General features: G+C 69.2%; 54 protein-coding genes and 1 pseudogene (2 of these 55 only partly in view). 23 read left to right on the top strand and 32 right to left on the bottom strand.

What is annotated here, in order from left to right:
• The 4 genes in view from ACIBVQ_RS28610 to ACIBVQ_RS28595 are tightly spaced (at most 25 nt apart) and all read left to right on the top strand, a layout consistent with a single transcriptional unit that may run on beyond the window.
• A protein-coding gene (locus tag ACIBVQ_RS28610) for an FAD-dependent oxidoreductase (protein WP_399181184.1) crosses the window boundary here: on the top strand, positions 1–734 show its 3' portion. Its footprint begins 421 nt before the window's first position; the window shows 734 of its 1155 coding nt (coding positions 422–1155); the start codon falls outside the window, past its left edge; the stop codon is at positions 732–734.
• A 25-nt stretch (positions 735–759) separates the two neighbouring features.
• On the top strand, positions 760–1563 hold the full coding sequence (locus tag ACIBVQ_RS28605; RefSeq protein ID WP_399181182.1) for an alpha/beta fold hydrolase: 804 nt from the start codon (positions 760–762) through the stop codon (positions 1561–1563).
• Positions 1560–2402 (top strand): alpha/beta hydrolase, encoded by an 843-nt coding sequence (locus ACIBVQ_RS28600; RefSeq protein ID WP_352014931.1) that lies wholly within the window; start codon positions 1560–1562, stop codon positions 2400–2402. Before ACIBVQ_RS28605 ends, ACIBVQ_RS28600 begins: the two co-directional genes overlap by 4 nt.
• 8 nt (positions 2403–2410) lie before the next feature.
• A complete protein-coding gene (locus ACIBVQ_RS28595; RefSeq protein ID WP_399181180.1) occupies positions 2411–3631 on the top strand; it encodes a nitrate/nitrite transporter in 1221 nt (406 codons plus the stop codon).
• 293 nt (positions 3632–3924) lie between these two features.
• On the opposite strand, the pseudogene arsB reads toward ACIBVQ_RS28595, so the two are convergent.
• The 3 genes and pseudogenes from arsB to ACIBVQ_RS28580 all read right to left on the bottom strand — a co-directional run bounded on the left by arsB (position 3925) and on the right by ACIBVQ_RS28580 (position 6178).
• Positions 3925–4969: pseudogene (arsB, locus tag ACIBVQ_RS28590) on the bottom strand (ACR3 family arsenite efflux transporter).
• Between the two features lie 89 nt (positions 4970–5058).
• Positions 5059–5400 carry a metalloregulator ArsR/SmtB family transcription factor gene (locus ACIBVQ_RS28585; protein ID WP_352014934.1) on the bottom strand — a complete coding sequence of 114 codons (342 nt, stop codon included), beginning with the start codon at positions 5398–5400 and terminating at the stop codon, positions 5059–5061.
• A 91-nt stretch (positions 5401–5491) separates the two neighbouring features.
• Positions 5492–6178, bottom strand: a complete 687-nt coding sequence (locus ACIBVQ_RS28580; protein WP_399181178.1) for an arsenate reductase ArsC — start codon at positions 6176–6178, stop codon at positions 5492–5494.
• 580 nt (positions 6179–6758) lie between these two features.
• Between ACIBVQ_RS28580 and ACIBVQ_RS28575 the strand changes: the two genes are divergently transcribed.
• Positions 6759–8108 (top strand): carotenoid oxygenase family protein, encoded by a 1350-nt coding sequence (locus ACIBVQ_RS28575; protein WP_399181176.1) that lies wholly within the window; start codon positions 6759–6761, stop codon positions 8106–8108.
• 250 nt (positions 8109–8358) lie between these two features.
• Here the strand turns inward: ACIBVQ_RS28575 and ACIBVQ_RS28570 are convergent, their stop codons facing one another.
• Positions 8359–8748: an STAS domain-containing protein gene (locus ACIBVQ_RS28570; protein ID WP_352014937.1), complete on the bottom strand. Its 390-nt coding sequence runs from the start codon at positions 8746–8748 to the stop codon at positions 8359–8361.
• Positions 8749–8950: 202 nt separating this feature from the next.
• On the opposite strand from ACIBVQ_RS28570, the gene ACIBVQ_RS28565 reads away from it, so the two are divergent.
• Positions 8951–9304 carry a helix-turn-helix domain-containing protein gene (locus ACIBVQ_RS28565; RefSeq protein WP_362915517.1) on the top strand — a complete coding sequence of 118 codons (354 nt, stop codon included), beginning with the start codon at positions 8951–8953 and terminating at the stop codon, positions 9302–9304.
• 107 nt (positions 9305–9411) lie between these two features.
• On the opposite strand, the gene ACIBVQ_RS28560 is transcribed toward ACIBVQ_RS28565, so the two are convergent.
• From ACIBVQ_RS28560 to ACIBVQ_RS28530, 7 genes are all read right to left on the bottom strand, one after another.
• Positions 9412–9783: an STAS domain-containing protein gene (locus ACIBVQ_RS28560; RefSeq protein ID WP_399181173.1), complete on the bottom strand. Its 372-nt coding sequence runs from the start codon at positions 9781–9783 to the stop codon at positions 9412–9414.
• Positions 9784–10036: 253 nt separating this feature from the next.
• Positions 10037–10402: a DUF2809 domain-containing protein gene (locus ACIBVQ_RS28555; RefSeq protein ID WP_399181171.1), complete on the bottom strand. Its 366-nt coding sequence runs from the start codon at positions 10400–10402 to the stop codon at positions 10037–10039.
• 180 nt (positions 10403–10582) lie between these two features.
• Positions 10583–11365, bottom strand: coding sequence for a nucleotidyltransferase domain-containing protein (locus tag ACIBVQ_RS28550; protein ID WP_399181169.1), 783 nt, complete (start codon positions 11363–11365; stop codon positions 10583–10585).
• Positions 11366–11437: 72 nt separating this feature from the next.
• Entirely contained in the window at positions 11438–12721 is a 1284-nt protein-coding gene (eno, locus tag ACIBVQ_RS28545; RefSeq protein ID WP_399181167.1) for a phosphopyruvate hydratase, read from the bottom strand.
• Between the two features lie 66 nt (positions 12722–12787).
• Complete coding sequence (locus tag ACIBVQ_RS28540) at positions 12788–13756, bottom strand: hypothetical protein (RefSeq protein ID WP_399181165.1); 969 nt, start codon at positions 13754–13756, stop codon at positions 12788–12790.
• A 36-nt stretch (positions 13757–13792) separates the two neighbouring features.
• Entirely contained in the window at positions 13793–14704 is a 912-nt protein-coding gene (locus tag ACIBVQ_RS28535) for a nucleoside-diphosphate kinase (RefSeq protein ID WP_399181163.1), read from the bottom strand.
• A 29-nt stretch (positions 14705–14733) separates the two neighbouring features.
• Positions 14734–15873 carry an aminotransferase class I/II-fold pyridoxal phosphate-dependent enzyme gene (locus ACIBVQ_RS28530; protein WP_399181161.1) on the bottom strand — a complete coding sequence of 380 codons (1140 nt, stop codon included), beginning with the start codon at positions 15871–15873 and terminating at the stop codon, positions 14734–14736.
• Between the two features lie 412 nt (positions 15874–16285).
• Here ACIBVQ_RS28530 and clpX point away from each other — a divergent pair, with 412 nt between their 5' ends.
• Both clpX and ACIBVQ_RS28520 read left to right on the top strand, forming a co-directional pair.
• Positions 16286–17575: an ATP-dependent Clp protease ATP-binding subunit ClpX gene (gene clpX, locus ACIBVQ_RS28525; protein WP_399181159.1), complete on the top strand. Its 1290-nt coding sequence runs from the start codon at positions 16286–16288 to the stop codon at positions 17573–17575.
• Positions 17568–19340, top strand: coding sequence for a DUF4910 domain-containing protein (locus ACIBVQ_RS28520; RefSeq protein ID WP_399181157.1), 1773 nt, complete (start codon positions 17568–17570; stop codon positions 19338–19340). Before clpX ends, ACIBVQ_RS28520 begins: the two co-directional genes overlap by 8 nt.
• Before the next feature lie 13 nt (positions 19341–19353).
• Here the strand turns inward: ACIBVQ_RS28520 and ACIBVQ_RS28515 are convergent, their stop codons facing one another.
• The 10 genes from ACIBVQ_RS28515 to ACIBVQ_RS28470 all read right to left on the bottom strand — a co-directional run bounded on the left by ACIBVQ_RS28515 (position 19354) and on the right by ACIBVQ_RS28470 (position 29192).
• Positions 19354–20778, bottom strand: coding sequence for an amidase (locus tag ACIBVQ_RS28515; protein ID WP_399181156.1), 1425 nt, complete (start codon positions 20776–20778; stop codon positions 19354–19356).
• Positions 20771–20983 carry a hypothetical protein gene (locus ACIBVQ_RS28510; protein WP_399181154.1) on the bottom strand — a complete coding sequence of 71 codons (213 nt, stop codon included), beginning with the start codon at positions 20981–20983 and terminating at the stop codon, positions 20771–20773. The genes ACIBVQ_RS28515 and ACIBVQ_RS28510 overlap by 8 nt, the downstream gene beginning before the upstream one ends.
• Before the next feature lie 65 nt (positions 20984–21048).
• The gene (locus tag ACIBVQ_RS28505) at positions 21049–22422 is read right to left on the bottom strand and encodes an LLM class flavin-dependent oxidoreductase (protein ID WP_399181152.1); all 1374 of its coding nucleotides are present in this window, start codon (positions 22420–22422) and stop codon (positions 21049–21051) included.
• Complete coding sequence (locus ACIBVQ_RS28500; RefSeq protein ID WP_399181150.1) at positions 22422–23471, bottom strand: alkaline phosphatase family protein; 1050 nt, start codon at positions 23469–23471, stop codon at positions 22422–22424. The genes ACIBVQ_RS28505 and ACIBVQ_RS28500 overlap by 1 nt, the downstream gene beginning before the upstream one ends.
• Positions 23468–25576, bottom strand: coding sequence for an FAD/NAD(P)-binding protein (locus tag ACIBVQ_RS28495; RefSeq protein ID WP_399181148.1), 2109 nt, complete (start codon positions 25574–25576; stop codon positions 23468–23470). Before ACIBVQ_RS28495 ends, ACIBVQ_RS28500 begins: the two co-directional genes overlap by 4 nt.
• Before the next feature lie 72 nt (positions 25577–25648).
• On the bottom strand, positions 25649–26839 hold the full coding sequence (locus tag ACIBVQ_RS28490; protein WP_399181146.1) for a hypothetical protein: 1191 nt from the start codon (positions 26837–26839) through the stop codon (positions 25649–25651).
• Between the two features lie 93 nt (positions 26840–26932).
• Entirely contained in the window at positions 26933–27145 is a 213-nt protein-coding gene (locus ACIBVQ_RS28485) for a hypothetical protein (RefSeq protein ID WP_399181144.1), read from the bottom strand.
• A 237-nt stretch (positions 27146–27382) separates the two neighbouring features.
• Positions 27383–27865 (bottom strand): transposase, encoded by a 483-nt coding sequence (locus ACIBVQ_RS28480; RefSeq protein WP_399181142.1) that lies wholly within the window; start codon positions 27863–27865, stop codon positions 27383–27385.
• Positions 27858–28181 carry a PqqD family protein gene (locus ACIBVQ_RS28475; RefSeq protein ID WP_399181262.1) on the bottom strand — a complete coding sequence of 108 codons (324 nt, stop codon included), beginning with the start codon at positions 28179–28181 and terminating at the stop codon, positions 27858–27860. The genes ACIBVQ_RS28480 and ACIBVQ_RS28475 overlap by 8 nt, the downstream gene beginning before the upstream one ends.
• A 45-nt stretch (positions 28182–28226) precedes the next feature.
• The gene (locus ACIBVQ_RS28470; RefSeq protein WP_399181140.1) at positions 28227–29192 is read right to left on the bottom strand and encodes a diiron oxygenase; all 966 of its coding nucleotides are present in this window, start codon (positions 29190–29192) and stop codon (positions 28227–28229) included.
• A gap of 817 nt (positions 29193–30009) precedes the next feature.
• On the opposite strand from ACIBVQ_RS28470, the gene ACIBVQ_RS28465 reads away from it, so the two are divergent.
• The 4 genes from ACIBVQ_RS28465 to ACIBVQ_RS28450 all read left to right on the top strand — a co-directional run bounded on the left by ACIBVQ_RS28465 (position 30010) and on the right by ACIBVQ_RS28450 (position 34917).
• Positions 30010–31308, top strand: coding sequence for an MFS transporter (locus ACIBVQ_RS28465; protein ID WP_399181138.1), 1299 nt, complete (start codon positions 30010–30012; stop codon positions 31306–31308).
• Positions 31309–31611: 303 nt separating this feature from the next.
• Complete coding sequence (gene asnB, locus ACIBVQ_RS28460; RefSeq protein WP_399181136.1) at positions 31612–33855, top strand: asparagine synthase (glutamine-hydrolyzing); 2244 nt, start codon at positions 31612–31614, stop codon at positions 33853–33855.
• On the top strand, positions 33848–34630 hold the full coding sequence (locus ACIBVQ_RS28455; RefSeq protein WP_399181134.1) for a hypothetical protein: 783 nt from the start codon (positions 33848–33850) through the stop codon (positions 34628–34630). The genes asnB and ACIBVQ_RS28455 overlap by 8 nt, the downstream gene beginning before the upstream one ends.
• Positions 34630–34917, top strand: a complete 288-nt coding sequence (locus ACIBVQ_RS28450) for a PqqD family protein (RefSeq protein WP_399181132.1) — start codon at positions 34630–34632, stop codon at positions 34915–34917. Before ACIBVQ_RS28455 ends, ACIBVQ_RS28450 begins: the two co-directional genes overlap by 1 nt.
• A 150-nt stretch (positions 34918–35067) precedes the next feature.
• On the opposite strand, the gene ACIBVQ_RS28445 is transcribed toward ACIBVQ_RS28450, so the two are convergent.
• Complete coding sequence (locus ACIBVQ_RS28445; RefSeq protein ID WP_399181266.1) at positions 35068–35415, bottom strand: hypothetical protein; 348 nt, start codon at positions 35413–35415, stop codon at positions 35068–35070.
• A 54-nt stretch (positions 35416–35469) separates the two neighbouring features.
• On the bottom strand, positions 35470–36126 hold the full coding sequence (locus ACIBVQ_RS28440) for a TetR/AcrR family transcriptional regulator (RefSeq protein ID WP_399181130.1): 657 nt from the start codon (positions 36124–36126) through the stop codon (positions 35470–35472).
• A gap of 153 nt (positions 36127–36279) precedes the next feature.
• Between ACIBVQ_RS28440 and ACIBVQ_RS28435 the strand changes: the two genes are divergently transcribed.
• Both ACIBVQ_RS28435 and ACIBVQ_RS28430 read left to right on the top strand, forming a co-directional pair.
• Positions 36280–36654: a nitroreductase family deazaflavin-dependent oxidoreductase gene (locus ACIBVQ_RS28435; RefSeq protein WP_352014948.1), complete on the top strand. Its 375-nt coding sequence runs from the start codon at positions 36280–36282 to the stop codon at positions 36652–36654.
• Positions 36655–36762: 108 nt separating this feature from the next.
• Complete coding sequence (locus ACIBVQ_RS28430) at positions 36763–37455, top strand: DUF4386 domain-containing protein (RefSeq protein WP_399181128.1); 693 nt, start codon at positions 36763–36765, stop codon at positions 37453–37455.
• A 71-nt stretch (positions 37456–37526) separates the two neighbouring features.
• Here the strand turns inward: ACIBVQ_RS28430 and ACIBVQ_RS28425 are convergent, their stop codons facing one another.
• Both ACIBVQ_RS28425 and ACIBVQ_RS28420 read right to left on the bottom strand, forming a co-directional pair.
• Entirely contained in the window at positions 37527–38072 is a 546-nt protein-coding gene (locus ACIBVQ_RS28425; RefSeq protein ID WP_386191601.1) for a DUF4396 domain-containing protein, read from the bottom strand.
• A 332-nt stretch (positions 38073–38404) separates the two neighbouring features.
• Positions 38405–38749, bottom strand: a complete 345-nt coding sequence (locus ACIBVQ_RS28420; protein ID WP_399181126.1) for a hypothetical protein — start codon at positions 38747–38749, stop codon at positions 38405–38407.
• 57 nt (positions 38750–38806) lie between these two features.
• Here ACIBVQ_RS28420 and ACIBVQ_RS28415 point away from each other — a divergent pair, with 57 nt between their 5' ends.
• The 8 genes from ACIBVQ_RS28415 (at position 38807) to ACIBVQ_RS28380 (ending at position 46006) form a co-directional block, all read left to right on the top strand.
• Positions 38807–39004: a hypothetical protein gene (locus tag ACIBVQ_RS28415; RefSeq protein WP_399181124.1), complete on the top strand. Its 198-nt coding sequence runs from the start codon at positions 38807–38809 to the stop codon at positions 39002–39004.
• Positions 39005–39222: 218 nt separating this feature from the next.
• Positions 39223–39822: a choice-of-anchor P family protein gene (locus tag ACIBVQ_RS28410; protein WP_399181122.1), complete on the top strand. Its 600-nt coding sequence runs from the start codon at positions 39223–39225 to the stop codon at positions 39820–39822.
• A gap of 519 nt (positions 39823–40341) precedes the next feature.
• Positions 40342–41853 (top strand): tetratricopeptide repeat protein, encoded by a 1512-nt coding sequence (locus ACIBVQ_RS28405; RefSeq protein ID WP_399181120.1) that lies wholly within the window; start codon positions 40342–40344, stop codon positions 41851–41853.
• Positions 41854–42430: 577 nt separating this feature from the next.
• Positions 42431–42718, top strand: a complete 288-nt coding sequence (locus tag ACIBVQ_RS28400; RefSeq protein WP_352014959.1) for a hypothetical protein — start codon at positions 42431–42433, stop codon at positions 42716–42718.
• Between the two features lie 538 nt (positions 42719–43256).
• Positions 43257–43400, top strand: a complete 144-nt coding sequence (locus ACIBVQ_RS28395) for a lasso RiPP family leader peptide-containing protein (protein ID WP_386194772.1) — start codon at positions 43257–43259, stop codon at positions 43398–43400.
• 134 nt (positions 43401–43534) lie between these two features.
• On the top strand, positions 43535–45301 hold the full coding sequence (locus tag ACIBVQ_RS28390) for an asparagine synthase-related protein (protein ID WP_399181117.1): 1767 nt from the start codon (positions 43535–43537) through the stop codon (positions 45299–45301).
• Entirely contained in the window at positions 45279–45536 is a 258-nt protein-coding gene (locus ACIBVQ_RS28385) for a lasso peptide biosynthesis PqqD family chaperone (protein WP_352014961.1), read from the top strand. Before ACIBVQ_RS28390 ends, ACIBVQ_RS28385 begins: the two co-directional genes overlap by 23 nt.
• A complete protein-coding gene (locus tag ACIBVQ_RS28380; protein WP_399181115.1) occupies positions 45533–46006 on the top strand; it encodes a lasso peptide biosynthesis B2 protein in 474 nt (157 codons plus the stop codon). The genes ACIBVQ_RS28385 and ACIBVQ_RS28380 overlap by 4 nt, the downstream gene beginning before the upstream one ends.
• Before the next feature lie 87 nt (positions 46007–46093).
• Here ACIBVQ_RS28380 and ACIBVQ_RS28375 read toward each other — a convergent pair whose 3' ends face one another.
• Positions 46094–47221 (bottom strand): SGNH/GDSL hydrolase family protein, encoded by a 1128-nt coding sequence (locus ACIBVQ_RS28375; RefSeq protein ID WP_399181113.1) that lies wholly within the window; start codon positions 47219–47221, stop codon positions 46094–46096.
• Positions 47222–47602: 381 nt separating this feature from the next.
• Between ACIBVQ_RS28375 and ACIBVQ_RS28370 the strand changes: the two genes are divergently transcribed.
• Positions 47603–48784 (top strand): cytochrome P450, encoded by a 1182-nt coding sequence (locus ACIBVQ_RS28370; protein ID WP_399181111.1) that lies wholly within the window; start codon positions 47603–47605, stop codon positions 48782–48784.
• A 201-nt stretch (positions 48785–48985) separates the two neighbouring features.
• Here ACIBVQ_RS28370 and ACIBVQ_RS28365 read toward each other — a convergent pair whose 3' ends face one another.
• From ACIBVQ_RS28365 to ACIBVQ_RS28340, 6 genes are all read right to left on the bottom strand, one after another.
• Complete coding sequence (locus ACIBVQ_RS28365; protein WP_399181109.1) at positions 48986–51616, bottom strand: hypothetical protein; 2631 nt, start codon at positions 51614–51616, stop codon at positions 48986–48988.
• Between the two features lie 684 nt (positions 51617–52300).
• A complete protein-coding gene (locus tag ACIBVQ_RS28360) occupies positions 52301–53029 on the bottom strand; it encodes a YggS family pyridoxal phosphate-dependent enzyme (protein ID WP_399181107.1) in 729 nt (242 codons plus the stop codon).
• Positions 53026–54033, bottom strand: coding sequence for a DMT family transporter (locus ACIBVQ_RS28355; protein ID WP_352014967.1), 1008 nt, complete (start codon positions 54031–54033; stop codon positions 53026–53028). The genes ACIBVQ_RS28360 and ACIBVQ_RS28355 overlap by 4 nt, the downstream gene beginning before the upstream one ends.
• A gap of 48 nt (positions 54034–54081) precedes the next feature.
• Entirely contained in the window at positions 54082–54999 is a 918-nt protein-coding gene (locus ACIBVQ_RS28350) for a hypothetical protein (RefSeq protein WP_399181105.1), read from the bottom strand.
• 36 nt (positions 55000–55035) lie between these two features.
• The gene (locus tag ACIBVQ_RS28345) at positions 55036–55854 is read right to left on the bottom strand and encodes a class I SAM-dependent methyltransferase (RefSeq protein ID WP_362915560.1); all 819 of its coding nucleotides are present in this window, start codon (positions 55852–55854) and stop codon (positions 55036–55038) included.
• Positions 55851–56573, bottom strand: the 3' portion of a protein-coding gene (locus ACIBVQ_RS28340) for a hypothetical protein (protein WP_352014970.1). Its footprint extends 201 nt past the window's final position; 723 of the gene's 924 nt are visible here — the last part of the coding sequence; its start codon lies off the right edge, out of view — the gene reads right to left on this strand; its stop codon occupies positions 55851–55853. Before ACIBVQ_RS28340 ends, ACIBVQ_RS28345 begins: the two co-directional genes overlap by 4 nt.

Here is a 56573-nt window from a genome sequence, read left to right as displayed (position 1 = left end):
ACGGCACCCGGCGGCGGAGCGACCTGGTCGTCGCGGCCGACGGGGTGAACTCGCGGCTGCGGGACTCGCTCGGCCTGCTGCGCCGACGGGTACGCATGCCGCAGGGCGCGGCACGGATGCTCATCCCGCGCCGCCCCGGCTTCGTCGCCCCGGCGGACGAGGCGAAGTACATCGAGTACTTCTCCGGCAGCCGCCGGATCCTCTACACCCCCTCCAGCGCCGACCGGCTCTACGTCGCGCTGGTCTGCTCCACCGGCGACGAGCACGCCCGGCGGGTCCCGCTCGACAAGGACACCTGGCTCCGGTCGTTCCCCCTGCTGGAGGAACTCATCGGGTGTCTCGACGCGGAAAGCCGCTGGGACCGGTTCGAGTTCCTGGAGCTCAGGCGATGGTCGGCCGGGGTGGTCTCGGTGCTCGGCGACGCCGCGCACGCCCAGCCTCCCTACCTGGGCCAGGGCGGCGGCTGCGCGATGATGAACGCGCTCGGCCTCGCGGAGGCGGTCACCTTCGGCGAGGGCGACCTGGAGACGCGGCTGCGCCGCTGGGAGGCCGCCGAACGGCCGGTGATCCAGCACACCCAGCGTTTCTCCTATCGGCTCGGCCACCTCAACCCCCTGCCCGACCGCCCGCGTGCGGCTCTCCTGGCCGTGATGAACCGCTCACGCTCGCTCGCCAGGATGCGCATGCGCGCCGCGACCACCATCCCCACCGGTATGAACCGTTTTCCGGCGTGACCGCACGCCGGCGGAAGGAAGATCAATGGAAACCCTGGTCCTCGACGGCAACCCGATCGACTACGACGTCACCGGGACCACCGGTCCCACGCTGGTGCTCGTCAGCGGGTGGTGCCAGGACCACCGGTTGTTCGACCACGTGCTCCCCCTGCTGGCCGAAAACCATCGGGTGATCCGCGCCGACTGGCGCGGGCACGGCGCCGTCCGCTCGGTCGAGGCCGACTTCGGGCCCGCCGAACAGGCCGCCGACGTGATCAAGCTGATGGACGCCCTCGGCGTCGACCGGTTCGTGCCGGTCTCCACCTCGCACGGTGGCTGGGCCAACATGGAGATCACGGACCGGCTGAGCCCCGAGCGGGTGCCCGGTTCCGTCGTCATCGACTGGATCATGGTGGAGGCCTGGCCGGAGTTCGTCCAGGACCTGCGCGACATCCAGGACCCCGAACTCTGGCTCGCCGGTCGGCAGCGGCTGTTCGACTTCTGGCTCGGCGGCACCGCGCATCCGGCGGTCGCCCGCCACCTCGACGACGAGATGGCCTCCTTCGACTTCGACATGTGGGCCCGTTCCTGCCGGGTCATCGAGAACGCCTACGCGACCTGGGGTTCCCCGCTGCGCAGGATGGCGGCGTTGAAGGTACGGCGGCCGATCGCTCACCTGTTCTCGCAGCCGAGCCTGCCGGACTACGAGGCCGTCCAGCGGGAGTTCGCCTCGGCCAACCCGTGGTTCCGGCCGCACCGCATCCCTGGGCAGACGCACTTCCCGACGTTGGAGTCGCCCGCCGTACTCGCCGGACTCGTCGAGAAGTTCGCCGCCTCGGTCGGCCGGTGAGTCTCGGGCAGGACACCGACCGCGCCTACAACGTGCGGGCGACCGTGCCCGTGCCGGTCTTCGACGAGAACATGCGGCTCTACCGGGCGTGGTCGGAGTCGGCGGTGGACGGGCTGCGCGGTCACCCGGGCCTCGTCTACGACCACGTCAGCGGCGAACGGCTGGACGTCTGGGGCGTCGGCGACCGGCCCCGGCCCGTCTTCGTCTTCGTGCACGGCGGCTACTGGCGGGCCCTGTCCCGCGCCGACTCCGCCTTCATGGCGCGCATGCTGGACGAGCAGGGCATCGCCACCGTCGTGGTCGACTACACGCTCGCGCCACGGGCGACGCTGGAGGAGATCGTCCGTCAGGTCCGCGCGGCCGTGGCCTTCGTCCACCGCGAAGGCGCACGCCACGGGCTCGACCCCGACCGCATCGTCGTCGGCGGCAGTTCGGCCGGTGGGCACCTGACCGGGATGCTCATGCTCGACGACTGGCAGGAGCCGCTCGGCCTGCCCCGGGACGTGGTCAAGGCGGCCCTGCCGATCAGCGGGCTGTTCGACATCAGGCCGCTGGTCCACAGCTTCGCCAACGAGTGGCTCGGGCTCGACGACGCTCGGGCCGCCGCGCTCAGCCCCGCGCTGCGCCTTCCGGTCCGGCGCCCGCCCGCGGTCTTCGCCGTCGCCGAGCACGACGGCTCCGGCTTCGTCGACCAGAACATCCGGTTCCACCAGGCCTGGGGCACCGGCCCCGAACTGCTGGTCGTGCCGGAGGTCAACCACTACGACATCGTGCTGGAACTCACCCGGCAGGACTCCGCGCTCAGTCGCGCCCTGCTCGGCCTCTTCACCCCCCTTTAGGAGGCTGCATGGACCGCCCGTCCCGCAAATGGTGGATGCTGGCGATCGTCTCCGCCGGATTCGTCGCGATGACGACCAACTGGTTCAACATCGCCGCCGGATTCGTCCAGATCAGCGAGACCTTCCAGCTGGACATCCCCCAGGTCGCCTTACTGATCTCCGTGTTCGTCATCGGCTACGGCGTCTTCCACATCCCGGGTGGGGTGCTGGCGACGCGCATGGGCATGCGCTGGGTACTCGCCCTCGGCCTCACCGTCGAGGGCGCCGCCGTCATCCTCTCCGCCACCGCGAACGACTTCGCCACCCTGCTCGTCTTCCGCGTGCTGTGCGGTGTCGGCGCCTCGGTGTTCGCGGCCGTGGGTGTCGCGGCCGTCAGCGTCTGGTTCCGGAATCGGCACCACGCGCTGGCCCTGGGCGTCACCTCCGCCTGCTTCAGCGTCGGTTCCGCCGCGGGTCTGTACGCCTGGCGCGACCTCACCGACGCGTTCGGCTGGCGCACGGCGCTGGTCGCCGGGGGTGCCCTGTGCGTCGTCGTCGGCGTGGTGACCGCCGCCGCCTTCCGGGTCCCCGCCGACGGCGACCACCTGCGTGGCATTCGGCTGACCCGTGCCGCCCTGCGCGAGAGCCTCATGAACCGTGGCATCTGGCTGTACGGCGCCGCCTTCCTCGGTGCCTACGGCGCTTTCATCGCCGGCTCCCAGCTGATCGTCGGCTACGGGCTCGACCAGAGGCACGTCGGCGCCGGCGAGGTGGCCCTGGCCGCCTTCCTCATCGGGATCGCCGGTGTGCCCGGCAGTGTGGCGGGCGGCTGGATCAGTGACCGGCTGTCCAGCCGACGTAACGTCTTCGTCGCGGCGGCCGTGACCGAAGGGGTGTTCGTCCTGCTCGTGCCGCTGAGCGGACCCGGCTGGTTCTGGGTGCCCGCCATGGGTGTCGGCTTCATGTTCAACTTCGCGCTGGCCGTGTGGCAGACCATCCCCGGCGACCGGCCGGGGCTGTCGCAGGAGAACATCGGCACCGCCTTCGGGCTGATGCTGACGATCTCGGCGGTGGGCGGGTTCGCCCTGCCGTACCTGTTCGGCGAGCTCGCCCCCACGGCGGGCTACCCGCTGGCCTGGTCGGTGCTCGGCGTGCTCAGCATCGGTTGCGCGTTCCTGGCCATGCTCAACGGTGAAACCCGGCGCACCGGACGGCGGCATCCCCCGCTCCCCGCCGCCTCCGACGCCTGACCTTGGCCCTGTCCGCACCGGCTGCTCCTCCTGCCGGTGGGCGCGGAGCCGCCGCGCTCGAACCGGCTTCGCCGAAGGCGCCGTGACCTCGATGGCCGCCGCCCCGCCTTCCGGTTCCTGATCCCGTCCTGCTGAGGCTCAGGGGGCTGCCGTCCGGTGTTCCGGGAGGCCCGGCGGATCCGGGACATGTCGCCAAGGGCGCTCATCACCGTGTCGACCTCCTCCGCTCGGCCCCAGGAAGGCGTCAGTTCGGTCAGGTCAGGGTGGCGTTCGCCATCCAGGCGGCGGGCTCCTCAGCGGTGAGCCGTACCCTCCAGGGGTGGGGCGCCGAACAGGCGGCGGCCGGCCAGGCTCACATAGACCAGCGCCACCAGGACGGGCACCTCGATGAGCGGGCCGACCACCCCGGCCAGGGCCTGGCCCGAGGTGACGCCGAACACGCCGATGGCCACCGCGATGGCCAGTTCGAAGTTGTTGCCCGCCGCGGTGAACGCCAACGTCGCGGTGCGGTCGTACGGCAGGCCGACCGCCCGGCCCAGCAGGAACGAACCGCCCCACATCACAGCGAAGTAAACCAGCAGCGGCAGTGCGATCCGGGCCACGTCGCCGGGCCGTTCGCCGATGGTGTGCCCTTGGAGGGCGAACAGGACGACGATGGTGAACAGCAGGCCGTACAGGGCGACGGGCCCGATCCTGGGCAGGAACCGCTCCTCGTACCACTGGCGGCCCTTCGAGCGCTCGCCGAGCTTGCGGGAGACGTATCCGGCGGCCAGCGGGACGCCCAGGAAGATCAACACGCTTTGCGCGATGTCCCAGGCGGAGATCCGCAGCGCGGCCCCTTCACCGAGACCGAGCCAGCCGGGCAGGATCTGCAGGTAGAACCAGCCCAGCGCGGCGAAGGCGACCACCTGGAAGACGGAGTTGATCGCGACCAGGACGGCGGCGGCCTCCCGGTCGCCGCAGGCCAGGTCGTTCCAGATGAGCACCATGGCGATGCAGCGGGCCAGCCCGACGATGATCAGCCCGGTGCGGTAGGCGGGCAGGTCGGGCAGGAGCGTCCAGGCCAGGGCGAACATCAGCGCCGGGCCGACGACCCAGTTCAGCAGCAGGGAGGACAGGAGCAGGCGCCGGCCGCCGGTGACGGTGCCCAGCCGGTCGTAGCGGACCTTGGCCAGCACCGGGTACATCATCAGCCGGCAACGAGATCCCGGCGACCTTGACCGCCTCCAGAACGGCGTTCAGGCCGGGTACGGCCCGGCCGAGCAGCAGCCCTGCCGCCATCGCGACCCCGATCCACACCGGCAGGAACCGGTCCAGCGTCGACAGGGCGCCGATCATCCCCGCCCGCTTCGCCGTGGCGGAATCCGATACACCGGCAGACGATGACGACGAGGGCGAGGTGGGCATGAGGGTTCCTTCGAAGCCGGTCAGGCGGGAGCGGGGACGGTGATCAGGCCGGACAGTTCGGCCAGCGTCTCGGGCACCAGGCGGTAGTACACCCACGAGGCGCGCCGCTCCGAGACCAGCAGGCCGACTTCTTTGAGGACTTTCAGGTGGTGGCTGATGGTGGGCTGGGAGACGTCGAAGGCGCCGGTGATGTCGCACACACACGCCTCGCCACCGGCGTGGCTGGCCACGATCGACAGGATCCGCAGCCGCACCGGATCCCCCAGCGCCTTGAACACCCGGGCCACGGCGGCCGCCTGATCGGCGTTCAACGGCTCGCGCGTCAGCGGCGAACCGCACTCCAACAACTCCAGCGGCTCCATCGTCTCCCCTTTCGGCCACCCCGGCCGGTAACGGTTTCCGAGTTTATCTATATTGACGTCCGTCTATACATAAGCGGTGCGAGCGGCCGGGTCAGCGGTGCGGACCAGGCGCGGAGGGCGGCGCCGGGTCGGATGCCGGCACGCCGAGATCGGCCAGCAGGACGCGCACCCGGCGCTCGATCTCGTCCCGGATGGGGCGCGCCCACTCCGGCCCCTTGCCCATCGGGTCGTCGACCTTCCAGTCCTCATAACGCTTGCCGGGGAAGATCGGGCAGGCGTCCCCGCAACCCATGGTGACCACGACGTCGGCGGCCTGGACGATCTCCTCGGTCCACGGCTTGGGGAACCCCTTGGAGATGTCGATGCCGACCTCGGCCATGACGGCGATCGCGGTGGGGTTGATCTCGGAGGCGAACTCCGAGCCGCCCGACCAGGCCACGGCGCGCCCACCGGCCAGGTGCTCGAAGAAGCCCAGTGCCATCTGGCTGCGACCGGCGTTGTGCACGCACAGGAACAGCACGATCGGCCGCCCGTCGGAGCGGCCCTCGATGCGGGCCAGGGCGTACAGGCGCTGACGGGCGAAGCGCTCGGCCAGCAGCGGCAGGAAGCCGGCCACCGCGGCCTTGCCGGCGAACCGGTCGTAGCCGGTGCGCAGGAACCGCTCGATCGTCTCGGCGCCGAAGAGGCCGGTGAACTCCTCGCTCAGCCGGCGGGCCGCGGTGGTCAGGGCCAGGTGCTGGTCGATGGTCAGATCGTCGCGCTTGTAGGTACCGGTCACGGCAACGCTCCCTGAACGCCCTCACGGAATCGATGGTTGCCGAATTCGACTTCTGTCGATATTGATGCTCGTCGATTCCAATCGGGGCGAGCGGCGCGTGAACAGCCCTGACTCACCTCTCGCTCCCCGACGCGGGCAGCCCGCACCTGGCCGAACTCCCTGCCTGCCGCCCTCCCCCTCCGCCCAGGGCCTTCGGGAAGAAGCTCCCGCCCGCAGCACTCCGGCCCCGTACGGCGAAGCGCCGGGGCTCGCGGGCGGGCGAACGACGGCCGCCCTCCAGGCCGGGCAGGGGCAGGTCACCTCCAGATGCGATCCGCAACGCGGCTTGGCCGGGATCTGCGAAATCCTCGGCGGCCACACCGTCCGCGGGGCCGAGGGTGAAACCGGCCGCCGTCGATCCTCGCCCCGTCTGAGGACCTCCCATGTTCTCGCGGCGGCTCCACCCAGGGTTTTCTGAGGCGGCTCTCACCTGGGGCTCTGTCGGGCGGCTGAGGCGGGCGGGAAGAACAAGACTGTTGTCCACGCATTTTCTCGTGCACGGTTGTCGGCGTCCCCACCCCATGCCGACAGGAGTTCCCGCATGTCCGAAACGGTGCCGCTGCATCTCGCGGGCAACAACGCCCCCGTCGCCGAGGAGGTGACCCTGGAACCGTCCAAGGTCGTCGGCGAGATCCCGGCCGAGCTGGGCGGGCAGTTCTTCCGCAACGGGCCCAACCCGCGCACCGGCTGGTCGCCACACTCCTTCGCGGGCGACGGCATGATCCACACCATCGCGCTGGAGGGCGGCAGGGCGCGCTGGTACCGCAACCGGTACGTGCGCACGCCGCTCTACGGGAACCCCGGCCGGTCCCGCTTCGCCCTCGCCTTCAACCAGGAGACCGGCCGGATCGACTACCGCGTCACCACCGCCAACACCCACCTGATCACGCACGCGGGCCGGCTGTTCGCCCTGGAGGAGGGCGGCTTCCCGTACGAGGTGACGCCGGACCTCGCAACGATCGGGGCGTACACCTTCGACGGGGCCCTGCGGACCCCGATGACCGCGCACCCGAAGACCTGCCCGATCACCGGTGAGCTGCTGTTCTTCGGCTACCAGCTGCGCCCGCCGTACCTGACCTACTACCGCGCCACGGCCGCCGGCGAAGTGGTGCAGACGCGGGTCGTGGACGTGCCGCGGGCGACGATGACGCACGACTTCGCCATCACCCGCAACCACGTGATCTTCATGGACCTGCCGGTCGTCTTCGACCCCGCCCAGGCGGCTGCGGGCGGGCCGCCGTGGCGCTGGGACGACGCGCACCGCGCCCGGTTCGGCGTGCTGGCGCGTACGGCCGGCGACGACGCGCCCGTACGCTGGTTCGACGTCGTCCCGTGCTACGTGTGGCACACCATGAACGCCTTCGAGGACCCGCGGGGCGACACGATCACCGTCACCGGCACCCGCGTCCCCACGCTGTGGCACGGCGGCGCCGCCGACCTGGAGGGCGGGCTCCCGATCGTGTACCGCTGGACGCTGGACCTGAGGTCGGGCACGGTCACCGAGGAGGCGCTCGACGACGCGCCCAGCGAATACCCCCGTGTGGCCGACTCGATGCTCGGACTGCCCCACCGTTACGGCTACACGACGAGCTTCTCCCTGGACGCCGAACCTGAGCGGTCGGAGATCTACGCCTACGACCTCACCGGCGGCGGCGAACGGGCGGTGCACCGCCTCCCTCCAGGTCACACCTGCGGCGAGGCCGTCTTCGTGCCCCGGGCCGGGACCGGTGAGAACGAGGGCTTCCTGATGACGTTCGCTCACGACCGTGGCGCCGGCACGAGCTACCTGGCCATCCTGGACGCCGCCGACCTGGCCGCGCCCCCGCTCGCCGAGGTACACGTCCCGGTGCGCGTCCCCGCGGGCTTCCACGGAAACTGGATCCCGGTCTGAGCATCGAGGAGCGCAGACCGGATGCTCGTCCCCGTCCCGGCAGATGGTCCTGCCGATCCCACCGACAGCAGCGTGTGGTCAGCTGATTCCGATGTAGAGCCGGGGTGGCGCGCCAGGCGTTTTCGATGCCGGGCATGCCGAGAGGATCGGCGCCGGCCAAGGCCACGTCGCGTTACAGATCACCTCCAGAAGGTGATCACTTTGCATATTTACGTGCAAAGTGGTGCAAAAGTCACGAAACACCGCCCGTTCAAGCGGGGGGTACGGCCCTGGCCGACGGTCGCGCCTGGGCCGTGGCCTTCGGGACCGTCGCGGAGACGGTGGCGACGGCGTGCTGGAGGCCGGTGTGCACGTGCAGGAGGGACAGGACGCCGGTGATCGTCAGCAGGCGCAGCGGAATCGGCTGGAGTTCGGCCAGGTGGAGGCTGCTGCCCTCCCGCTCGGCGGCCATGTGGGCGGCCAGCAGTACCGTCAGGCCGCCGCTGTCCAGGAAGCCCACCCCGCTCATATCCACGATCACCGGCTTGCCCCGCCGCCGGGCCTGGACCAGGGCCGCCTCCAACTGGGCCGAGGTGGTCGCGTCCACCTCGCCGACGACGCACAGCAATGTGGCGTCGAGCAGGTACGTGCTCGTGGTCATCAGACCAGGACGGCATCCGGAATGAGAGGCGGGCATGGCGTGCTCCAACATCGATCCAGCGTCCAGACAACGCGGGAGAACTACCTGACTCCCACCATAATGCCGAAGTATATTTCCGGAAAGACCATTCGGTGTCCGCTGGCGGAAGATCCCCTCACGGGGAGACGGACACACCCCGAGATCAGAAAGCACAATGGTTGCCATGGACAGGCCTGCCGATCGTTCCTCCTGGACCTTCCTCACCCACCACGCACGCGTGCTGCTGGAGATCGCACGCCACCCGGAAAGCCGACTGCGTGACATCGCCCAGAGCATCGGGATCACCGAGCGCGCGGTCCAGGGAATCGTGGCCGACCTGCACCAGGCCGGATATCTCACCATCGAGCGCGTCGGCCGGCGCAACCGCTACCACCTCAACCTCGAACGCGGCTTCCGTCACCCCACCGAGGCCCACGCCCCGGTCCGCGCCCTGGTCGAGCTGTTCGCCGCCTTCGACGCCCCGAGTCTGCCGGAGCAGGCCGACTCCCACAGGACCCCCGCGCCGATCTCCTCATGAGACCGGCGCACGTCGGCCGTCGTCCTCGACCTCAACTCCGCGACCCCGCGGCGCCGATCTCTTATGAGACCGGCGCACGCCCGGCGCCGAGCACCCAGAGCCGTCTCTCACTCCGAGACGAGCAACTCGGCGACGGCCTGACCGACGCTGTCGCGCAGCTCGAAGCGCGGCAGCAGGCCGGTCTGGTCCAGCAGGTGCCGCAGGCCGTGGGGAAGGCCCACCAGCAGCAACCGGCCGGTGGCGGTGTCCCCGACACGCTGACGCGTCCAGGCCAGAAGGCCTACCGCGGTGGAGTCGTAGAAGGTCAGCCGGGACAGCTCCAGCACCAGGCGTGGTCCCGAGCTCTGTTCCCAGGCCGCCTTGACGTGGCCGGCGAGCGTGGGGGCGGTGATGAAGTCCAGGTGGCCGCCGACCCGCAGCACGCTGCAGTGCCCGTGATGGACCACCTGAACCCGCAGGTCCTGCCTGGAGGAGCTCACCTCGTTCTTTCCTCTCGTCGCCCTGACCGGTGAGCCGTGTGCGATACCCCGTCCTCGGGCGACAATGTCTGCTGTCCGCCTCAGTGCGTCGTCAAAAGTCGTGTCGTTGCCCCTGATGGCGGTCCCTGCAACGTGACCGGGCTCATCGGACAGAACCTGTTCGGCCCCTGACCGTGGCTACGGGATTCTTGAGCTTGTGGCGGCCGACCTCGCGGGTGACGTGCCGAAATGCCGGTGGGGTGGTGCCTGAGCGTCAGCCGGTCCGGTCACCGGGTCGGACCGATCCACGTTCCCAGGCCAGGGCCGCGACCACACCGATGGCATAGGCGACCAGGTCCCATGGGTCGGGGAACGCGCCGACCAGGACACCGCCGACACCCGGCGGGGTCGTGCCGACTACTTGGTAGAACTCGACGGTGGCGGCGATCGCGGCCGTGGCCAGGGCGCGACGTGCGGCGGTGGTGCGCCACAGCAGCCCCAGGAACGCGTAGACCAGCATGGTGGCGCTGACGTCGCTCACGTAGCCGCGGACGAACGACTGCCCCGGGCCCCGGTAGAGAAGGACGAACGCGCCGACGGCGAGAGCGACGCCGCCCAGCAGGACCATGGTGCGGCGCATGAGGCTGACATCTTCTCCGAATCTCAACGATCAGGACGAACCTGATCATAGAGTTCGTCCCTTATGGCGGCACGCCGATCGCGTCAGGTCAGCGACCGCGCGGTGGGAGGTGGACAGGGCCTCTGGTACCGCTGATCCCAAGGGACGGCCACGCCCGGATCCATGAATGGGACACGGCGCTCAGATCTCGGCCCTGAGCGACAGTGCCCGGCACAGAACCACGACCTCCTCCACCCAGGCTTCTGGCCGTGCCTGGTCGAAGCTCGCCATGGTCTCCAGCGCCCAGTACCGCTCGAACGGCAGGTCCGGCAGGCGGGCCTCGGCCAGCCGCCGGGCCCGCCACTTCGGCAGCTGGGAACCGTAGACACCACGGCTCTCCAGGAGCGCGTCGACGGCATGGCCGAGTGCCTGGCGTGCCGACAGCACGGCGCTGGTGACATCGCCGGTGGCGAGCTGGCCCAAGGCGTCGTCGAGGCAACCGTCCGCTGCGGCCAGCGAGCGGGTGACCAGGAACGCCTGGAAGGCGGTGTCGGCAAGGGCCTCCCGGCGTCGGCGGACCCACTGCTCGCCCTCCAGCGGAACGCAGCTGATGAGCCGTTCCAGGAAGGACTCCTCGGCCGGTGCCAGCGGATCGGCCACGGCGGCACCGCTCTCGAACTGCTCCCAGCTGACCTTGTCCAGCATCTGGTTGACCTGGCTGTCCAGCCAGTACTTCAGTTCCCAGCGGCGGCCGTCGAGCACGATGCTGTCCGTCGGCACATACGACGGCTGCAACGGCATGGTACGGCGCGCCGCGTTGGGCCGGCGCCACGGTGTTTCGGTGACCACGTAGAAGTCGTAGTCGCTTTTCTCGTTCGCCCAGCCGAGCGCCACCGACCCGACGAGGAGGACCGCCAGTCGCCGTCCGGGCAGCAACTGCCTCTCGTGTAACGCGTGCAGGCACCGCACCGGATCCGGATTCATGTCCCCCCCGTCGCCGCTGGTCGGACCCCCGGGTGGTGGACGGACTGCGCGGCCGTCCACCACCCGGACAGGTCAGGAGCGAATGCGGAGCGAGCCGCGACCGGCGTAGATCGCCCTGTCGCCGAGCTCCTCCTCGATACGGATGAGCTGGTTGTACTTGGAGGTCCGGTCGGAGCGGGACAACGAGCCGGTCTTGATCTGCCCGCATCCGGTGGCCACCGCCAGGTCGGCGATGGTGGTGTCCTCGGTCTCACCGGAGCGGTGCGACATGACGGCGGTGTAACCGGCCTTGTGCGCGGTGTCCACGGTGGTGAGCGTCTCGGTCAGCGTGCCGATCTGGTTCACCTTGATCAGGATCGAGTTCGCGTAGCCGCCCTGGATCCCGTCGCGCAACCGGTTGACGTCGGTGCAGAACACGTCGTCGCCGACCAGCTGCGCCCGCGAGCCGACGGCGGCGGTCAGCCGCTTCCAGCCCTCGATGTCGTCCTCGCCCATCGGGTCTTCGATGGAGGCGATCGGGTACCGCTCGATCAGCCCGGCGACGTACTCCAGGTGCTCGTCGATCGAGCGCTTGCGACCTTCGCCGGCGTAGTCGTAGACACCGTCGCGGAAGAACTCCGACGCGGCGGGGTCGAGGGTGATGACGATGTCGTTGCCCGGCTCGTAGCCGGTCTCCTCGATGGCGCGGACGACGAACTGCAGCGCTTCGTCCGCGGTACCGAGGTTGGGCGCGAAGCCTCCCTCGTCGCCGACGTTGGTGTTGTGACCCGCGGCGGCCAGCGACTTCTTGAGCGTGTGAAAGACCTCAGAGCCCATGCGGACCGCCTCGGCGAAGGACGGGGCGCCGATCGGAGCGATCATGAACTCCTGGTAGTCCAGCAGGTTGTCGGCGTGCACGCCACCGTTGACGATGTTCATCATCGGCACCGGCAGAATGCGGGCGGAAACGCCGCCCACGTACCGGTAGAGCGGAAGGCGGTGCGCCGCGGCCGCCGCCTTCACCGTGGCCAGCGAGGCGCCCAGGATCGCGTTGGCGCCGAGCCTGCCCTTGTTCGGCGTGCCGTCGAGCTCGATCAACTTCTCGTCGACCCGGGCCTGGTCTTCCGCCTCCAGCCCGATCAGTGCCTCGGCGATGGGGCCGTTGACCGCCTCGACGGCCTTGCGGACGCCCTTACCGTGGAACCGGCTCTTGTCGCCGTCACGCAGTTCCACCGCCTCGTTGGAACCGGTGGAGGCGCCGGACGGGACGGCGGCCCGGCCGAGGGAGCCGTCGGACAGCACTACGTCGACCTCAACCGTCGGGTTGCCTCGGCTGTCCAGGATCTGCCGGCCCGTGACACGGCTGATTGCTGTCATTCTCTTCCTTCGTTAGCAGGGACTCCGGATCGCGGGAGATCGCGTACCCGGACTTTGTCGTACAGGTCAGGCCGAAACCGTGCCCCAGTCGGATGCCGTGGTGGCGGGTAACAGGTCGCCGCAGCCGAGGCGTTCGGCCGGCAGGACCTCCGTCGCGATCCGGACGAAGTCCCAGATGTCGACGTCGGGGTCGTCCGGATCGATCAGACCGGCCAGTTCGTCGAACGAGAGCGGCTCACCGGTGCCGGAGCACGCGGCCAGCAGTCGCCCGGTGTCCGGCTCGCTGAGACGTGCGGCGGTGGTCACCCGCCGCAGGGCCTGCCGCAGGTCGAAGTCGTTGCTCGGGAAGCGGGCCTCCAGAGCGTCCACCTGACGCAGCGCCTCCTTCAGCAGGTCGTCGTCGAAGTGTTCGCCGACCTGACGGAGAAGACGAAGGCGTTCCGGCCGGTCCAGGAAGATGGCCGTCTCACGGACCACATCGGCCGGTTCGTCGGCGACATGCACGAAGTTGATCACCTGGTTCGGCGGTTCGAGCACCGAGCGCAGAGCGTCCGGTGACCGTTTCGCGGGGTTCGCCGAGCCTTTGAGGTCGGCGATCCGTACCGCCGCGGGCAGCCGCCCGTCGTAGCGCAGGTCCCGCAGGATGAGCAGCAGCGTTTCGGTGGCGGTGTGCATCCGGGTCATCAGGGTCAGGCGGTCGGTCGGGTAGACGTGCCAGTTGTACCGCCACAGCTCCCGGATCGACTGCCGGTTGTGGTGCAGCGGCGCGAGGCCGACCACCCGGAAGCCTCTCTCCGTCAGGTATTCCAGGGTGGGCCGCATCCGCCGGCCCACCAGACCGTCGCACTTGAACGACAGCAGCGCGAGGGCGGACAGCGTCGGCGCGGCCTCGCCGCCCATGACCTGTTCCACGTCGGCCCAGCCCTCACGAAAGTACAGATCCTCCTCGAAAAGCTGCCGCTTCTGCGCGGAGACGGTGAGGCTGGCCCATGTGTCGGGCGTGGGCATCCCGTGATGGGCAGGCACTCGGTGCATGGCAGGCGTTCTCCTTCGAGCGGCTCGTTCGGCGCGTCAGTGCGAATCCCAGGCCCCGGGCGGCGGATTGGTGATGCGCTTGCTGGCGTCCGGATCGTCGTACCGGATGTAGGTGGTGCCGACCAGGGCGAGATCCCACGGGTCCGCCTTGACGCCGAGGCGGTTCAGACGCCGCCGCAGCGCCCGCCATGCCAGCCGCTCGCCGGCGTCGAGGGACGCCAGCTGCCGCAGCACGGCCTCGGCCGTTTCCCGGTCCTCGTCGGCGCTGTCGCGCACCGCCGCCCGCAGCCGTTCCAGGGCCTCGGGGGCGTTCAGCGACCGGGCAGGCCGTGCGTCGCTCCACACCGCCTCGTCCAGCACGGTGCGGTCCGCCTCCGACGGTTCGGTGTAGGTCATGGCCGTGATGACCTCGACGCGTGCCGGATGTTCGAAGAACAACCCCAGCTCGCGCACGAGGTCGGCCGGTTCGTCCGCGACGTGCAGGAAGCTGAGCACCCGGTTCGGTTGGCCGAGCCGGTGCCGCAGCGTGCCCGGTCGCTGGTCGCTGAGGGTCGCCGACCCTTTCAGGCCGCTGAGCCGGACGGTGGCCGGCACCGGATGGTCGCCGTCGCTGCGCAGCAGCATGAACAACGCGTCGGAAAGCCTCAGCACGTGATCGTTGACGGCGAACCGGTCCAGCGTCGCCGAGGTGAGCTGGTAACGCCACAGCTCGCGCCAGACCATGCGGTCGAGCGCGATCCGGCGGGCGGCGACCACGGTGAAGTCGTTCTCCGCGAGGAAGGCCAGGACGGTACGGAGCTTGGCGGCCGCCAGGCCGTCCGGCTTCATGATAAGCAGGGAGGTACGCCACAGCGCGTCCTCGGCTTCGGCTCCGAGCACCGCGGTGACGTCGTCCAGGCCCTCCCTGAAGTAGGTCTCCCGATCGTAGAGATCCGCCTTGACCGGCATGCGAGTGAGCGAAGACAAACACGGAGTTGTCATGGTTCTCCTCGGTCCAACGGCTGTTCCGACCGTGCGAGCAGGTGCCGCAGACGCTCCATCCGGACGTCACTCAGCGGCACGCTGAGCCTGGCGACAAGTCTGCGCGTTCCGCTTGAGGCCGACCAGACGGGGTGCAGCTTGCCCACTATTCCCCTGCCGCGTAGCGCCGCCAGCGCCCCCGCCGGATCGTCGTCGAGCAGATGGTACGGCAGGAACTCGCTGGCGGGGGTCGTCGACGGCCAGCCCGCGGCGGCCAGCGCGGCACCGGCTTCGGCTCGCCGTTCGGCGATGCGCCGCCGCAGCGGAGCGGCGAGATCGCCCGACCGGAGGATCGCCGCGCCGAGCCGCAGTGACAGCGACGACGCGAGCAAAGGAGCCACCACCCGGCGGACGGCCCCGGTCAACGCCGGGGCGGACAGGCAGTAACCGAGCCGTAGGCCCCCCATGCCGAAGGCCTTGGAGAGTCCGCGGACCACGATCAAATTGGGGGTGCGTGACACCAGTCGCGCGGCGCTGAACCCGGGCGGGCAGTAGTTGGCGTTCGACTCGTCCACCAGGACGACGACGCCGTCCGCGGACAGCTCGGCGCAGAGCCTGCTCACCGCGGCCAGGTCGGTGAACCCGTCGGTGGTGAGCGCCGGTCGTTCCATGGCGACAAGCCGGGCGCCGTGGCGGCGAACGCGGGCGACGTGGGCGCCCACCACGTCGTCATCGGGCTTTTCACCAGGCTTTTCACCGGCGCCGACGCATCGCCCGTCGGCGGCCTCCACCCAGTGGGGAAGATCGGGGTAGACGTCTCCGGCCACATACACGGGCGCCGAACCGGCGAGGCGGACCAGACTCTGCAGCAGGGGTCCCACCCCGGCGCCGCAGGTGACCGGCACGGGCTCCCAACGATCACCGAGATGACGTGCCACGGCCGGTCCGAGAACGCCCTCGCCGTAAGGGTCCTTGACCAGGTAGCTGGTGAGGTAGGGCAACGCCCCCGACACCTCGGCCGACAGTTCCCGCGCGCAGAGTTCCAGCAGATCGGCGCCGAGATGCTCGCGCTCGTCCACGGTCCATGCGAGGTTCAGGATGTCGGGGTCATCGGTCAATGTCTCCAGCCGCTCGTACGAGTCAATGGCAAGCGACATTGTTCCCTCCGCATCTCCGCAGCCTCGCCGAATGGTGGGTTCGCCTGGTGTGCCGGGATCGATGCTCACGAGCGGTGACGATTACGAATATGACGGCCGGTGGCAGGGGAGCCGCCGTCACGGTAATGCTGGTCATAACCTGGTAATGCCGGTAGGCGCCTTGTTCGCTGGACAGGCTCGGAGATCACGGTCACTATACCGTACCGCACCGCCGTCATTCGTGGAGGAACACCTTCACCAATGGTCTTCACCGCCGGGGGACACACGGGTAAACTCCGGCCGGAGTGGATTACCACGCGGTTAGGTTTGTCAGCCTACCTCTTGCTGAGAATCTGTGTAAAACTGACGCTGGCCACATCCGCCGGAGGCGTCCGGCGACTTTGCGGCAAGCGTTTCTCTGGGGGTGTGCTGAGTGGTTGACGACACCGCGGAGTCTTCTTCCCGAAGATGCTCGTTCTGTGGCAGGAGCGCCCGTGAAGTGGGCGGAATGATTGACTCGTCGACGGCGAGGATCTGCCACGGATGTGCCGAGCTGTGTCACGAGGTGGTCGTCGAGCGGCGCGGCGAGGCCTCCGCGCAACCCTTGGGCGAGCTGCCGAAGCCGCACGACATCAAGGCGTTTCTTGACACCTACGTGGTGGGCCAGGAGCGGGCGAAACGAGCACTCTCTGTCGCCGTCTTCAGTCATTACAAGCGGGTCCGGGTGAATGCCTCATCACGGCGTCCCAGCGATGTCGAGCTAACGAAGTCAAATATTCTTCTACTGGGCCCGACCGGCTCCGGCAAGACACTTCTGGTGCAGAGCCTGGCGCGTACGCTCAATGTTCCCTTCGCCATCGCGGATGCCACCGCGCTGACCCAGGCCGGCTATATCGGCGAGGACGTCGACGCCATCCTCATGCGTCTGTTGCAGGCCGCGGAGAATGACGTCGAGAAGGCGCAGACAGGGATCGTCTACATCGACGAAATCGACAAGATCGCCGGCCACGGAGAGTCGGCGGGCGGGCGCGACGTTTCCGGCGAGGGTGTGCAACAGGCACTGCTCAAGATGCTGGAGGGCGCTGTCGTGACCATCGCGCCGCCCCACAGGTCGGCGGCGGCGCCGGGGGGCCGCGGATACGCCCAGCAGGCTCAGACCCGGATCGACACCTCCGACATCCTTTTCGTGGTCGGCGGCGCCTTCGCGGGCATCACCGACATCGTGGCGCGTCGGCGGAACGTCAGCAGCATGGGCTTCGCAGGCACGGTGCGGTCGCCGCAGGACGACGACGCAGCCGACCACTACGCCGAGGTGATGCCGGAGGACCTCGTGGCGTACGGGATGATCCCTGAGTTCGTCGGGCGCCTGCCGATCGTCACCTCGGTGCGGGCACTGGATCGGGACGCGCTGACCAGGATCCTCACCGAGCCCCGCAACGCGCTGGTGAAGCAGTACCAACTGTTGTTCGAGCTGGACGGCGTGGCTCTGGAGTTCGCTCCCGGCGCACTGGAGGCGGTCGCCGACCAGGCCCTCCAGCGCGGCACGGGGGCTCGCGGCCTGCGAGCCATCCTTGAGGAGGCACTGGGCACGGTCATGTACGACGTTCCCTCGTTCGAGGACGTCACCCGCGTCGTGGTCACCGAGGACGTCATCCTGCGCGGCGTCGAACCGACCCTGGTACGGGGTGACCGCCGCCCGGCGGAGCAGGTGGCGGGTGTCTGATCGCAGGCCGGGCGCTTCCCGGCAGGTCGATGCCCTGATCGCGTCGGTGCTGGGGTCGATGCCGACGGACGAGGTCATCGGCGTCCTGGAGCGGGTCTCCGGACACGATCGGTTCCAGGCCTCCGACGGCCTGCGCGCCGCGGCCGGGCTCGTCGCCGAGGCCGCCGAGGCCGCCGGGCTCACCTCGGTCGGCATCACCGACCACCCGGCCGACGGGACCGCACGGTGGTGGTCGTTCGCCGCGCCGATGTCGTGGACACCGACGCGGGCGCGGGCCGACATCGTCGTGGCCGGTGCCACGGTGCTCTCCCTCGACCAGGAACGCGACCCCTTCGCCGTCGCCACGTATTCCGCCGCCACCGCCGGGCCGACCGAGGCGCCGTTGGTGCGTCCGGCCGACGTCCGTCCGGGCGCCGTGGTCGTGGTCGATCGGGAGACCTACGCCGACGGCTCGCTGCTGCCGGATCTGACCGACGCCGGGGCCCTCGGCTTCGTCACCGACGCGCCGACGCGTACCGGGCCGGACGGCGTCGCCTACCGTGGGCGCATCGAGCTTGGCCTGCACAGCGGGCTCCTGGCCTTCAGTCTCACCCCCGGCGAGTTCGCCGAGGCGCGACGGGCCGCGTCGGCGGGCGGCCGTTGCCGCGTCGACGTCGCGGTGACCCGGGACGCGTCCATGCCGGTGGTCGAAGGGTTGCTGCCGGGCGACGACCGGCTCGACGAGGTCTGGATCACCGCCCACCTGTGCCATCCACGGCCCAGCGCCAATGACAACGCCTCCGGCGTGGCGGCGCTCCTCGGTGTGGCCACCGTACTCGGACGGCTGCCGCGACGGTCCGGTGCCCGTCCGATCCGGTTCCTGTGGGGCCCGGAGTTCGTGGGCACCGCCGCCACCCTGCACGACCGTCTCGGGCCGGGACGCACCGGCCGGCCACCGCATGCCTTGGTCAACCTCGACATGGTGGGGGAGGACCAGGATCTCTGCGCCGCTCCGTTCGTCGTCGAACGGCCTCCGGACCTGCGGCCCTCGCTTTTCGGCCCGCTCGCGGAACACGTCGTCGACCGGGTCTTCGCGGCCACCGCCGAGGAACCGGGCGACTGGTCGGCCTCACCGTTCCTGGGCTTCTCCGACCACGCGCTGCTCGCCGATCCCGGAATCGCCCGCCCGGCGGTTCAGCTGTGCCATCCCGCTGACCGGTTCAACCACTCGGCAGGCGACACCCTGGACAAGGTCTCGCCCGTGGAGATGCGCCGGTCCGTCACCGTCGCGGCGGTGCTGACGGCTCTGGCCGCGGACGGCGGACCGGGACCGGTGGAATGGCGCGAGATCGTCGCGGCGTGGCGCGGGCGTGAACTGGACACCGTGGCGGAGGTGGCGTGCGCCGGGGGCGGTGAGTTCGGGTCGGGCCTGCGCGCGTACACGGCGCGCCGGATCGCCGCGGTCGAGTCCTTGCTCGATCGGCCGGGCACGCCCGCTGCCCCGTCGGCCGCGCCGCGTTTCGCGGCCCGCCGGTGGGAGGGCCCGTTGAACCTGCGCGCCATGACAGAGCATCTCGGCGCGGACACGCGGGCCGAGCTGAACGGGCTGGTCAGCCAGGACAAGTCCACGCTGTCCGTCCTGTTCCACCTCGCCATCCGCGCCGACGGGCGGCGGACGCCGGAACAGATGATCGCCGAGACGTCGTACGAACTGCGCAGGCCGGTGCCCCAGGAACTCGGCCGCCGGTTGCTCGCCGCGTTGCAGGAGTCGGGCTGGATCGGTTGAGCCGCCTCGGCGGTCAGCTGTACCGGGGCCGTCCACGGGCGGGCTCCAGCGCCCGCTCCAGCGCCGCGCCCACCCGTAACACGGTGACCTCGTCGAAGGCCCGGCCGACCAGTTGAAGACCCATCGGCAGCCCGCTGCCGAACAGCCCGATCGGCATGGCCAGCGACGGATGCCCTGTCACGTTGAACGGGATGGTCAGCATGGCGGCGGCGGCCTTCGGCGGCGGCCAGTCCGGCGGGAAGTCGTCGAACCGGGCGGCCTGCGTCACCCCGGTGGCGGTGACGAGCACGTCGGCCCAGTCGAACGCGGCCTGCTCCACGGCGTCGAACAACTCCTTCCGCACGCGGTACGCCTGCACCAGGTCCGCCGCGGTGAGCCCGGCTCCCGGCGCGATGCGCTGGAAGGTGTACCGGCCGTAGCAGGACGGCCGCCGCCGCAGTTCCGGCTCGTGCACCGCGAACGCCTCCGCCGTCATGATGACCCGCCCGCACGCGTTGAAGACGTCGAACGGCGGCAGGGTCACCGTACGGACCTCGGCGCCGAGCTCACGCAGCGTGCGGACCGCGGCGTCGAGGCCGCGGACGACCTCGGGGGAGGTGACCGGATCGGTGGCGAACAGGTCCCGTGCGTACGCGACCCGTGTTCCCTCGATTCCGTTGGACAGTCCGGCCAGGTAGTCCGGGATCGCGACGCGGCGGCTGCTCGGATCCCGCTCGTCGTGTCCGGCGATCACCTGCAGGGCCGACGCCACGTCGGCGACCGTCCACCCCAGCGGGCCACAGTGGTCGAGCGTGTAGGAGAGCGGGAAGGCTCCGCGCCGCGACACCAGCCCGTAGGTGGGCTTCAGTCCGACGACGCCGCAGTGGCAGGCCGGTCCCCGGATGGAACCGCTGGTGTCCGAGCCGAACGCCACCCGCACCAGACCGGCCGCCACCGCCGCGCCCGAGCCGGAGGACGACGCGCCGGTGAAGTGCTCAAGGTTCCACGGGTTGCGGGCCGGCGGGAACGGCAGCTCCCAGCTCGGGCCGCCCAAGGCGAACTCGTGGGTCGCCAGCTTTCCGACGAGTACGGCGCCGCCGGCGCGCAGCCGTTCCTCGATGCCGCAGTCCGCGGCCGGTACGTGGTCCAGCATCAGGTGGGAATGGCTGGTGGTCGGGATGCCCTCGGTGTCGAAGATGTCCTTGAGGGCGTACGGGATTCCGTGCAGCGGGCCGCGATCCACGCCGCTGGCGAGCTCACGGTCGGCGCGCTCGGCATCGGCGAGCGCCCGCCGCGCGGTCACCCGGACAAAAGCATGCAGGACCGGGTTCAGCCGTTCGATCCGCGCGAGCGTGTGCAGGGTCAGGGCCCGCGAGGTGAGCCGTCCGGTGCGCAGCAACGTGCCGCACCGCACGACGTCGAGCCTGTGCGGGGACGGCGTGGTGTCGTCGTCAGTCATCGGCTCGACCGGTGGGTATCCGGTAGACCATGGCGGGTTCGCCGTGCGGATCACGGACGCCGTGCAACGTGGCGGCCTGTTCGCGGAGGCTGACGAAGCCGGCGTACGTGCCCGGCCGCCACTCGGCCGGCACCGTGATGCCATGCCGAGCCATGAGCAGCTCGAACTCGGCTTCGAGGCCGCCTTCGCCGTCCGTGATCGCCACTGGGGCACCGCCTTTCCCATCGGCACCCCTTACGGTGCTCGGTGAAGGGGCCCGGTGGGGGGACGTCACCGCTCCCCCACCGGGCTCTGCCGGAAGGGCCGCCGCAGCCCGAGGTGTTCGCGCAGCGTACGGCCGGTGTACTCGGTACGGAACAGGCCACGCCGCCGCAGTTCGGGGACCACCTGCAGGGCGAAGTCGTCGAGAGAGCCCGGCAGCTTCGGCGGCATGATGAAGAACCCGTCGGCGGCGCCCTCCTCGAACCAGTACTGCAGTTCGTCGGCCACCTCGCTGACGCTTCCGGTCAGGTGCCAATGGCCACGGCCGCCGGCCACGTGCTGGTAGAGCCTGCGGATGGTGAGTTTCTCCCTGCGGGCCATCTCGGTCAGGAGCGTGAACCGGCCCTTGGCCGTGTTCGACGGGGGCAACGGAGGCAGCGGGCCGTCCAGGGGGTAGCCGGACAGGTCGACCCCGCCGAGCTCGCTGCCGAGCAGGGACAGGCCGACCGCCGGATGGATGAGGTCCTGCAGCTCGGCGACCTTGTCCTCCGCCTCGGCGCGGGTCCGGCCGACCGTCACGAACGCGCCGCAGAGCACCCGCACGTCGGCGCTTTCGCGGCCGTGGCGGGCCAGCCGTCCGAGGACGTCGGCACGGAAGGCCCGCGCGTCGGCGAACGTCGGTTGCGCGGTGAAGACCACCTCGGCGGTCCGGGCGGCCAGCTCCCGGCCGGGCTCGGAGGCACCGGCCTGCAGAAGCACGGGACGGCCCTGCGGGCTGCGAGGGATGTTGAGCGGGCCCCGGACCTGGAAGTGCGGCCCCTTGTGGTCCAGCGTCGTCATGGCGTCGGGCCGGAAGAACCGGCCGCTGTCCTTGTCGCGCACGAAGGCGTCGTCGGCCCAGCTGTCCCACAGCCCGCGTACCACGTCGGCGAACTCGTGCGCGCGCTCGTACCGCTCCGCGTGCGACGGCTGCACCGAGTATCCGAAGTTGTACGCCTCGTACGGGCTCTGCGAGGTCACGAGATTCCAGCCGGCCCGGCCGCCGCTGAGGTGGTCCAGCGACGCGATGGCCCGGGCCACGAAATAGGGCTCCTGGTAGGTCGACGACATGGTGACGGTCAGCCCGATCCGGTGGGTCACCGCCGCCATCGCGCTGATCAGGGACACCGGCTCGAACTGGGCGACGTAACGGATCGCGGTACGGCTCAGCGCCTCAAGATCGGTGCCGCGCATGGCGGCCGCGTCGGGCAGGAAGAGGAAGTCGAACTTCGCCCGTTCGGCGGTCTGGGCCACCTCGACGAAATGCCGCAGGTTGACGCCGGCGTCGGACGGGACGTCGGGGTGGCGCCAGGCGGCCACGTGGTAACCGGTGGGATAGAGGAACGCGCCGAGAATCATGCGGCGCTCGTCCTGCGGCATCTCTGGCACCTCGTCGTAGGTCATCAGGCGCCCCACAGAGAGAACGGGGTGTCGAGTTCGGCTTCCGTCCGAGAACCGTGCTCCCAGCGGTAGCCCGGGTCGGTGATGAACCGTTCGCCCTCGGCCAGGATCACCACGTCGCCGACCCTGGCGGTGATGAGGGGGCTCTCGGCGAAGAGCTCCGAGCGGCGGGCCACCCGTACGTCTGTGGGAAGTTCACGGAGGAGGACCTCGTACAGGACGTCCGACGCCGCCGGGGACGCGTGGAACCAGCGGGTCCGGCCGGCCCCGGCCAGCATGGCGCCGTGCGTACGGCACAGGTGCCGCAGCAGGCCGTCCAGCTCCGGGTCGTGCCTGGTCGGGGTGAGACCGTGATCGGAGTGGGCCACCACCACCGTGCCGTTCTCGGCGAGCCGCTCGGCGTACCGGCCGAGCTCCACCATGACCTCGACGGCGTACCGGTCATAGCCGTGCCGGTGCAGGTGCCGGTCCAGCTCCAGGTAGCACCAGACAAGTGTCGGCGCCCCGGGTGAGCCGGCGTCGCGCGCCGCACGCACGGCCTCGTCCAGCCGGCGAACCAGCTCACGCTCGTCCATGACGTCGGCGCCCTCGCTGAAGAAGCGAGGGCCGTCGACCGGATCGGCGCCGGTCAGCAGGCGGTCGCGCCAGGTGCTCGGGTACGCCTGCAGGTCGCCCAGGACGGCCACCGGGCGGTAACCGATCGTTCGAGCGTCCGTGAAGATCGTGGCAGTGGGCCGGATCAGGTCCGCACCGGTGTGGGTGAAGACGTTGACGAGGCGGTCGCAGTGCTCCGGATCGGCGAACACCACCCCCGGTACGCCGTGGTCGGCGACCTCAAGGCCGGTCATGCTGCTCAGCCAGCCGGCGGACGAGGTGGTCGGGAAGACCGACCGGTGCCGCCGCGTCCGTGCGGTGGGCCAGCAGTGCGACGCGTAGGCGTGGCTCATCCCGTCCACGGCGAGCACAACGACGTCGCGAGGGGACGAGCCGGTCTGCTCGCTTCGGAGCAGGGCGGACAGCTCGGCGCGGAAACGGACGACCGTCGCGGTCATGCGACGCCGGCCGGATACGCGTCGCGGTCCACGGCCGGGGCCACCGCCTCGGTGGCCCAGCGCGCCGCGTTCGCGAGCACGGCGCTGTCGGCGTACGGCCGTGCGGCGGTCAGCTGGAAGTGCTCCAGGCCTTCGGCCGGCGCGCCGAGGAAGGTGAGCCGGGGGTCCACCGTTCCGTCCGCACGGACGGGGTGGAAACCGGGGTCCAGATCGAGGGCGCCCGGGACGTACCGCTCCTCGGTGCCGTCGCCCACGTCGCACCACTGCCGGACCAGTCCGCTGCGAAGGAGGTTGCGGTAGAGCGGCAACGGGTCGTTGTCCGGGTCGAACGGCGGAATCCAGGCGTCGACCAGCAGGTCGGCGTGCAGCGCCGTACCGGTGCGCCCGCCGGTGATCCGCCAGCCGTCGTGGACGCCGCTCACCACCGGCTCGGGACCGGTGGACAGGTCGAGCACGCCGCACTCGGCCAGGGCCAGGATTTTGCGCATGGGCTCCAGTCCGGCTCCGTTGGACAGTCTGTTGTAGTAGCGCATGTGCCGTCGCAGGAACTCCTGATGCGCCGCCGGGCGCAGGCCACCGCGGTCGGCCACGGCGTTGAACACCACGCGCAGGTCACGCCACACTCCGTCGCAGGCGGCCTTGACCGGGTTGCGGACGTTGCCCTGCGCGCTGTCGCGGATGTCCCGGCGCAGGAAGCGCAGTACCTGTTCGTGCCAACCGGTGCCGGAGGACGGGGCGGCTCGCAGGGGGTCCAGGAGCGCCTGGTGGTCGAAGCGATGATCAGCCAGCCGGGCGGAATGGCGCCACGGCGAGGAGCCGTCGGCGGAGGGGGGCACCCGGCCGAGGCCGTCGTGGACCACCCGGTGGAACGCCGCGGTCAGCACGGCCCGTGACGGCAGGACACAGGGACCGCAGGGGGGTCGTCCGTCGAGCAGGTCGACCGCGGCCTGGAAACACCGGTCGACCGGACCGAGCAGGTGCGCGACTCCGGCGACGCCCCACGGGCCCGTTCCGCTCAGGTATCGATCCACCAGGGGCGTCACGGCGGTCGCGAGGCATTCGGCGAACTCCGGTCCGAGCAACGTCGCGTGATACACGTACGCGGTCTCCAGGGCGACCAGCGGCATCAGGTGACGGTCGAAATCCAGTGCGGCACGTCGCCCCGCGGCGACCGCGGCGCGCAGCCGGCGCACCGCCTCCACGGTGAGGAAGCGGCCGCGGTGCTCCGGCCCCCACCCATTGATCTTGTCGTTCACCGGCCGCCCGGTGACCGGTACCCCGCTCGGGCTGAAGCCGATGACGACCGAGGGCTCACGTCCTGACCGCAGGTAACGCAACGGCGCCGTGAGGCCCGGCTTCTCGGCGACGAACCTCCCGCCCCGCCCCTCGGTGAGATGGAGAATCACGTCGACGGCGGTCAGGCCGAGCCCGGAGACGGCCAGCGGCCGCCCAGGTGGCGCGACCCGCTCGCTGAGACGGTCGTCCAGCGGGTAGGGGTAGGCCACCCGAGGTGACGCGACGCCGGGCGAGGGGTTGACGCGGTCCACCTGATGGCCGGTGACGAAGAGGATCCGGTCGGCGACGACGGACACGGAGCCGCCGCAACGGATGACGTAGGCGTCCGAACCGTGCGGCGTGACGTCGAGGACGTCCACCGGGTGGAGGTCGACCGTGACGCCCGGGACGTTCCGCAGGTGCCGTACGTAGCGGTCGAACATGTCGCGCAGCGCGAGTCCGTGAACGTATCGCCGGGGCACGTCGTCCGGCCGAACGTCGAAGACCGGATCACCGGTCTCCGCGTACCGTCGCCGGCACCACTGGTGGAAGGTGGGCCGCAGCTCGCGGGGCAGCAGCGCGGTGCCGGGGCCGCTCGACTCGTCCGCGGCGAAGCCGATCTGTCCCACGGAACGGTTCAGGTAGCTCGTCCGCGCCTGCTCGTCGCTGTGCACCGCGCCGGCGCCGAAGCGGCCGCTGCGCTCGAAGACCGAGACGCGCACCGGTACCGCAGGCTCCGCCTCCGACAGCACTGCGGCGAGCTGTGCCATGGCGTACGTACCGAGGGGTCCGGCGCCGACGACGGCGATCCGATGCTCAGGCACGTTCATCCCCGTTCTCCTCCGTACGTGCACGATTCGGGCCTGCGGTTTCCGGCCGGGGCGGCGACGTCGGGATACGGCTCAGCCGCGGGTGGAGAGCATTTTCTGGAACCGGAGCAGCAGCGGGAACGGCACCTCCCGCTCGGTGTGAAAACCGAGCGACTCGCGATAAACGTACTCCACCGGGTCCTTGAGGCTCAGTTCTGACATGCCCCGGGCGAGCTGCTCCAGGTATCCGGGAAAAGTCGACTGCAGGTTGTAGACGACGCTGTAGTAGAGATTGCGGCCCAGGGAGAAGCACGGATAACGCGCGTCATAGTTCTCCAGTGAGAACTTCGGGAAACAGCCGTCGATTATTCTCTTCGGGCACAGCCACAACGGGTAGACGAGGGTGACGTCGCCGATCCGGCGGACCGGGAAACCGGCCGGCTTCATCCCGCTGGAGACACGGAACAGGTTCTCGCAGACGATGTCCTCAAGGTTCACCCCGGTGACGATGTACTCGGTGTCGAGCTGCCGCGCGTACGCCGTGAGGGCGAGCCGGATCAGCAGGGTGCCCATGAACTCGAAGTCGTCGCCCTGGAACTCCTTCTCGAACCGGTCGATCAGCGGCAGGCCGTCCTCGGGAATGCCCAGCAGCGCCTTGACCTCCTCGGCCGTCATCACCCGCAGGTCGAGTCCGTACGTCTCGCACAGCTCCTGGGCTCGCGGAACCCCGGCGTCCCAGTCCGGGATGCCTTTGAGGATCACCGGGTGCACCTGCACGCCGTGGTCCCTCAGCCGGCTCAGCCCGTACAGCAGGGCGTTGCTGTCGCCGCCCCCGCTGACCCCGACCACCAGGCGCGCGCCCTGCGGCAGATGCGTACGGATGGTGTCACCGACCCGGTCGGCGATGACCGTCTTGCACTCGTCGGAGGTCATCTTCTTGAGGAAGGCCTCGGCCGTGCCGGTCTGGTTGTCAAGCCGCTGGTAGAAGTATTCGGTGGTCTCCTGGCCGGGATCGGCGCTGTCGATGACGTGGAAGTCGGCCAGCGAGAACTTGAACGGGTTCACGTTGCGGTTAAAGTAGAGCAGGATCTCGGCCGCGTCGGAGAACTCCGCCAACGTGCGGTCGAGCGACGACGTGAGCCGCAGGGGACCTCCGGTCCTCGGCAGAACATAGGCGGAGATCGCCGACCACGGGACGTTGTTGCGGTCCAGGATGTCGATCAGCCGTTCGCCCGGATCACCGGCGAGGGTTTGGCGGCCGTGCGACGTGACAACGGAGACCATTGGAGATCCGGCGAAGGGCGAGGTCATCTGTCCACCAGTCCAATCGGGAGAGGGAAGAGGTGGGCCACCCCGGGGGGACGGCCCACCGGGGTGTCACTGAGCACCGGTCTCGCACGAGGCGCCGCAGATCACCTCAAGGCCGTTCTTCGACGCCGGGACGAAGGCGCGCTGGGTCCGCATCGCCTCCAGGTCGCCGATGCTCATCGCGAGGTGGCCGGCCACCGAACCCGAGGGAATGAGCTCGACGAGCTCGTGCTTCAGGTCGAAATTGGTGGACTGCACAGCGGTGGAGACGGCTTCACGCATCTGACCACTCCTTTTCTTCCGGCGGGACCGAATTCCCGCCTGAACAGATTAACCACGGCTGCTGTGGCGTGGTCAACGGCGATCGACATTCACCGTGTCTCAGTTGGAAGAAAGCATGTTTCAGTTGGCTGGGATGCCGTACACAGTGCCGTAAAACCATGCGGGAACTGCCGTTTCAGCGGCCGGAAGGCGTTTATCGCGGTGATTCTGCGGGTCCTTTTTCCGGGATAGTGACGATCAGTCGTGCGGCCAGAAAAGCCGCTGTGCGAGCGCCCTGTGCACCCGCCGGACCGTGGGCCGGGCACCGGTTTCGCCATGCTCCTCGCGAACCCAGACGTCGGGTGCGGCCGAGACGCCACGCCGCTCGCGGAGTCTTCCCCGAACCTGCTCGCTCACGATCCGCGCCCAGTCCTGGGCGTGCTCCGGTCCGTTCTCGGCGACGGCCTCCTCCAGTCGCGGCCAGAGGCCGTCGTCCGTCCACTGCACGAAACGGCGATGACAGTTCTGCCAGGAGACGCCGAACAGGCGCGGCAAGGCACGCCATGCGATGCCGGTGTTCAGCACGAACTGCACCGCGGCGAACACGGTCCGCTGGTCGATGCGTTGCATGCCGCCGCCCTGCGGTCGAACCCCGGCGGGAGGCAGCAACGGTTCGGCGTACGGCCACAGGACCATCGGCGCCAGCCATGCGAAGCTCTCCTCGTCCGCGGGGTCAGCCATCGGCGCTCACACGTTCCGGCTCGTGGCCGCCGACCGTCTGGGCGGTCAGGACCTCGTTGGCGGCAAGGTGGGCGAGCATCGCGGCGGTGTCGGCGAGGGCCTGCTCCAGCGGCAGGCCGTAGGTGGCCGCGACGCGTTCCCCGATCTCGCGAACGGTTCGTTTGCCGTCGATCTCCCAGAAGATGTACTCGGCGACGTGATCCAGTTCGAAGGCCTGGTCGGCGCTGGCGACATAGAGCCGCCCGCGGTACTTGCGGATCCGGGTCTCCAGTTTCCGCCTGGGAACGGCGGCGTGACCGAGAGGCGGTACGTCCACTGTCAACGGGCTCCCTTCCGACTCACCAGTCGATGTCCGCGCTCATCAGCCGCCGAGAAGGTCCGCTCGGACGAAGCTCTCCCTGGTGCGGGGATCGTCGAGGCATCCCACCTCGGCGAAGTACCGCACACAGGCGGTGGACGACTCGCGGATGCTCGCGCGAACCCGCTCCGGTGGGTACGCCTCGCGCAGTATCTGCTCGGTCTCGGCCGGAGTGAACCCCTCCTCGACGAGGGAGAGGGCGACCGCGGGAAGGTCCGGCTGGAGGAAGGCGTGAATCAACTCGGGTACCACCGGGCCGATCGCGCGCTGTTCGGCGCGATCCAGCGCGCCCCAGAAGTGGCGCAGGAGGCTGCGAAAGTAGGCGTGATGTCTGCCCTCGTCCTCGGCGTGGTCGGCGACCGTACCGCGTACCGCGGGAGGCAGGCGCTGATCGTGCGGCAGATCGGTGAGGATCGAGGAGATCAGCGTCTCGCTCACCACGGCGAACAGCAGGTTCGCCAGACCCCCGAGGCAGGGGTCCAGGCCGTCATGAACGACCTTGAGCGAGTGGAGGAACCGCGGTCGCCGCGGCAGGGTGGCCGCCAGGCCCGTGGCCTGCTCGACCTGGTCCAGCAGGTCGTCGGAGAACTGCGCGTGCCAGGCCTCGTCGGTGACTATCTTGAACGCGTCGCGCCGCATGGCGGGCGGTAGGTGCAGGCCGCTGCGGCTCATGCCGAGTTCGGCGGCCACCGGGAGAACGGTGACCGTCTCAAGTTCGGTGGTGAAACGTAGATAGCCGTACAGGCGGTGAACCAGCAGACGGTGACGTACCTCAGGGCCGCGGTCCGCGACGAGACGGTGGTCCACCACCGGATGCAGTTCCGGCGGGAAGTAGAGTTGCGACGCCTGCGGCTCGTCGAGGACGTGGCGCGGCTTGGTGCGAACGCTGGCCCGGGCATCCCAGTTTCGGAACTTGCTGTGGTACTCGGCGACTGTCCGTGCCTCCGCCAGCACGCGGTCGGTGTTCACCGCCACCCCCCGACGCCTGCCGTGCCGGGCAGCCGGCGGCACCCGTGATCGTGCCGATCGAACTCTTTGGTGAGATCCATGTCGTCGGAATGCTCCTCGGAGGGTTCTCGGTCCGGCATGGCCGCTGAGGCGTTCAATAGGCGGGACGGCACGGTGTACGGTGGCCGATCGCCCGTACCTGGTACGGAATTGGGCGCCATCTGCACAAACGCCGAGACACCCGACGATGGAATCGGCATACTGCCGAAGTATTAACGTACGGCAAACTCGGGGCCGAATATACATCGAAGCACGGCGACGCGCGCTACCTGCCTGTACGGGACATCGCCGACACTGAGGCCACCACCTGCGCCGACACATTAAGTGTGATAGACGTCACATCCGGGCCGGGGTGATGACGCACCGGCGCGCCGGACGAATTGACGCGCCGTCGCAAGCGCCAATAGCTGCGGAAACGCCGGGTTCGAGAGACGCCCGCGCCGGGTGTTGCCTATTGCTACGATTCTGTGACCGTCGTACGATATGCGCAGCGCGTCGGCCTGAACGGTCGCACATGGATTGCTGCTCAAAACGGTACGGACCGAATCGGGTTTTCGTTCGCTCCCACGTTTGGCCGCTTTGGGGTCACGCCGCCGTGCCGATGATTCGGTACCGGCCAATGGGGCGGCGCACTTGCAGGGCAGGACGGGAACCAAATCCGCAATTCGCTTTCAACAAGGCAGCACATTGGCATCGGCCGATGATTGACAACAGAAGCATCATGTTGTCAAATTTTGCGGTGTAGTGGGGGCGGGCACGGGGAAGGAGCATGTTTGGCATGCGTATACGCAAAGGTCAGACCTCACGAGGAAACCTTGCGCATCTCAGATCCCGGCCCCTGGTCCTGCTTTCAACCGCCACCTTCATAAATACGGTCGGCAACGGTCTTTTTGTCACGACCAGCGTCCTCTTTTTCACCCGTGTCCAGGGAATCTCTCCGCAGCAGCTCGGTATCGGGCTCACCCTCGGCGGCCTCTGCGGCATCGCCGTCGGCTACCCCATGGGAGTCTTCGCCGATCGATTCGGCCTGGTCAGGGTCCTCACCGCCCTGCTCGTGCTGGAGAGCGTCGGTGTGCTCGCCTACCTGCTCGCGGACACCTTTCCCGCCTTCCTCGTGGCCGTCGCCGTCGTGACCTTCCTGGACCGTGGCGCGATCTCGGTGCGCAACGCTCTCGTCTTCGAGGCCTTTCCGCCGGAGGAACGCCTGCGTGGCCGTGCCTACGTGCGCGCCGTCGGCAATGCCGGGACGGGTTTGGGAGCCGCGCTGGCGGCCATCGCGCTGGTGGCCGACACCCCGATGGCCTACCGTCTCATCGTGATCGTCAACGCGGTGACCTTCCTCGTCACCGCCGTGCTGATCCGCAGGATCGGGCATCGCCGGATCACCGGCCACCGCGAGCCGGCGTCGACGGGTGTCCGGCGCACCGGCGCCAACCCGTTCAGAAACACGCCGTTCCTCGGGATAACGTTACTCAGTGCGATACTCGCGCTACACATAGCCATCCTGGAAGTCGGTCTGCCCCTGTGGGTGACGACGAACACGAGTGCGCCTGCCGTCATCATTTCGGGCTGTCTGATTCTCAACACCGTTATGGTCATTCTTCTCCAGGTACGCCTCAGTCGAGGTTTGGACGATCCGCGCCGGGCCGCCACCGCCTGTTTTCGTTCCGCGGTGGCCTTCGCCGTCTCCTGCGCCGCGCTCGGTTCCGCGGCGTTCTTCGGCCCGCTGATGGCCACCGCGCTGGTGCTGGTCGGCACGGCGACACTGACGCTGGGCGAAATCCTGTCCTCCGCGGGCGGCTGGAGCCTGAGTTATGACCTCGCGGACCCTTCGACCCCGGGTTCTTACCAGGGCGTCTTCAACAGCGGAATCGCGGCGGGCGGGCTGCTCGGCCCCCTCGCGGTGACCTCTGTCATTCTGCCCTTCCACCTGGGCGGATGGCTGGTCTTCGCCCTTGTCTTCTTCCTGGCCGGCAGCGGCTTCTATCCCTTCGCCCGCAGGGCGTCCATAAAAAGCAGTTCACCGGACACGGATCTCGACGAACTCCACGAAGGGAAGCCGGCCACTCCGAACTGACTCCGACGCGTCGCCGCAGAAGGAGCGTCATTCTTCGCCTCGCCTCACTCACCCGGCCGGGGAACCAATTGGCCCGCCGGTGCGGAATTCACAGGCCCCCCGGGCGCAACCGTTCGGGGTCACCCTTTCCAGGAAAGGAGGTGGAACCATGAAGAAGTACACCAAGCCGACGACCACGAAGGTCGAGCGCTGCGCCGTTCTCGGCATGACCGTCTGAGAGAACTGATGGGCCGCGGCTCTCGCGGCCGCGGCCCATCGCTCCACGAGTAACCGACCGACGGAGTGGAACGAGGTTGATGGGCCTTGTGTGGATTGGCCGGAATAGTGCAGCTTGGGGGTGGCCCACTGCCGCCGACGTCCGCAGGCGTGCTGGCGCGTATGGCCCACGCCGTCGGTCATCGGGGACCCGACGGTGAGGAGACCATGGTGGACGGGCCGGTCGGTCTGGCCTTCCGCCGCCTGGCCCTGGTGGGTCCGGACAACGGAGCGCAACCGCTTCTCAGCGACGACGGTTCCGTAGTCCTGATCGCGAACGGCGAGGTGTACAACCATCGCGACCTGGAAAAATCCCGGATCCCCGACGTGGCGCTGCGGACCAAATCCGACTGCGAGGTCCTGGCCCACCTTTACGCCCGGGAGGGGCGCCACTTTCTGGATCACGTCGCGGGTATGTTCGCCATCGCGCTGTGGGACCGCAAGCGCCGGACTCTCGTGCTGGCGCGAGACAGATTCGGCATCAAGCCTCTCTACTACGCGCGAGTGGGCGACCAGGTGGTCTTCGGCTCCGAGATCAAGGCGCTCTTCCAACACCCCGAGTGCCCAAGAGCCGTCGACTGGGACGTCGCGCTCGGCGAACAGACGCTGACCGTCGCGCCGTACCTGTCCCAGGAGCCTGCGACATCCTGGTTCAGAGGTGTCGAGATGGTGCCTGCGGGGGCGATCGTCACCATTGACCTGACGTCGGGATCCACCACGCGGCACGACTACTGGAAGCTGCCCGACTTCGACGGGCAGGCGTCGCTCTCCGACGAGGAGTTCGTCACCGCCTACCGCGAGCTGCTCGCGGAGTCCGTGCGCGACTGCGCCAACGCGGACGCCGAACTCGGTCTCTTCCTCAGCGGCGGCGTGGACTCGGCCGCGGTCGCCGCCTTCGCCGCCGGCGGCTCTCCGGACATCCACACCTTCACCGTCGTCAACGCCAGCACCTTCGCGAACGGCGACGCCGAGTACGGCCACCGCACCGCCAAGGGGCTCGGCCTGCGCAACCACCAGGTCGTCCTCGACTCCAGCCGGATGCCCGATCCCGCCGAATGGAAGGATCTTCTCTGGCTTCTGGAGACTCCCCTGTGCGGAGCCGAACAGCACTACAAGTTCCAGCTGCATCGCTTCGCGAAGTCGGTACGGCCGCAGCTGCGGGGGATGCTCCTCGGGCAGGCGAGCGACGAGTACAACGGCGGCTACTCCAGCGTGCTGTCCAACGACGGTACCTGGCAGGGCTTCGAAGCCGGCATGCACCGGATGGCCCGGTCCGCCGCCCTGCTGCACGCGCCGACGAGAAGTCCGTGGCTTGAGGCCTACGACGAGCCGCTGGTCTCGGACGCCGCCATCCCGAGCGCCGCGGCCGAGGCCCTCGCCGATCCGTACGGGGCCTATGTGGCCTGGAAGCACAGGAGCATCCAGCAGTACAACTGCTGGCACGAGGACCGCACCGCGGCCGGCAACGGGGTCGAGGCCAGGGTGCCCTTCCTGGACCACCGCCTCATCGAGCTGCTGGCGAGCATCCCGAGACACCAGCGCGCCACACTTCTGTGGGACAAGGAGATCCTGCGCCGGGCGGTCTCGGGCGTTCTGCCGGACGACATCGCCCGTCGCCCGAAGGTGCCGTTCTACTACGGCCCCGGCGAAGGCTTCACTCATCGCTCCATGGTCGCGCTCCTGAGCCAGGACAACGGCGGTCTGCTTGAGGAGGCTCTGTCCTCGAAGGGCGGCCGCGACTATCTCCGCGCCGACGCCCTCCGGAACATGCTGTCGCGGCTGCGCACGGCACCGAATCCGGCGGACGTCGAGATCGTCATGCGCCTGGTGAACCTGGGCTTGTTGGACCAGATGACCCAGTCTCTTCCTCCCGCGCCCCTGGACACGCCGCGCGGTGACCTGCCGGTCTCGCTGGACGTCGTGGACTGGGAGACACAGCAGCGCGGGATCGGGGACCGTGTCGGGTACTACCCGAGCCTCGACCCGAACCACGTGCTGGCGTTCTCCGACGATGTGGCCGCGGTGCGGGAAATCAATTCATCGATCCTGTACCTGGCTGTCGGCGGTCAGCTCGAGTTCGTCGTGGACGCGGCCGAGGAGCCCGCGTGGTACCGGTTCCTGTCCGCGATCGACGGCGACCGCCGGGTCGAAGCCCTGCTCGCGCAGGCACAGGTCGAGCTTTCTGACGTGATGCCGTTGCTCACCGAGGCGTTCAACGCCGGTCTCTTGGTTTCGACCACGGCGTCGCCGTCGGAGAAGGCCCCGGTTATGGAGGGAGAGTTTCATGGATGAGGACCGGTTCTCTCAGTGTCGCGACGCCCTGGCGAGCGAGGGGCTCCTGCCCGCGACCGAGCTGACGACAATGATCGTCGGCTCGACGGCCCAGGGTTGGAGCCACCAGTACAGCGACCTCGACTTCGCCATCGTGTCCACGGAGTCCCTGGTGCACGAGGAGTTGTTGACGGCGGACGTTCCGCTGGCGCCCGGACATCTGTCCGTCACGGCGCTGCGGCACGAGGGGAACCGTTGGGAGGTCAAATACTGGCTCGACTCCCAGGTCGACGAGCTCATGGACAAGATCTCCTGGAAGGCCTTCGAGGAGCAGAAGGCCGGGCCTCCGCTGGTGGAGGTCGAACAGCTCTTTCTGGACCGCCTGCTTTCCTGCATCCCGCTGAGCGGCGACGAGTGGGTGGCCACACGGCGGGAGCAGATCAAAACCTCGGCGCTGCGTGCCTTCCTGGTGCGTTACAACCTCGCGAAAAGCGACTCCTTCGCGAACGCGGCTCTGGGACAGCTCGCGGTTTCGGACACCGAGAGCGGTGTCCTGTCAATGAAGGCGGCATTCGACTACCTCGTCGACGCGCTCCTGGCCAGCCATGACCAGTACGGATCCCTGGTGAAATGGCGTGCGCGCCGATATCGGGCGGCTGATCCTGAGGCGCTGCCCTTCGACCAGTACTGGGCCATCGAGACCATGCGCGACCTCGACCCGGCGAATCCCGGGGAGTGGATCAAGAAGGTGTACGAGCTCTGCAAGGACCTGACCGCAGAGATCGAGGTGGGGTGATGGATCTCGTGCTCGGGCCGAACACGGTGGTCGGTCAGACCGTGGACATCCGGATCCGCAAGTTCCAGGGCAACCTTCGGGTGGCGGGAGTGGGGGACGTCTTCGAACTGAGCGACACCGCGGCCTTCATCTTCCGTAAGGTCAACGGCAGCCGCACCGTGGAGGAGATATCCGCCGAGGTCGCGAACCACTACGACGCCCAGCCGGATGAGGTTCGCGACGACGTGCGGGAACTGCTGACCGAGCTGGTCAAGAACAAGGTTCTTGAGGTGGTCGTGCCCGGCTGAGCCAGGACCCTCCGAAAAGCCGCCGTGGTGAACGGACAACCGGCTTCTCCCCCGCCGTGGGGCCGCCCCCAGGCTCTACGGCCAGGTCGCGGACATGACGAAGGCTCCCGCCGTACGGTGAATCGCAGGGGTCGTTGCGACACAGGGTGATCAACCGGCTTCGGCCGGAAGCCTGGCGAGACGCTCGGCTGGGGTTTCCCAGCCGAGCGTCTCGCGTGGGCGGCTGTTGAGTCCGGCGGCGACGGCGACCTCCTGGAGGTCACCGCCCACGGCGGTTGGGGATGATTCGCAGTCCACGGAGCCGGACACCGTCGGAATCATCGAAGGGCCAAGCCGGATCATCACGCAGGCCGTCGTCGCGAAGCGCGTCAGCGGGAGGTACGCCACCAAGCCGGTCATGAGCCTGGGACCGGTCTCGGGGAGCGGCAACAGCGGCTGCAACGTGGCGGTCTCCGATCCGGTGACCGTCTCCTGCTGACCGCGCCGTCTTGGCCTCAATCGATCAGCAGACCTGCGAGGGAACCGGCCGAGCCGCGCGGACGGCGGCTGCCGTCACACGAACCCCCTGCGGCGAGCTTCGAGCGCGTCCAGGATCAGGTCCAGGCCGTAGCCGAACTCACTGGTGTAGTCGTAGCCCGGCTGCAGGGCGTGGTCACGGATCATCTCGGTGAGATACGGCAACTCCTCCGCAGGCAGACGCCGGAGGATGCCGCCCGCCACCTCCTCGACGTCGTCCGGCGTCCCCACCGGCAGGTTCGCCTCCTGCAGGACGAATCCGGAGACGTAGCTGTCGATGAGCGAGACGGCGTGCGCCGCCATCGGCAGCGTGAACCCCGCCTCCCGCAGGACGCCCAGGACGGCGTCGTGGTGACGCAGCGTCGCCGGTCCCGGATCGCGCCGGGAGTCCATGAGGCCGAGAGCCCAGCTGTGCCGGGACAGGATCACCCGTGCGGAGAAGGAACGCGCACGGATCGCCTCACGCCAGTCGTCGCCTTCGGCGCCGGGTAGCTCGATCGCCCCGAACACCATGTCGACCACGCCGTCGAGGATCGCGTCTTTGTTCGGCACGTGGTGGTAGAGCGACATCGCCTCCACGCCCAGCTCCTGCGCCACCCGACGCATCGTGATCGCCTCCACGCCGCCGCGATCCGCGACCCGGATCGCGGCCTCCAGCACGAGGCCTCTGTTGAGCGGTTGCGATGGTGGCACGACGGCTCCGGAGTCCGGACGGGTTGACAGCCTTACGAGCGTAAGCCAACCTTACACCTGTAAGCAGCCTTACTACCGTAAGGCTCTTCGGGTTCGCGTCGGCCAGGATTCGGACCTGTGACGCGCCCGCCAGGGCGAGAGAAGGAGATCTCCATGCCGATGCCGAGGTGGTGGGGACACGTGAACAAGAAGGTGTTCAACCCCCGCGCGATAGCCGGCGGTAGATGGCCGGTGCTGATCCACGTCGGCCGCGTTTCCGGTGCCACGTACCGCACGCCGATGGACGCGCATCCCGTCGACGGCGGTTACCTGTTCGTTCTGGTGTACGGATCACGCTCCGACTGGGTGCGGAACGTCCTGGCCGCCGGAAACGCGCGGCTCCGGGTCGACGGGAGAGAGGTGGAACTCACCGCCCCACGCCTCGTCGGGAAGGACGAGGCGTTCCAGGCCCTCCCCGATGAGGTGGCACGCCCACCGAAGCCGCTCCGCATCACCGAGTTCCTCCGCATGGACCTGCTCACAGGCTGATCCCGGCGGTCCTCGACCTGCGCGTCAGTCTTGCACCCTCAGAGAGCCCGAACCCCGCCGATCCGGCGCCGACCACTCCGCCACCATCGGGATCACAGGACGACCATCATGCATACGAACAGGCGGGCAGCCGCGATCGCGGGCACATTGATCGTCGTCAGCATGATCGCCGGTGTGCTGAGCATCGTTCCCGCTCTTGATGAGCCACGCCGTCTCGCTCTCGTTTCCGCGCACGAGAGCCAGGTCATCGTCGGCGCGATCGCCCAGTCCATCATGATCCCCGCCTACGTCGGGTTCGCGTTGTGCGTCTATCCGGCGTTGCGGGCGGAGAACGAGGCGCTCAGCCTGGGTTTCCTCGGGTTCAGGCTGATCGCGGCGACATTCCACTTCATCGGCGTGATCACCCTGCCCCTGTTCCTCGTCCTGGGCCATGAGTTCGCCGAAGCCGGCGCTTCGGACGCGTCCCACCTTGAGGTCTTGGGCGAGCTGCTGCGGACGGCACGCGACCTGGTCAACCACGTCGCGTTGATCATCGCGTTGAGCCTCGGAGATCTCCTGCTGTTCCGCGTTCTGTGGCGGTCGGGATCCGTCCCCCGGTGGCTGTCCGGATGGGGATTCCTGGGAATCGGCGCGGCCATGTCGGCGAGCTTCCTGATACTGCTTCGCCTGACCGACGTGGCCACGCCGCTCTACCTGACCATGAACGCGCCGCTGGGCCTGCAGAGCCTCGTCTTCGCCGTGTGGTTGATGACGAGGGGTTTCGCCACGAACGCGCCGACCACGGTCCACCGGTACGGCTGACGCGCGGGCCGTCCCACCCTGTCGCGACGGACGTGGCGGGCCTGCGGCGGTCGTGACCGCAGGCGGGCCCGTCAGTGGTGGTAGGCGTGGACGACCGCGTGCCCCCGCCCCTTGCCGATGATCCACTTGTTGATCGGCGTGGTCACCAGGAACGCCACCAGCAGGGCGACCGCCAGCGCGCCCCAGAACAGCCCCGTGGTGAGCCCGGCGTCCATGGCGCCGGGGATGACGAGCATCACGCCGTTGTCCACGATCTCCATCACGATGATCGACACCGTGTCGGCCGCCAGAGCCAGGGTGATCGCCTCCTTCCAACCCACCCCGGCCCGGCGAAGCGGGATGAGGGTGAGCAGGTAGCCGAAGAAGAAGGCCAGCACGACGGCCAGCACGATGGACGGGAACGTGTGCCAGCCCAGCGCGGTGGCGATCACCAGCCCGAGCACCTCACCGATGGCGCATCCGGTCAGGCAGTGCAGGGTCGCCGAGGCCGCCATCCGCCAGGTGACCTTGCCGTGGCCGGCGTGCGCGTGCTGGTCGTGGTCGTGGTGGCCCGCGTGCTCGTGCCCCGCCTGCCCGGACATGCCGTGCCGGCTGTGGTCGTGGTGCTGCTCGGCCATGGGAACTCCAGGTCTTTCGTACTTCCTTTGCCGTCACAGACGATATACCCCCTAGGGGTATATCGCAACGCTTCCACCACCGCCCAAGGCTCCCCGGACGCGCCGGCCACACCTGAAAACCCGGGGACGACCCGAAGGTCACAGACGAGGTGCGGGCCGTAGGCTCATGCCGGTCGGTGTGCGCGAGGATCCGGCGGGGCCAGGGTCCGGTTCGTCGAGAGGCCGCGCCCACAACGGGGGACCTCCTGCCGCCCACCCGGCCGAGCGTCCTCATGTGGTGGGTGCGGCGCCGTACTCCGCAGGCCGCGGAGCACGGCGCCCGAAGCCGCGTTTCAGGAGAAGACGACGGAGCGCACCAGCAGGCGTTCCGAAGCGCCCGCGCCGGGGCGCAGGCTGTAGAAGGCATCCCCCGTACAGCCGGCCTCAAGGAAGACCGTGGCCGTCGAGTCGGTCAGGTTCTTCGGCGCGTAGGAGGCCGACGTGCCGTCAGAGCCCGCCCCCCGGATGTCGATGCACCTCCCGCTCTCGGGGTTGTTGATGAAGCCGACGGCGTCGTACCCGTCGGCGGTCTTGTAGGAGTAACGGAACTGGCCCACGGCGGCCGACGCGGAGCCGGGAACCGCCAGAACCAGGATGAGGGCGCCGGCGGCGGCAGCCACGGCAGAGTGCAGACGCATGGATCTCCTCTTCACAGAACAGGGGAAACACTGAGCGCAATCATTAAGTCACGGTGAGTGTTCCATGTCGAACATGAGCCCGGCCGCAGGGAGGGGCCCCACCCCAGGACTTCGGCGCCGAGTTCGACGCGGCGCATGGCCGTACGGCGCTCCCGCGCGGACCCCGCCGAGGTGGTGCGCCGCGACGCGGTCGGCACGGACGGCGCCTTCTTCCAGGAGGCCGACGGCGACGAACCGGTCACCGCCCTGCGGTGACCCGGAACCACGCACCACGGCCCTGACCACCGACGACCCTCACCGGGGCCGCCCCCGGCTTCAGGTCGGGCGGCGGTCCCGGGAGTCCGGCGTCGTCGACGGCGAGAATTCCGAACTCCATGGATATACGCGACTACGTAACGTTAAGGTCCGAGAGGGTGGCCCTCGTAGGGAGTCGCCCGCAAAACCCTCGACGTACGACCGCGAAGGAGCTCAAGGTGCCTGCTCGACGACACATCGGCGCGATCGGCTTGCTGGCCGTGGGGCTGCTCACGGCGGTGCTCCCGGCCGCTCCGTCCTCGGCCGCCGTCATCAAGGCGACGGCCTACGGGGTCTGGGCCCAGGGAGCGCTTTCCGCGGGCCCGCTGCCCCACGCCGACTCCGCCGCCGGGCCCACCTCCGCCAGGGGCGGGCCCTGGGTCCTCGGCAAGCCCTACATGCAGATCCTCAGCGCCCAGGAGTTCCACGTCGCCGCGCAGCGCCAGAGCACTTCCCTGTGGGCCGACGCCCAGGTCAAAGGCATCCTGGCGTTCGGCAGAACCATCGAGGTCGAGAACCTCAGCGCCTCCTGCGCCTCCACCGGAACCGGCATCAGGTCCGAGGTCCGCATGGGGAGAAACCATTTCGGGAACAGCGTGGCGGGCGAAGGCGTCATACCGGCGCCCGAACGCATAACCTTCGACGGGGGCTCCGCCGTCGTCAACGAACAGCAGGTCAGGGCCTCGGACGGCACCCTCACCGTCAACGCCCTGCACATCACCATGAACAGCGGCCCCAGCTTCATTCTCGGCTCGGTCACCTGCACCCGCCTGGCGTAGAACGGCCACGGCACTCCAACGCCCCGCCCGGACGTGCGAACGCTCCGCGATCCGCGACCGGGCGATCCGCCCTCGACGCGACGACACGATTCAGGTCGGCGAGAGCGGGTGGCCGTCCGGCGCCGGCACTCCCGGTCACACCGCGTGGCGTGGAAGCGGACGTCGGCGAACGGGGCACCACCTGTCCGCGGGGCCGTCTCCCGGGCCGTCCGGGGCCACCTTCCCGGTCTCTCCATGGAAATCGGGAAATGGCCCGGCGCGTAATACGGGCGACATTAAGCATGAAATAGAGATATTGACAAACGGGTGGAACCTCCGGCCCTCCGTTCTTGACGTCCTCACTCATGTGGCGAAACGCGGGGGCGTGCGAACGTCCACGAGATTTCCGATCCCACCGCCCACGGCAAACGATTTCCACCTCCAAAATGGAGCCATGACGATTCAGCATGGTTCATGGCGCGAAGGGCCTTTGTCGGCGGCGGTGGCGTGGGCCACCCGTGACGTGACCGTCGAGTGGTTATGAACGGGGCACGGTCGTCCGTCGCACTGTGTCGGCGAGCGCTGGCCGACCTCGAACGCACCCTGGGCCCCGACCATCCGGACACCCTGACCTGCCGCCACGACCTCGCCGAGGCCCACCGGACGGCGGGGCAGGCGGACAAGGCCATCACCCTCTACGAACAGGTGGTGGCCGACCGGGAGCGGGTTCTCGGTGCCGATCATCCCGACACCCTGGACAGCCGCCACAACCTCGCGAGCGCCCACTGGGCGGCAGGCGAGGCGGTCAAGAGCATCGCTCTGTCCGAACAGCTGGTGGCCGACCGGGAGCGGGTCCTCGGCGCCGATCATCCCGACACCCTGGCCAGTCGGCACAACCTCGCCGAGTCGTACCGGACGGGGGGTGAGACGCACAAGGCCATCACCCTGCACGAACGACTGGTGGCCGACTGCGAACGTGCCCTCGGCACCGACCACTTCACCACCGTGACCAGCCTCAAGAACCTCGCCGAGGCGTACCAGGCGACAGGTGAGCAGGACAAGGCCCTTGCCACGAACGAAAAGGCGCTGGCCGGCTGCGAGCAGGCCTTCGGCAACGACCACCCCGCCACCCTGGCCATCCGTCGTGACCTCGTGGACGCCTACTGGGCGAAAGGCGAGGTGGACAAGACCGTCGCCCTGTGCGAACAGATGATGGCCGGCTGCGAGCGGGCCTTCGGCCCCGACCACCCCATCACCCTGGCCAGTCGCCACGGTCTCGCCCAGGCCTACCAGCTGACGGGGAGAATGAGAGAGGCCGTCGCCCTCTACAAGCGGACGCTGGCCCGGCGCAGGAAGACACTGGGCTTCGACCACCCCGACACCCTGGCCACCTGCCGCGGCCTCGCGAGCGCCTATGAAGCGTTGCGATGGATGAGACCGGCCCTGAGCCACTACGTACATGTGGAGCGCCGGCAGGCGGCGGCTCTGGGCTCCACCCATCCCGACACCCTGGCCGGCCGTGCGGACGTCATGCGGTCCTTCATCCTGATGAGGAAGGTGAAACCGGCCATGCGCGTGGGCGAGAACCTGCTGCCCGACTGTGAACGCGTGCTGGGTTCCGACCATCTCATCACCCTGACCGTGCGCAACAGCCTCATAAACGTCTACCGGGTGGCCGGAAAGATCGAAGGGGACGTCGGCCTGTGCGAACAGGCGTTGATCGCCTGCGAACGCGCCCTCGGCACCGACCATCTCGCCACCAACAACGCCCGCCAGAACCTCGCGCACGCCTACCAGGCGAACGAACGGCCGGAGGCCGTCGAACTGTACGAACGAGCGGTGGCAGGCTGCGAACAGGGCTTCGGCCCCGACCACCTCGACACCCTGATCTCCCGGCTGAACCTCGCGAACTCCTACCAGACGACCGGGCGGATCAGGCAGGCCGTCGAGCTGTACGAACGGACCCTGGCGGACTGCGAGCGGGTTCTGGGGGTCAGGCATCGGATCACCCGGGTGGCACGGGCGAGCCTCGGGAAGATCCGTACTCCCTGAGTACGGCGGCGCGTCACCCGAGCGGTCCGTGCCGACGGTTCACGGCGTTCAGCCGTTCGCGTGCCGGAGGCGAACCGGCCACCACGTCTTCGTGCGTCTTCGAGGCGAAGAGCGGTACGGCGGATCGCCTTCGGCACGCACGTGGCACGTTTCGACCTCGCAGGCTTTTTCCAAGAGGCACGGGATAAATCAATCGTTCCTATTTCTCCCAGGACCGCCCCTGTCGGTAAACGGTGTAGAAGCCCTCGGACAAACCGGAGACGAACAGAAACCAACACTCAACGGAAATCCCGCCGAACTCCTACGTCCCCCTGTTCCGGCGGCTCGCGGACGGCCACCGAAAGACCGTCTCGACACGGCCGCCACAAGGTCGCCGGAGAGACCACCCGGGCTTCTCTCGAAGCGCCCTCCGGCCCGGCGCACCCGGACCCCTGGCGGCTCCGACGGACAACCCCGTCGGATCCACCCGCCACCGAAGACACGCCTTCATCTTTGTGGCCGAACGACTACACAGAGTGCATGATCGGAATGTCCTACGGCGGAAACACCGCCTCGGCCCGAACAGGGGAGCCCCATCATGCGACGTAGCGTCCACCTTCTCGCCGCCCTCGGTGCGGCGGCACTGACCCTGCTGCCCACCACCGCCATGGCCGCGCACGGGCGGCTCGTGTTCGGCGGAGGCCAGGTGGTCGAGAACCCGTCCGGCTGCGTCGACGCGCGCCTGAGGCCGCTGATCCTGCGCAACGAGACCAACGAGTACGCGCTCGTCTACAGCGGTCCCAACTGCACGGGCCAGATCGTCGCCGTCGTCCAGCCCGGCGGACGCACCACCCAGGAGTTCGGCAGCAGCGTCTTCGTCGCCTGACAACCGACCGGGCAGGGGCGCGGCCGAACAAGGCCTGGCCCCTGCCTCAACCACCCTCCGGCGGCGACGTCGCCTTCCCCGGGCACGGAGAGAACCCGGCGTAGCACCGTCCACGGCCGCCGCCAGAACCGTGATCCACGGCTCGCCCGCCCGCGGCGTGACGACACCCCGGCCCCAGGGGCGAGCCGCGCGAGGTCCGCCTGGAAGGGCTCGGCCCCACCTCACCCGGCGCCGTAGAGCCTCGGCCGACATCGACAAGTCCGCGCCGCACCCCCAGGACGACCGCCCGGACCGTCCGTACAGCGGACCGGCGCCGGGATCCACACCTCCGGACGGCGTCGCGGCGGCCCTTGGCTCCCCGCCTACAGGAATCAGGCCAACTTGGCCGATAACGCAGTGTGACATGCGGAACCGGTGACGCTCAGCTGGTGGCCGCGTGATGCGAAGCTCTCCGTCCCAGGTAGTAACAGATAGTCATCAGGCACTTACTTTTAGCTGTAATGGCGTCATCGACTGCTCAGGAAAGGAGGTGAATCAGATGAAGCAGGACATGCCGGAGCCGGTGAAGGTGTACGAGCCGCCACTGGTGGCGGAGGTCGGCGCGTTCGCCGCCACGACTCTCGGCAACCTCGACCCCAACCGCCCGGAAGGCACCTTCTTCTTCCGCGAGGGCGACGACTGAGACTGACCGACTGTTCGTAACAGGAAGGGGGCGGCCGGATGCGCGGGTGCGGCCGATCGTGGCTGGTGGCGCTGCCGGACTGCGCGGCGGCGGGTGACGCCGTCGGGCGGGTTCGGGGGCGTGGGTGTCATGTGGTGCCGCACGCGTCCGGCCGTCCCTGGCTGGTGGGGTGCTGGGACGGCGACGAACTGGTCCTGGCGGGTTCGGGCCGGGTACGGCTGGCGGTCCTCGGCCTGTGTTCCCTCGGCGGGGACGAACTGGCACGGCGATCGGTCGCCGTGAGCCGCCCACAGGAGGTGGAGGCGGTGCTGGACGGGGCCGCCGGTTCGTTCGCGGTGCTGGCCTCCGTCGACGGAGAGACCTACGCGCGGGGAAGCGCGTTCGGAGCACGACGGCTCTACCACGCCCGGATGGGCGGGGTCACCGTGGTGGCCGACCGGGCGCGGACGCTCGCTCATCTGACGGGGGCGACGGCGGACCCGGCCGTTCTGGCCGCCTTGCTGGCCGGGCCTGGCGTGCCGTACCCGCTGGGTGAGGCGGTGGCCTGGCAGGGGGTGGAGTCGATCGGGCCGGGGCGGGCGCTGCTGGTGGACGCGGACGGCGTCGGCCGGTCCCGCGTCTGGTGGCGTGCGCCCGAGCCGGTGCTACCGCTGAAGCAGGGCGCGACCGCCCTGCGGCACGCCCTGTGCGAGGCCGTGGCGGTGCGGGTGCGGACCGGGCAGGTGTGGGGAGCGGACGTGTCGGGCGGGACGGACTCCACCTCGGTGGCGTTCCTCGCCGCCGAGGCCGGAGCGCGGCTGGTGGCCGCCACCCTGCACTGGGCCAATCCGAACAACCAGGACCATCGCTACGCACGCCAGGCTGTCGACGTGCTCGGCGTGCCGCACCTGACGTTCCCCTCCGATCGGGTGCCGGGGCACTTCGACGGCCTGCACCTCCGCCTGGAACCCGGGGACGGACCCTCACTCGGGATCCGCGACCGTCTCCAGCAGAAGCACATGACCGAACTGCTGCGCGAGCACGGCGCCGTCGCCCGGTTCTCCGGGCACGGCGGCGACCACGCGGTGATCCCGCCGCCCGGATACGTGCACGGCCTGGCCCGCCGCCGCCCGCTGCTGGCGTTGCGTCACACCACCGGCTACCGGGCCCGATCCCGCTGGCCGCTCGCGTCGGCCGCCCGCCTGCTCACCGACATGGGTTCCTACCCCTCCTGGCTGAACGCGCAGGCCCGGCTGCTCGGCTCCCCCAGGACGGCGCTCGGCAGGCCGCCGGTCGGCTGGGGGCCACCGGTCACCCTGCCGGTCTGGGCCGGTGACCACGCCCGTGACCTGGTCGCCGGTCTGCTGCGGGACGCGGCCGAGAACGGAGACGGCCCGCTGGCCGCCGAACGCGGTCACCACGCACGGGTCGAACAGGCGATACAGGCCGGTCGGGGCGCCTGCGGCATCACCGCCGCCCACGGACCCGACCGCGGCGGGCTGCCGATCCACATGCCGTTCTGTGACGACGCGGTGCTTGAGGCGTGCCTCGCGGTCCGGCCCGAGGACGCCGCCTCCCCCTGGGTCTACAAGCCGTTGCTGGCCGAGGCGATGCGCGGCCTGGTCCCTGACGCGATCCTGGAGCGAACCACCAAGGACCACTGCGGCGACGAATGGCACTCCGGCCTGGTCGCCAACCGCCACACCCTGGCCGCCTTCGCCACCGACTCTCACCTGGCCGCCATCGGCCTGGCCGACCCCGGCGCGCTGCGCCGCGCGCTGATCAGCCCCGCCCTGCTCACCGGCGGTGCCGCCGAGCTCGAACACACCCTGGCCGCCGAGGCCTGGCTGCGCGACATCGCCGCCCACCCCGAACCCGCCTACCTGAAGGTCCACCGTCATGAGCCTGACCCTGTGCCCTGATGTCACCCTCTACGACACCGGGCAGGCGCTCATCCTGCTCGACACCCGCCGCGGCCGATACTGGCAGACCAACGCCACCGGAGCCGAGGTGCTGCGCGCCCTGCTCGGCGGCACCACCGCCGACCAGCTCGCCGACCAGCTCGTTCGCCGTCAACCGGTCACTCACCGGCAGGCCGCCGACGACATCGCCGCCCTGCTCGACGACCTGCGTCGTACCGGGCTGGTCCGGTCGTGAGCCAGACTCTCCACTCCCCGAAGACCCGGCCCCCGCTGCGCACCCGCGTCGCCGCCCGCACCGCCGTCGCCGCCGCCCGGCTGCTGGCCCACCTGCCGCCACGGCGCATCGTCGCCGTCCTGATCCTGCTGCGCCACGGCACCCGTCCCGCCACACACGCCCAGGCGCTGGACGCCCGCACCGCCGTCACCGCCACGAGCACCATGTGCGCCGGACGCCACTGCCTGCAGCGCTCTCTCGCCGCGACCCTGCTGTGCCGCCTGCGCGGTCACTGGCCCACCTGGTGCACCGGCGTACGCACCCCGCCCTTCGCCGCCCACGCCTGGATCCAGGCCGACGGCAGGCCCGTCGGCGAGCCCTCCGACATCACCGGCTACGGCATCATCCTCAGCGTCCCGCCGTCTCCCGACCGGGGTCCCGGCGGCCTGACCGGCACTGTGCCTGACCACCCGGTGGACACCGGTCGATGAGACGGGCACCGGCCGACGATCCGGCCGGTGCCCGCCGTCGCACCGCTCACCACACCGGCGTCCGCGCCGGGCCGGTGTGGTCGCGGCCTAGCCCTTGGACCTCGGTCCCGGGGTCAGGCCCGCGCTGCGGAACGCCGCGTACATCTGGTTGGCCTGGTTCGCCGCGCCGCGGACGTTGGGGTGGATGAGGGTGCAGGCCTCACCCTTGGGGACGCCGGCCGGGAGCATGTTCAGGAGATCGCACCGGTATTCGGCCGGGTCGGCCGGCTTGGTCTCGCCTTCGGGAATGACCAGGTCGTCGAACACTCCGTACATCCACTGGTCGGCGCCCCTGGCGCACACGCCCTTGCCCTGGCTGGACTCGTAGGTGTCGACGTAGGTGGCCCACCCCTGGTTGTCCCGCGCCTGCTGCCTGATCGCCTCGTTGAGGCGCCGCTCCAGGGCGATGAGGAAGTCGCCGTCCACGCCGAGGCGGACGGTGCCCAGCCGCTTGAAGTTCCCCCAGTAGCAGGTGGTCTGGTTGAACGGCCTGGACACGACCGTGGGGTAGCCCAGCAGGAACACCTTCGCGTGCGGAGCGCGCTCGTGGATCCGCCGCATCATGAGGGTGTACTCACGGGTCAGAGTGGCGAACCTGTCCGCCAGCCACTGACGGCCCTCCCCGTTCTCGTAGTAGTCCCTGCACCCCGGGCCCAGTGTCGGCGGGTCGCCCTGCTTCACCCCCATCTCCAGGCACTTGGCCAGGATGCCGGCGAACCCGAGGGTGTTGCCGCCGATTCCGACGGTGACGACGTCCTCGTCGCCGTTGAGCGCGTCGATCTGGGCGGGCCTGGCCGGCCATGCGCAGGTGCCGTGGTTGAACGGCGGACCAAGGAGCAGGTCGCAGGTCTGCGGGGACAGAACTCCCTTGTCGATCTCGGCGGCGCCGCAGGAGACGTCGGTGAGCCGAACCCAGTTGGAGGTCTCGGCGTTCAGCCGCTGGGCAAGCTGCTGTTCCCAGTTGTGGTTGGACCGGGCGCAGCCGTCGCTGGGGTCCCAGCGGGGAACAAGGGCGTTTGCGCTGTAGGAGTCGCCGAGCGCGGTCCACTTCAGCGGCTGCTGAGCCGTCGTGTTCGGGGTCGTGACCGGGGCGGCGTGGGCGGCGGAGCCGCTCAGCAGGTTCGCGACGATGCCACCGGCGAGGGCGACGCTCAGGGCGATGGAAGGTGGGCGCATGCTTCTCCTACGTCGATCACTCTTGGTAGTTGTTTGACTACCTATAGCATGCGGGTTGTGGCGGTGCCAGATCCCTGGCCCGCGACGTCAGGGGCCGGACAGGGCCTCATCTGACCTGCGGCGGTGACCCGGCGCCCCGATCGTCCACGGGCCGCGCGAATGCCTCGACGGTGCCGTACGGGAAGTGGGTATAGGACTTAAGGGGTCAAAACACCCGCCCGGCTCGTGCGGCACCAGGTCCACGTCGGTGCCGCGTTCCCCCCTGCGCCGCCCGCCGGAATGACGTCGGCGGCGTATCCGGCGCGGGCGAAGGCGCGGATGGCCGCGTCCAGGTCCGTCCCCTCCGTGTGTCCACACCCGCGTCTGCCTTCTGGAGGAATCGTGACCACTCGTGTTCAGCTGCCGTTCGAGCGGCCCGGCCCGATGCTGCCCGCGCCGCTGCTGCGCGAACTGCAGGCCCGTGGCCCCATCCATGCCGTCCGCACCGCCCTCGGCACCCCCGGATGGCAGGTCACCGGATACGCGGAGGTGCGCCGGTTGCTGAACGACGACCGGCTCGGCCGGTCCCACCACGATCCCGAACACGCCTCCCGCACCGGGGAGTCGGTGATGTTCGGCGGGCCGATGGGCGACTTCGAGACCGAGCAGGCCGACCACCGGCGGATGCGCTCGCTGTTGCAGCCGCACTTCTCGCCCAAACGGATGCGCGTCCTGCGCGCCCGTGTCGAGACGCTCACCGCCACCCTGCTGGACGAGCTGGCCGCCGCCGGGCCGCCCGCCGACCTGCACTCCGCACTGGCGCTGCCGCTGCCCATCGCGGTCATCTGCGAACTGCTCGGCGTGCCCTACGAGGACCGCGAGCAGTTCGGCGCCTGGAGCCAGGCCGCGAGCGACGTCACCGACCGGGCCCGTTCCGAGCAGGGCCTTGAGGAACTGTTCGGTTACGGCCGGCGCCTGGTGGCCCGTAAACGGGCCGAGGGCGACACCGACGCCGATGTGATCTCCCGGCTGGCCGCCACCGACGGGGTCAGCGACGAGGAGGCCGCCACGATGAGCATGATCCTGCTGTTCGCCGGGCACGAGACCACGGTCACGGCGATCGACGCGGGGGTGCTGTGGCTGCTGGCCACGGCGGGCCAGTGGCAGGCGCTGGTGGCCGACCCGTCCCGGATCGGCACGGCGGTCGAGGAGATCCTGCGCGCGCTCAGCCTTGGCGGGGACGGCATCGCGCGCTACGCCCGCACCGACCTGGAGATCGCCGGCGTGCGGATACGCGCCGGTGACCTGGTGCTGCTGGACACCGGCGCGGCCAACTACGACGCCGCCGTGTTCGACGACCCCGACCGCTTCGACATCGGTCGCGCGGCCGTACCGCACCTGACCTTCGGCCACGGCGCCCGCTACTGCATCGGCGCGCCGCTGGCCCGCATCGAACTCCAGGCGGTCTTCTCCCGGTTGACCGGTCGCTTTCCCGCCATGAGGCTCGGCTGCGCGCCGGAGGAGCTGACCTTCGACGCGAACGTGGTGACCGGCAGCCTGACCGCCCTGCCCGTCAGCTGGTGACAGGGCTTCGATCTATCGAAAACTTGCCCACATACATCACTTTGTGTATGTGAAAAGCCACTCTCCGCTCTGAAGCCGTTCGGTGGCGCGGAGGCGGTCGCGCCCGGGTCCGCACCCTGTGCGGACCAGCGGGCCGTACGGCACCGCGTCGCCGGTGGAGTCGCCGGGCGAACCTGCCCCGGCCCGCCGCCTGACATTGGGTCACCGGACGGGGCCGACCTCCAGGGCGGGGCACCACGACGCCTGTTTCAGGCCGCCGACCCGGCCGCAGAACCCCACCTGCGCCGGTCGGCCGAAGCCGTCGACGCGCTGAACGGAGATGAGCTTGTCCAGCGGGACCTGACGGTCGACGTCACCGCCGAAGTCGATCATGCCGCTTTCCCCGTCGAGCGCCTTGTCTCCGTAGACGCCGCTGATGGCGTGCCAGATCGTCGCCGACGTCAGCGGCATGTCCAGGAACTCCTCCTTCAGCTGCCTGACGGCGTTGACGTAGAGCCTGACGGCGTCGAAAGCGATCGCGGCGTGCCCGTCCAGCGAGGAGCTCTCCAGCTGACTGCACTCATCGGGGAACAGCTCCGCCAGCTCGGCGTAGAGCTCGCTGGTGCTGTCGCAGCGTGCGGCGTCGAGCGCGAAGTCGAGAAAGTCGTAGGAGATTCCGGGAAAGTTCTTCCGGCGTTCGGCGTCGGCGGCCAGGCGAGCCACGTCGTCGCCACCGAGAATGGTGGGCGGTTCTGAGTTGCAGGCCTCGTTGACGCCGCCCAGCATCGACTCGAAGTCCTCCGCGCGTCCCGCGAAGAAGATCAGCCCTGAGTAGTGGCACGCCTGTCTTCCCAGGTCGATCAGCCCGGCGGAGATCCTGCTGGAGTCCACGCTCGGAGTGGAGTACGGAATGACCTCGGTGGCGAAACCGATCTCCTTGAAGCTCTTCTCGACGTCGTCCTTCAGATTGTCGCTGTAGATGTCCATCGGATCGTCGGAATAAAGTATGCGAACCTTGCGGTCTATTTTCTCCCCTGTTCTGTAGCGAAGGCGGCCCGCGTACGCCGCGGCGACCTCGGCCTCACGCCTGTTCTGCGGCGAGATCTGGAAGTACATGGGCGACTGGCGGATGAGGGTGTCCGCGGAGAGGATCGTGCCCACCGCGGGGAGCCCGACCTTGGTCAGGGCGCGGATCGTCCGGCTGGTGGCGTCCCTGCTCTGGTCGAGGCCGGTCACGCCGAGAATCGTGGGGTCCTTCTCCTTGAGGCGCGCCAGGATCTCGGCGACCTGGGGGCCGTACCTCATTCCCGACCCCGCGTTCGCCGGATAGACGCGGACTATGGGCTCTACGGGACCGGACCTGCGGAGTTGACGTGACTGCGCGCTGGCCGCCCCCTGCAGGGCCTCGCGCACGTAGGCCCGTGCCCGTGGGGATCTGTCGGTGGTGCTGAACAACGCCGACAGGTGAACGAGCGTGATCAGGGGGCGTTTCGGGTCCTGCTTGTGCAGCTCGTCGGCCTTGCGGTTCAGCTCGTTGACGGTCTGGAGGGTCGCCTTCAGCTTTCCGTCCGAGGTCTGGAAGGAGAATCCGTACCGCGAGACGCCGACGCACTCGCCTGTGGGCATGGTCTGGACCGTGCCGGAGTCGGCGGCGAACACATCCAGCCCGCAGTGGGCGCTCTGGTAGTCCTGGATGGCGTACCACTGCCTGACACCGGCACCGGCCAGCACCAGGGCCACGGCGGCGGCGAGCATCCTGCCGGTCGAACGGCGCGCCCACAGAGGCGGCGCCGGAACACGTAGCCGCGCGTCCTGTGCGACCTCTTTCTGGCGGATGAAGTCGTATCCCGTTTCGGTCGGCGACATCGGGTCGGGAACGAGCAGCGGGAGGTACCAGGAATCGTGTGTCCTGGCGCGGGCGTGGCGCAGGAAGCCGTCACGCCAGCCGTCATAACGCCGGTCGTCGAGGGTCCAGAGCCGGTTGTCGCCCCAGTGGCCGTATAGGCGCGACCCCGGTTCCGGCACCGCCATGTCGCACGCTATGACGAGGAGAGGGTCGAAGGCCCCTGTGTCGATGCGGACGTCGATGATGGTCTCCAGGAGCGTGTCGCCCCCGTTCTCGGAAGTCGTCCCGTCGAATATCGCCACGCAGTACGCCATGCGCCGCGCGGCTCTGGGACGCCAGAACCGACGGCGGTAGGCGACCCGCAGGTCCTCCATGAACGCGTTCGCCATGAGTTTGCGGAGCTGCTCGATGTTCTCGACGTCCTTGTTCGGGCCCGTCAGCTTTTCCGCGAAACCGATGAACGTGCCCGGATCGGCCGGTGAGAGGTACGGCTGGCGAAGCAGCCATCGATACTCTCCGCCGAGCCCGAGACGTATCCTGAACCAGGCGAGGGGGAAGACGTACAGGCAGAGCAGCCGTAACCACCAGGGCACCTCGCCCACGGCGAATTCCGCCTGGGGTGAGCGCAGGAATCCGAACACCCCCCTGCGGCGGATCTCACGTTCCCGCAGCCTGCGCAGGAGTGTCGGTGTGTGGCCGTCCACGGCGTCCGCGTCGCTCTGTTGCAGGAGCCAGTTGACCAGACCGAACCTGCGGAAACGCACCTTGCCGTCACGGCCGTTGACATCGCGGCCGAACGCCTGCGCCAGTTCCGCCAACGCGGCGCGTGTGACCTCGACGGACTCACGTTCCGAGCCCAACGCCCGGTCGGAGAAGACGCACAGGCCGTACGGCACCCGGCGTGGATCGGCCTCACGCAGGAAGTGGGCGAGACCGTGGGAGAGTTTCGTGTGCTTCTCGGCACCGACGACGTAGACGATCGGAAGTCCTTCTCTGCCCTGCCTCACCCCTCTGTGACTGTCGGGCACCGGACATTCACCACGTCTCGGCCGGCGAGCGAGCCTGGCGATCAACCGCAGGAGATACCCGGCGCCAGGGAAAACCGGAATATCGGATGGATCGTGAGGAACATTCATGGCGCATCCCGAAATATCAGGGGAAAGGCGTGACGGCTCCGGCGTTCGGTGTCCGCCTGCCAATGGCGCCCGCCTGCCCCGACAGGGCGCCGCCCCGTACAGCCGGATCCGCATCGATCCCGGAAGTTCGCCTGTCCGCTCCCGTAACACCGCCTGAGAACCGGTGCCGTTCTGGCCGACGACCGCGATCACGGCACCTCAGATGTATTGCGCCTGATCAGGGCCGTTCCGGAGACACACCTCGGCAGCGTGCCCCCCGCCCCGCCGTGACGCCGAAGCCCTTCTCTTCACTCCCGATCGCCGTCGGAACCTGTCTCGAAAAATCAGCCGAATTCTCACTCATGATCGTTTCAGCCCTTCAGGCGTAACGAAATCACTGAGAGCGAGTCACCATCTCGCCATGGCTGAATTTAACACCAAACCACCATGGATCACATGCAAAGCGTTAATTTCGCTATACCCTGCGTTATTTGAAGGTAAGTCCGATAGGGTAGGAATGTTCATCTGCTTTTTCACGCCAACGGGAAGCGACTCCGCCGCACGGGTGTGCCCCCGTCAGCTCCGGGCCCCCAGGATGGCCCTGCCGATCCGCACCAGGGTGGCGCCCTCCTCGACGGCGATCTCGAAGTCGTTGGACATGCCCATCGACAGCTCACGCCAGTCGCGGTCCGGCACGTGCTCGCGCAGCGCGTCCCTGATGCGGGCGAGCGCCCGGAAGCAGGGACGGACCTGCTCCGGGTCGTCCACCAGGGGGGCGACCGTCATGAGGCCGCACGGCACCAGGTTGGGCAGCGCCGCGATCTCACGGACGACGCCGAGGAACCGTTCCCATCTCTCCCCGTCGCCGGGGCCGCGGAGGTCGAAACCGGACTTGCTCGCCTCGTCGGCGACGTTGACCTGGAGCAGGATCCGCATCGGGCCCCGCTCGGGATCGTCGGCGAGGACCCGGTCGAGACGCCGGGCGAGCTTCAGGGTGTCCACGGAGTGGACGACGTCGAACATCCGCACCGCCTGGGCCGCCTTGTTGGACTGCAGGGACCCGATGAGGTGCCAGCGCCAGGGGTCGTGGCCCAGTTCGTCGATCTTGGTGGAGGCCTCCTGGATCCGGTTCTCCCCGAGATCGGCCACGCCGGTGCCGTACAGGTGGGCGACGGTCGTGGCCGGATGGGTCTTGGTGACCGCGATGACGGTCACCTCGTCGCCGTTCCGGCCGGACTTCTCGGCCGCGACGGTCACCCTGTCCCGGATCGCGGTCAGCCTGACGAGCAGTTCTTCGGAGTTCATCGGTCCTTCCCATCGTTGAGGTGGCCGACGGGCTCGCGGACGGCCTGACGCATCGACCGCCGGATGCCGATCAGGACACCGATGATGACGACGGCGATGCCCACGATCTCGACGGGCGGCGGCAGACGGCGTTCGGCGAGGAAGACGTAGGCGAGCCCGGAGATCGTCTCGAAGACGATGAGCTGTCCGGAGACCGAGACCGGGAGCTGGTGGGAGGCCCTGTTCCACAGCAGGGTGCCGACCCAGGAGACCATGACGCCCAGGATGAGGCTGCCCGCTATCAGCCAGGCCACCGAGTCCCTCGCCCCACCGGTGCCGGGGGCGGGGGAGGCGGAGGCGCCGAGCAGCAGCAGTGGGCTGGCCAGCAGCGCCATGACGAGGGTCACCACGCCGATGAGGGTCGACCACCGCCCCGAGGACATCTCCGGGTGGGTCTTGAGGAAGGCCGCGTTGGCGACGCCGTACCAGGTCCACATCAGCAGGGCGAGGAGGGCGCAGCCCGCGCCGGCGAGCTGGGCGGCGAGCGGCCGGTCTCCGGTGCCCGACCAGCCGGCCTCGGTGAGGTTGACGAGGACGAGCCCGGCGGCGATGAGGGCGATGGGCAGGGCGAGGCGGCCGAAGGGGAACTCCTTGTGCCGCCAGTTGCCGTAGAGGGCGACGGTGACCGGGAGGGTACCGATGATCACGGTGACGACGGGGGCTCCGACCAGGGCGACGCCCTGGACGACGAAGAAGTAGTAGCCGACGTTGCCGGTGAAGGCGAACAGGACGGCCATGAGCCAGACGTCTCTTCCGAGGCCACGGAGCCGGGTCCTGGTGACCGCGAGGATCAGCAGCGACAGGATGCCGTAGCTGACGTATCTGCCGAGCGTGATGACCACCGGGTCGAAGGCGCTGAGCAGGACGGGGACCAGGAACGCGAGGCCCCAGATGAGGTTGGCGGTGATCCCCGTCGCGACAGCGGCCGTGGTGCCGGCGAGCGAGGACCTACCGGGAACTGCCATCGGGTCTCATCTCTCCATCGCGTCGTCTGTGCGGAAAGCCGGAAGTGATCACGAAACTACATTGATCGGCTTCCGGTCCGTGGCCACTGTGCCGGAGTCGGCCAGCGCCTCGCGCAGCCGCCGCTCCAGCGCGAACATGTGGCGGTGGGTGACGGCGTCGTAGACGGTGGACGCCTTCGGGTCCACCTTCGCCATGGCCGCCGCCACCCGCTCCTCCGTCACACCCGCAGGATCGACGGTGTCCCCGGCGACGACGAACCCCCACGGCACTCCGTAGGAGGGCACCGAGATGGCGTACGGCGTCGCGTACCGGAAGACCGATCCCAGGGTCCGCAGGGTGCCGGCGAAGAAGTCTGCGGCGAGGAAGTGCGCAGGTCCCGCCTGCGTCGCGAAGAGCCCTCCGGGCCGCAGGACACCTCTGACCTCGGCGTAGAACTCCGCCGTGAAGAGCCGTTCGGTCGCCGACCCCTCCGTGGCGTCGGGAAGGTCGGCGACCACCAGGTCGAAGTCGTCACCTGCCTCGCGGACCTCACGGACGAGGGCCCGGGGGTCCCCGAACACGACGCGGCACCGGGGGTCGCGGTCGGCCCCCCGGTGCATGTGGGGAAGCATCGACCTGGTGATCTCGTACAGCTCGCCGTCGACGTCGAGCTGGACCACCCGCCGGAGGTCGGGCAGGGCGCACAGCCGGTGCAGGACACCGCCGTTCGCTCCGCCGAGGACCAGCACGCGCTCGACCCGGTCACTCATCGCGTAGGCGGGGTACAGCAGCGCCTCGTGGTAGTGGGCCTCGTCCCCCGCGGTCGACTGGACCCGCCCGTCGAGCAGGAGGGCGGGGCCGTACGTGCCGAGCTCGACGATCGCGAACTCCTGGACCGGGGTACGGCCGGCGCGGTGCACGGTCACGACGTCGTGGACGTGCCGCTCGTAGGCGGTGATGGGTTCGACAACCTGTCCGGCCGGCATGGGATTCCCCTGTTGCGTTCGCGAAGATGTGGACGGTCAGCGGGCGGTGGCGACGACGAGGGCGTAGCCGAGCTTTCCCGCCTTGGTGACGGCGTTCTCGTAGTCGGCCAGCCGGGTGCTCGTCTCGAAGTACTCCTGCGAGGTCAGGGCGACGATCCGGTCGCGGAGGCGGTGCCGTACGGTGACCGACCTGTCCTGCCAGTCGCGGAAGGTCTCGGTCAGGTCGAGGCACTCCGTCACCGCGAAGCCCGCGTCGGTGAGGAGGTCGGCGTACTCGCCGGTCGAGTAGACACTCGGGCAGGCCCACTCCGTGGTCAGCGAGTGCCACTCCCGCTCGTCCAGCTCCCCCGTGCGGACCCGTTCGAGGAAGGCGAGCGAGCCGCCGGGCCGCAGGAGCTCACGGCAGCGGGCGAAGAGCCTGGCGGCGTCGAAGTGGCAGAACGCGCCGGTTCCGTAGGCTCCGTCGAAGGGTCCGTCGAACTCCTGCTCGTAGACGTTTCCGTGCACGAGCCGGATCTCCTCCCGCTGCCCCGTCGCGGTGATCCGGTCTCTCGCCTTCTCCAGCGGGCTTCCCGCCACGTCGATGCCGGTGATCCTCCAGCGGAACTCCCCCGCGAGGAAGCTCGCGACGGCGGCGGTGCCGCAGCCGATGTCGAGCACCGCCGCGCCCGGCGGGAGCTTCATGGCCGAGCCCATCAGCCGGAGTTCGGAGGCGCTGTTGTCGCTGAACTGGCCGATGTACTCGCCCTGTCCGTAGACCTCGGGGTAGATGAGGTCGTGGACGAGGTTGTTGCCCGGCATCTCCTCGTCGTAGAGCTGGGCGACGGCGGTGAAGTTCTCGTTCTCGGTCTTCATGTCCGGGCACTCCCGTCGACGAGAAGCTGGATCGGCTGTTCGAGGTCGACGCCGGCCACGGCCTCGCGCACGTCCTTCGGCACGTGGAACATGTGGTGGTGGGTGATCCCGTCGTAGAGGCGGAGGGTGCCGGTCATCCGCTCCGCGAGGTGGCGGTCGATCTCGGCGGCTCCGGTGCCCAGCGGGTCGAGCGGCAGGTTGGAGCCGATGACCGTCATCCAGACCGTTCCGTACGACTGCGGGTGTGTGACGTAGCGGTAGGCGTGCGGGAAGACCCGCTCGACCACGGCGCCGATCCGTGCGGCCATCTCCGACGAGCGGGGGCCGACCGAGCCGCACCACGAGACGTAGAGGCCGCGTTCGCTGAGTCTGGACCGCATCAGGCCGACGCTCCGCGCCGAGAACACCTCGGAGGCGGGGCTGCCGGGCAGCGGTTCGCTCAGGTCGTTGACGATGAGGTCGAACCGGCCGGGCTCGTCGTCGAGGTACTCCAGCACGTCCGCGATCTGGAGCCGGACCCGGGGGTCGGACCAGTGCTCGGTGCCGACGTGGGGCAGGTGGTCGCGGGCCACGTCGATGACCGAGGTGTCGATCTCCACCTGGACCACCTCGCCGACCCCGGGGTATCTCAACAGCTCGCGCACGACACCGCCGGGCCCCGCCCCGATGCACAGTGCCCGCTCGCAGGAACCCCCCAGCAGGAACATGGCCGGGTGGAC

The sequence above is a fragment of the Streptosporangium sp. NPDC049376 genome, assembly GCF_044466505.1.
Taxonomy (GTDB): Bacteria; Actinomycetota; Actinomycetes; order Streptosporangiales; family Streptosporangiaceae; genus Streptosporangium.
The sequence above is the reverse complement of the archived record's forward strand: the minus strand, read 5'-3'. Positions and strand labels throughout refer to the sequence as shown.

Bases quoted from the DNA above. Each gene is read 5' to 3' on its own strand.
- ACIBVQ_RS28585 (WP_352014934.1), bottom strand. From the start codon at position 5,400: ATGGAGCCGCTGGAGTTGTTGGAGTGCGGTTCGCCGCTGACGCGCGAG.
- ACIBVQ_RS28385 (WP_352014961.1), top strand. From the start codon at position 45,279: ATGAGCCTGACCCTGTGCCCTGATGTCACCCTCTACGACACCGGGCAG.
- ACIBVQ_RS28420 (WP_399181126.1), bottom strand. From the start codon at position 38,749: ATGCGTCTGCACTCTGCCGTGGCTGCCGCCGCCGGCGCCCTCATCCTG.
- ACIBVQ_RS28350 (WP_399181105.1), bottom strand. From the start codon at position 54,999: ATGCCGGCCGGACAGGTTGTCGAACCCATCACCGCCTACGAGCGGCAC.
- ACIBVQ_RS28550 (WP_399181169.1), bottom strand. From the start codon at position 11,365: ATGAATCCGGATCCGGTGCGGTGCCTGCACGCGTTACACGAGAGGCAG.
- ACIBVQ_RS28450 (WP_399181132.1), top strand. From the start codon at position 34,630: ATGGATCTCGTGCTCGGGCCGAACACGGTGGTCGGTCAGACCGTGGAC.
- ACIBVQ_RS28540 (WP_399181165.1), bottom strand. From the start codon at position 13,756: ATGCACCGAGTGCCTGCCCATCACGGGATGCCCACGCCCGACACATGG.
- ACIBVQ_RS28575 (WP_399181176.1), top strand. From the start codon at position 6,759: ATGTCCGAAACGGTGCCGCTGCATCTCGCGGGCAACAACGCCCCCGTC.
- ACIBVQ_RS28535 (WP_399181163.1), bottom strand. From the start codon at position 14,704: ATGCCGGTCAAGGCGGATCTCTACGATCGGGAGACCTACTTCAGGGAG.
- ACIBVQ_RS28565 (WP_362915517.1), top strand. From the start codon at position 8,951: ATGGACAGGCCTGCCGATCGTTCCTCCTGGACCTTCCTCACCCACCAC.
- ACIBVQ_RS28490 (WP_399181146.1), bottom strand. From the start codon at position 26,839: ATGGTCTCCGTTGTCACGTCGCACGGCCGCCAAACCCTCGCCGGTGAT.
- ACIBVQ_RS28485 (WP_399181144.1), bottom strand. From the start codon at position 27,145: ATGCGTGAAGCCGTCTCCACCGCTGTGCAGTCCACCAATTTCGACCTG.
- ACIBVQ_RS28345 (WP_362915560.1), bottom strand. From the start codon at position 55,854: ATGAAGACCGAGAACGAGAACTTCACCGCCGTCGCCCAGCTCTACGAC.
- ACIBVQ_RS28595 (WP_399181180.1), top strand. From the start codon at position 2,411: ATGGACCGCCCGTCCCGCAAATGGTGGATGCTGGCGATCGTCTCCGCC.
- ACIBVQ_RS28395 (WP_386194772.1), top strand. From the start codon at position 43,257: ATGAAGCAGGACATGCCGGAGCCGGTGAAGGTGTACGAGCCGCCACTG.
- ACIBVQ_RS28530 (WP_399181161.1), bottom strand. From the start codon at position 15,873: ATGTCGCTTGCCATTGACTCGTACGAGCGGCTGGAGACATTGACCGAT.
- ACIBVQ_RS28425 (WP_386191601.1), bottom strand. From the start codon at position 38,072: ATGGCCGAGCAGCACCACGACCACAGCCGGCACGGCATGTCCGGGCAG.
- ACIBVQ_RS28435 (WP_352014948.1), top strand. From the start codon at position 36,280: ATGCCGATGCCGAGGTGGTGGGGACACGTGAACAAGAAGGTGTTCAAC.
- eno (WP_399181167.1), bottom strand. From the start codon at position 12,721: ATGACAGCAATCAGCCGTGTCACGGGCCGGCAGATCCTGGACAGCCGA.
- ACIBVQ_RS28515 (WP_399181156.1), bottom strand. From the start codon at position 20,778: ATGACTGACGACGACACCACGCCGTCCCCGCACAGGCTCGACGTCGTG.
- ACIBVQ_RS28355 (WP_352014967.1), bottom strand. From the start codon at position 54,033: ATGGCAGTTCCCGGTAGGTCCTCGCTCGCCGGCACCACGGCCGCTGTC.
- ACIBVQ_RS28505 (WP_399181152.1), bottom strand. From the start codon at position 22,422: ATGACCTACGACGAGGTGCCAGAGATGCCGCAGGACGAGCGCCGCATG.
- ACIBVQ_RS28360 (WP_399181107.1), bottom strand. From the start codon at position 53,029: ATGAACTCCGAAGAACTGCTCGTCAGGCTGACCGCGATCCGGGACAGG.
- ACIBVQ_RS28375 (WP_399181113.1), bottom strand. From the start codon at position 47,221: ATGCGCCCACCTTCCATCGCCCTGAGCGTCGCCCTCGCCGGTGGCATC.
- ACIBVQ_RS28555 (WP_399181171.1), bottom strand. From the start codon at position 10,402: ATGCGCCGCACCATGGTCCTGCTGGGCGGCGTCGCTCTCGCCGTCGGC.
- ACIBVQ_RS28465 (WP_399181138.1), top strand. From the start codon at position 30,010: ATGCGTATACGCAAAGGTCAGACCTCACGAGGAAACCTTGCGCATCTC.
- ACIBVQ_RS28495 (WP_399181148.1), bottom strand. From the start codon at position 25,576: ATGAACGTGCCTGAGCATCGGATCGCCGTCGTCGGCGCCGGACCCCTC.
- ACIBVQ_RS28570 (WP_352014937.1), bottom strand. From the start codon at position 8,748: ATGACCACGAGCACGTACCTGCTCGACGCCACATTGCTGTGCGTCGTC.
- ACIBVQ_RS28480 (WP_399181142.1), bottom strand. From the start codon at position 27,865: ATGGCTGACCCCGCGGACGAGGAGAGCTTCGCATGGCTGGCGCCGATG.
- ACIBVQ_RS28605 (WP_399181182.1), top strand. From the start codon at position 760: ATGGAAACCCTGGTCCTCGACGGCAACCCGATCGACTACGACGTCACC.
- ACIBVQ_RS28500 (WP_399181150.1), bottom strand. From the start codon at position 23,471: ATGACCGCGACGGTCGTCCGTTTCCGCGCCGAGCTGTCCGCCCTGCTC.
- ACIBVQ_RS28400 (WP_352014959.1), top strand. From the start codon at position 42,431: ATGCGACGTAGCGTCCACCTTCTCGCCGCCCTCGGTGCGGCGGCACTG.
- ACIBVQ_RS28405 (WP_399181120.1), top strand. From the start codon at position 40,342: ATGAACGGGGCACGGTCGTCCGTCGCACTGTGTCGGCGAGCGCTGGCC.
- ACIBVQ_RS28455 (WP_399181134.1), top strand. From the start codon at position 33,848: ATGGATGAGGACCGGTTCTCTCAGTGTCGCGACGCCCTGGCGAGCGAG.
- ACIBVQ_RS28430 (WP_399181128.1), top strand. From the start codon at position 36,763: ATGCATACGAACAGGCGGGCAGCCGCGATCGCGGGCACATTGATCGTC.